The sequence below is a fragment of the Algoriphagus aquimarinus genome (genome assembly GCF_900112005.1).
GTDB lineage: Bacteria > Bacteroidota > Bacteroidia > Cytophagales > Cyclobacteriaceae > Algoriphagus > Algoriphagus aquimarinus.
This window is the reverse complement of the sequence record NZ_FOKK01000014.1, coordinates 1-57671: the sequence shown is the minus strand read 5'-3', so window position 1 is coordinate 57671 and position 57671 is coordinate 1. Positions and strand designations below refer to the sequence as shown.

General features: G+C 39.5%; 47 protein-coding genes (1 of these 47 running past the window's edge). 24 read left to right on the top strand and 23 right to left on the bottom strand.

The window, feature by feature from the left end:
- From BM291_RS22535 to BM291_RS16405, 5 genes are all read right to left on the bottom strand, one after another.
- On the bottom strand, positions 1–217 hold the 5' portion of the coding sequence (locus BM291_RS22535; protein ID WP_092899413.1) for a YkvA family protein. It extends 185 nt beyond the left edge of the window; only the first 217 of its 402 coding nucleotides appear in the window; its start codon is at positions 215–217; its stop codon lies off the left edge, out of view.
- Positions 207–1397 carry an efflux RND transporter periplasmic adaptor subunit gene (locus BM291_RS16420; protein ID WP_092899411.1) on the bottom strand — a complete coding sequence of 397 codons (1191 nt, stop codon included), beginning with the start codon at positions 1395–1397 and terminating at the stop codon, positions 207–209. Before BM291_RS16420 ends, BM291_RS22535 begins: the two co-directional genes overlap by 11 nt.
- A 15-nt stretch (positions 1398–1412) precedes the next feature.
- On the bottom strand, positions 1413–5792 hold the full coding sequence (locus tag BM291_RS16415; protein ID WP_092899409.1) for a CusA/CzcA family heavy metal efflux RND transporter: 4380 nt from the start codon (positions 5790–5792) through the stop codon (positions 1413–1415).
- Positions 5793–5897: 105 nt separating this feature from the next.
- Positions 5898–6218: a hypothetical protein gene (locus tag BM291_RS16410; RefSeq protein WP_092899407.1), complete on the bottom strand. Its 321-nt coding sequence runs from the start codon at positions 6216–6218 to the stop codon at positions 5898–5900.
- 697 nt (positions 6219–6915) lie between these two features.
- Complete coding sequence (locus tag BM291_RS16405; RefSeq protein WP_092899405.1) at positions 6916–7866, bottom strand: ArdC family protein; 951 nt, start codon at positions 7864–7866, stop codon at positions 6916–6918.
- Positions 7867–8479: 613 nt separating this feature from the next.
- Between BM291_RS16405 and BM291_RS16400 the strand changes: the two genes are divergently transcribed.
- Complete coding sequence (locus BM291_RS16400; protein ID WP_092899403.1) at positions 8480–10864, top strand: TonB-dependent receptor; 2385 nt, start codon at positions 8480–8482, stop codon at positions 10862–10864.
- A gap of 67 nt (positions 10865–10931) precedes the next feature.
- Complete coding sequence (locus BM291_RS16395) at positions 10932–12014, top strand: PepSY-associated TM helix domain-containing protein (RefSeq protein ID WP_092899401.1); 1083 nt, start codon at positions 10932–10934, stop codon at positions 12012–12014.
- A gap of 190 nt (positions 12015–12204) precedes the next feature.
- On the opposite strand, the gene BM291_RS16390 is transcribed toward BM291_RS16395, so the two are convergent.
- The 6 genes from BM291_RS16390 to BM291_RS16360 all read right to left on the bottom strand — a co-directional run bounded on the left by BM291_RS16390 (position 12205) and on the right by BM291_RS16360 (position 18129).
- A complete protein-coding gene (locus BM291_RS16390; protein ID WP_092899530.1) occupies positions 12205–12897 on the bottom strand; it encodes a potassium channel family protein in 693 nt (230 codons plus the stop codon).
- A 7-nt stretch (positions 12898–12904) separates the two neighbouring features.
- Positions 12905–14653, bottom strand: a complete 1749-nt coding sequence (locus BM291_RS16385) for a TrkH family potassium uptake protein (protein ID WP_092899399.1) — start codon at positions 14651–14653, stop codon at positions 12905–12907.
- Positions 14654–15795: 1142 nt separating this feature from the next.
- On the bottom strand, positions 15796–16740 hold the full coding sequence (locus tag BM291_RS16375) for a TerC family protein (protein WP_092899395.1): 945 nt from the start codon (positions 16738–16740) through the stop codon (positions 15796–15798).
- Positions 16741–16747: 7 nt separating this feature from the next.
- Positions 16748–16963 (bottom strand): TFIIB-type zinc ribbon-containing protein, encoded by a 216-nt coding sequence (locus BM291_RS16370; protein ID WP_245786901.1) that lies wholly within the window; start codon positions 16961–16963, stop codon positions 16748–16750.
- 68 nt (positions 16964–17031) lie between these two features.
- The gene (locus tag BM291_RS16365) at positions 17032–17460 is read right to left on the bottom strand and encodes a PepSY-like domain-containing protein (protein ID WP_092899391.1); all 429 of its coding nucleotides are present in this window, start codon (positions 17458–17460) and stop codon (positions 17032–17034) included.
- Between the two features lie 12 nt (positions 17461–17472).
- The gene (locus tag BM291_RS16360) at positions 17473–18129 is read right to left on the bottom strand and encodes a DedA family protein (protein ID WP_092899389.1); all 657 of its coding nucleotides are present in this window, start codon (positions 18127–18129) and stop codon (positions 17473–17475) included.
- A gap of 300 nt (positions 18130–18429) precedes the next feature.
- On the opposite strand from BM291_RS16360, the gene BM291_RS16355 reads away from it, so the two are divergent.
- Positions 18430–19107, top strand: coding sequence for a TetR/AcrR family transcriptional regulator (locus BM291_RS16355; protein WP_092899387.1), 678 nt, complete (start codon positions 18430–18432; stop codon positions 19105–19107).
- 349 nt (positions 19108–19456) lie between these two features.
- Here BM291_RS16355 and BM291_RS16350 read toward each other — a convergent pair whose 3' ends face one another.
- Positions 19457–19927, bottom strand: a complete 471-nt coding sequence (locus tag BM291_RS16350) for a JAB domain-containing protein (protein WP_092899385.1) — start codon at positions 19925–19927, stop codon at positions 19457–19459.
- 324 nt (positions 19928–20251) lie between these two features.
- Between BM291_RS16350 and BM291_RS16345 the strand changes: the two genes are divergently transcribed.
- From BM291_RS16345 to BM291_RS16260, 18 genes are all read left to right on the top strand, one after another.
- A complete protein-coding gene (locus BM291_RS16345) occupies positions 20252–20698 on the top strand; it encodes a hypothetical protein (protein ID WP_092899383.1) in 447 nt (148 codons plus the stop codon).
- A 63-nt stretch (positions 20699–20761) separates the two neighbouring features.
- Positions 20762–21091, top strand: coding sequence for a DUF4134 domain-containing protein (locus BM291_RS16340; protein ID WP_092899381.1), 330 nt, complete (start codon positions 20762–20764; stop codon positions 21089–21091).
- A gap of 17 nt (positions 21092–21108) precedes the next feature.
- A complete protein-coding gene (locus tag BM291_RS16335) occupies positions 21109–21435 on the top strand; it encodes a DUF4133 domain-containing protein (protein WP_092899379.1) in 327 nt (108 codons plus the stop codon).
- Positions 21436–21496: 61 nt separating this feature from the next.
- Positions 21497–23959: a TraG family conjugative transposon ATPase gene (locus BM291_RS16330; protein ID WP_092899377.1), complete on the top strand. Its 2463-nt coding sequence runs from the start codon at positions 21497–21499 to the stop codon at positions 23957–23959.
- An 11-nt stretch (positions 23960–23970) separates the two neighbouring features.
- Positions 23971–24675: a conjugal transfer protein TraI gene (locus BM291_RS16325; RefSeq protein ID WP_217647332.1), complete on the top strand. Its 705-nt coding sequence runs from the start codon at positions 23971–23973 to the stop codon at positions 24673–24675.
- Positions 24676–24687: 12 nt separating this feature from the next.
- Complete coding sequence (locus BM291_RS16320; protein WP_092899375.1) at positions 24688–25335, top strand: hypothetical protein; 648 nt, start codon at positions 24688–24690, stop codon at positions 25333–25335.
- Positions 25336–25347: 12 nt separating this feature from the next.
- Positions 25348–25971 carry a hypothetical protein gene (locus BM291_RS16315; RefSeq protein WP_092899373.1) on the top strand — a complete coding sequence of 208 codons (624 nt, stop codon included), beginning with the start codon at positions 25348–25350 and terminating at the stop codon, positions 25969–25971.
- Positions 25972–26000: 29 nt separating this feature from the next.
- Positions 26001–27221 (top strand): conjugative transposon protein TraJ, encoded by a 1221-nt coding sequence (gene traJ, locus BM291_RS16310; RefSeq protein ID WP_092899371.1) that lies wholly within the window; start codon positions 26001–26003, stop codon positions 27219–27221.
- Positions 27222–27232: 11 nt separating this feature from the next.
- Complete coding sequence (gene traK / locus BM291_RS16305; RefSeq protein WP_092899369.1) at positions 27233–27850, top strand: conjugative transposon protein TraK; 618 nt, start codon at positions 27233–27235, stop codon at positions 27848–27850.
- A 2-nt stretch (positions 27851–27852) separates the two neighbouring features.
- Complete coding sequence (locus BM291_RS16300) at positions 27853–28185, top strand: hypothetical protein (protein WP_092899367.1); 333 nt, start codon at positions 27853–27855, stop codon at positions 28183–28185.
- Complete coding sequence (gene traM / locus BM291_RS16295) at positions 28178–29485, top strand: conjugative transposon protein TraM (protein ID WP_092899365.1); 1308 nt, start codon at positions 28178–28180, stop codon at positions 29483–29485. The genes BM291_RS16300 and traM overlap by 8 nt, the downstream gene beginning before the upstream one ends.
- 11 nt (positions 29486–29496) lie before the next feature.
- Entirely contained in the window at positions 29497–30354 is an 858-nt protein-coding gene (gene traN / locus BM291_RS16290; protein WP_092899363.1) for a conjugative transposon protein TraN, read from the top strand.
- Between the two features lie 64 nt (positions 30355–30418).
- The gene (locus tag BM291_RS16285) at positions 30419–31198 is read left to right on the top strand and encodes a hypothetical protein (protein ID WP_092899361.1); all 780 of its coding nucleotides are present in this window, start codon (positions 30419–30421) and stop codon (positions 31196–31198) included.
- A gap of 113 nt (positions 31199–31311) precedes the next feature.
- Positions 31312–31596, top strand: a complete 285-nt coding sequence (locus BM291_RS16280) for a hypothetical protein (RefSeq protein WP_092899359.1) — start codon at positions 31312–31314, stop codon at positions 31594–31596.
- 41 nt (positions 31597–31637) lie between these two features.
- On the top strand, positions 31638–31895 hold the full coding sequence (locus tag BM291_RS16275) for a MerR family transcriptional regulator (protein ID WP_092899357.1): 258 nt from the start codon (positions 31638–31640) through the stop codon (positions 31893–31895).
- Positions 31896–31906: 11 nt separating this feature from the next.
- Positions 31907–32185, top strand: coding sequence for a hypothetical protein (locus BM291_RS16270; protein ID WP_092899355.1), 279 nt, complete (start codon positions 31907–31909; stop codon positions 32183–32185).
- A 670-nt stretch (positions 32186–32855) separates the two neighbouring features.
- Complete coding sequence (locus tag BM291_RS16265; RefSeq protein ID WP_092899353.1) at positions 32856–33251, top strand: hypothetical protein; 396 nt, start codon at positions 32856–32858, stop codon at positions 33249–33251.
- Positions 33252–33697: 446 nt separating this feature from the next.
- The gene (locus BM291_RS16260) at positions 33698–34411 is read left to right on the top strand and encodes a hypothetical protein (protein ID WP_092899351.1); all 714 of its coding nucleotides are present in this window, start codon (positions 33698–33700) and stop codon (positions 34409–34411) included.
- 620 nt (positions 34412–35031) lie between these two features.
- On the opposite strand, the gene BM291_RS16250 is transcribed toward BM291_RS16260, so the two are convergent.
- Entirely contained in the window at positions 35032–35751 is a 720-nt protein-coding gene (locus BM291_RS16250; RefSeq protein WP_092899347.1) for a sugar transferase, read from the bottom strand.
- A gap of 565 nt (positions 35752–36316) precedes the next feature.
- Here BM291_RS16250 and BM291_RS16240 point away from each other — a divergent pair.
- The 3 genes from BM291_RS16240 (at position 36317) to BM291_RS16230 (ending at position 42274) form a co-directional block, all read left to right on the top strand.
- Positions 36317–36625: a hypothetical protein gene (locus BM291_RS16240; RefSeq protein ID WP_092899344.1), complete on the top strand. Its 309-nt coding sequence runs from the start codon at positions 36317–36319 to the stop codon at positions 36623–36625.
- A gap of 1049 nt (positions 36626–37674) precedes the next feature.
- The gene (locus tag BM291_RS16235; RefSeq protein WP_092899342.1) at positions 37675–40845 is read left to right on the top strand and encodes a TonB-dependent receptor; all 3171 of its coding nucleotides are present in this window, start codon (positions 37675–37677) and stop codon (positions 40843–40845) included.
- Between the two features lie 61 nt (positions 40846–40906).
- A complete protein-coding gene (locus tag BM291_RS16230) occupies positions 40907–42274 on the top strand; it encodes an alkaline phosphatase family protein (protein WP_092899340.1) in 1368 nt (455 codons plus the stop codon).
- 91 nt (positions 42275–42365) lie between these two features.
- Here BM291_RS16230 and BM291_RS16225 read toward each other — a convergent pair whose 3' ends face one another.
- The 10 genes from BM291_RS16225 to BM291_RS16175 form a co-directional block, all read right to left on the bottom strand.
- Complete coding sequence (locus tag BM291_RS16225) at positions 42366–42953, bottom strand: Crp/Fnr family transcriptional regulator (RefSeq protein ID WP_175499729.1); 588 nt, start codon at positions 42951–42953, stop codon at positions 42366–42368.
- A gap of 745 nt (positions 42954–43698) precedes the next feature.
- Positions 43699–45249, bottom strand: a complete 1551-nt coding sequence (locus BM291_RS16210; RefSeq protein WP_092899332.1) for a sulfatase family protein — start codon at positions 45247–45249, stop codon at positions 43699–43701.
- Between the two features lie 59 nt (positions 45250–45308).
- Complete coding sequence (locus BM291_RS16205) at positions 45309–46913, bottom strand: alpha-L-fucosidase (RefSeq protein WP_217647331.1); 1605 nt, start codon at positions 46911–46913, stop codon at positions 45309–45311.
- A 129-nt stretch (positions 46914–47042) separates the two neighbouring features.
- Positions 47043–48221, bottom strand: a complete 1179-nt coding sequence (locus BM291_RS16200) for a sialate O-acetylesterase (protein ID WP_217647330.1) — start codon at positions 48219–48221, stop codon at positions 47043–47045.
- Between the two features lie 6 nt (positions 48222–48227).
- Positions 48228–48662 carry a hypothetical protein gene (locus tag BM291_RS22165; protein ID WP_217647329.1) on the bottom strand — a complete coding sequence of 145 codons (435 nt, stop codon included), beginning with the start codon at positions 48660–48662 and terminating at the stop codon, positions 48228–48230.
- A gap of 50 nt (positions 48663–48712) precedes the next feature.
- Positions 48713–50392, bottom strand: a complete 1680-nt coding sequence (locus BM291_RS16195) for a sulfatase (protein WP_092899330.1) — start codon at positions 50390–50392, stop codon at positions 48713–48715.
- Between the two features lie 34 nt (positions 50393–50426).
- Positions 50427–52031: a sulfatase family protein gene (locus tag BM291_RS16190; RefSeq protein WP_092899328.1), complete on the bottom strand. Its 1605-nt coding sequence runs from the start codon at positions 52029–52031 to the stop codon at positions 50427–50429.
- A 213-nt stretch (positions 52032–52244) separates the two neighbouring features.
- Positions 52245–53759, bottom strand: coding sequence for a RagB/SusD family nutrient uptake outer membrane protein (locus BM291_RS16185; protein ID WP_092899326.1), 1515 nt, complete (start codon positions 53757–53759; stop codon positions 52245–52247).
- A 17-nt stretch (positions 53760–53776) separates the two neighbouring features.
- Complete coding sequence (locus BM291_RS16180) at positions 53777–56836, bottom strand: SusC/RagA family TonB-linked outer membrane protein (RefSeq protein WP_092899324.1); 3060 nt, start codon at positions 56834–56836, stop codon at positions 53777–53779.
- A 330-nt stretch (positions 56837–57166) separates the two neighbouring features.
- Positions 57167–57671 (bottom strand): c-type cytochrome (locus BM291_RS16175; RefSeq protein ID WP_139229115.1); only part of this gene is annotated, 505 nt, incomplete at its 5' end.

Here is a 57671-nt window from a genome sequence, read left to right as displayed (position 1 = left end):
TGGGCAGTAGAATCAAATCATCCAGATAACCTATAACAGGAATAAAATCCGGAATCAGGTCGATTGGGCTAAGCGCATAAGCAATAATGAATACAATAAGAGCTTTGGCATACCAAGGCGTTCCTTTGTCACTATAAGCAAGGTGCAAAATGATAAGTTGTTGTTTCAGATTTGCTGCCCAGGTTTTAAAACAGTCTAATATGTTTTTAATCATCATCTCCCTCACCTTTCCCCAATTCTGATTTCAAATAATTAGCGCCTTGTACTACGATTTTGGAGGTTGAAATTATTTTGCTCCCATCCAATATTTGTACTAATCCGCTATTGCTTCTTCCAATCTTTACGCTTGTTTTTGTGAAAGATGCTTCGGTTGTATCAGTACTTTTTTCAGTTGTTTCATCCTGAACAAAAACGTAGGATTCATTTTGATCAAAAATAATAGCTGCTTCTGGCAATACTGAAACTACTGTAGGGTGAGCATAAATATCTGCTTCCACATATAGACCCTGTATTAATAGGGTATTGTATTGAAATTTTGCAAGAATTTTTATTGTCCGAGAGGTTAAATCCAACGAATTACCTACAGAAAAAATAGACGCTGAAAATGAGGGGCTGTTCTCGAAAGAGGATACTTTAAAATCCACTTTTTGACCAGATTGAATGCTGTTGATATGCTTTTCAAAAACATTCAATTCCAAATAAGCGTGTTCATTGTTAATGACTTCCAAAAGTGGCTGCTGGGGCAATATTGACTGCCCCTTGAAACCTGTTACTTTGGTGACTGTCCCAGTTATAGGAGAAGTCAGATAAATAATAGAGTGAATTTTTCCTTCAGATACCTCTTTAGAATTAATTCCTATCAAACTCAATTTTTCAGCTAATGCATTTCTTTGCGACTTTATACTTTCAAAATCAGCTTGAATCTGCTGGAATGTTTTTGTTGCAGCAAAATTTGAATCACTTAGAATTTGTTGGCGTTGCAGTTCCTTCTGTAAGAATCGATACTGGCTTTCGGATTGCTGATATTCCTGTTGTAGTTGGATGAAATTTGGGTGTTTCAAAGAAACCAAAATATCTCCTTTTTTAACCGATGCTCCTTCCATCACATATACTTTTTCAATGAAACTTTCATAGAGTGCATTGATAGATACTCTGTCATTTGGAGGAAGTTCAATCAAACCATTAGCTTTGATAATTTCTGATAATGTATCTTGTTTCAGGTAGCCAATTAGGATTTCAGCGTTTTGAATTTGCAGCTGAGAAAGTTCAACCTGGTCAATGCTTGCCTGTTTAGCATCAATATTGGCAAGATTATCCTGTGCAGCTTTATCGCTGTTTTTGCAAGAGGCAAGAACAGTGAATAGTGTGATTATGGATATATATATGCTGTTTTTCATGATCTTCTATAGAAATTAATTATTGCCTAATAAATATTCAATTGAAATAATAGCCTGATTGAGTTGGTTCAGGTTATCGAGGTATTTGAATTGATAATCCAATGCCTGATTTACTCCATTGATGTACTCCAGATAGCTCAGCTCACCTTGTCTGAATCCCAAATTGGATTGACTTAGTATTAACTCAGCTTGAGGAAGAGCATTAGTCGTATAGTAATGATGCGATTGAAGCAGTTTTTGATAGGCTTGATAATTCGCTATGAAATCCGATTGGATTCGCTGTTGCATTTGTAAATAATCTGCTTCAGCTGCCTTTACATTTAATTTTGTTGCTTGTATTTGGGAGGTATGTGGTTTGAACCAAATAGGAATTGAAATCCCAGCCTGGAAACTTTGAAAGCGTGTAGTTCTGCCAACGAACTCATTAGCTCCATTTATGTCGTAGAATCCTTGTAGGGATTGATTGACATAGCCAATATTGAAATCCGGCAATGATTGAGTCTTAGCGACTTTTACTTTCTGGTTTTCTATCTCGACAGCTTGTTTGCTTTGCCGTAAGGATGGATTGCTCGAAATATCACCGTTATCCAGTGCAAATGATTGCTGATAAACAAAAGCCTCTCTGTCATCTATCGTAATGCGATCAGCGGAGTTAAGCAATATTTGCAAGCGTTTTAGCCATGCTTGAATATCCGCTTCATTCTGCTTTAATTGATTCTCAATTTCCAGCGATTTAGATGTTGCAGTAGTTTTTTCGAGCAAATTGGATTCACCTGTCCGAAAGCGTAGGCTTGTTGCTTTGACCAGTTCTTTATAAATAGAATCCTGACGAATCAGTATTTTATTTATTTCCTGTAAATATCTTATGAAGTAGTAAACGGATTTCACTTCATTGATCAAAGCATTTTTAGTTACTTGTTTTTTGATTTCCTGACTGTAAATATTCTCGTCTATTAGTCGGGATCTTTGAACATAATAAGTAGGAAATGAAAAGCTTTGGCCTAGCGTGAATCCATTATCTGCATAAAAGCTATTTGTTCGACCATATTGAAAATCTGCATTGGTTTTAGGTAAATCAAAGGAAGTACCTTTTAGCTTTTGCTCGGACTCTATTCTGTACTGGTCTGCCTGAAGTCCGGGATTATTGGTTAAGGCTGTATCAATAGCAGCTGCAAGAGATATAGGTATTGCCTGGTTGAATGATTGAGCTTGGCTGTAATTAGGAATAAATCCAACTAATACTAGTACTACCGCTATAGAAGCAGTTTTATTGAATTTCGGAGGACGTTCCATCAGTGTATAGAGTATAGGCAGAACAATCAAAGTCAATAATGTAGCGGTTAGTATTCCACCAATTACCACTGTGGCCAATGGGCGCTGAACCTCTGCTCCTGCTGATGAAGAAAGTGCCATTGGTAAGAAACCAAGAATGTCGGTTGAAGCGGTAAGGAATATTGGTCTTAGACGTGAAGTGGTAGCCTTAATGAGCCGCTCCTTAATATCGGTTACACCTTCTTTTTTCAACTCGTTTAGGCTACTGATTAAAATTAAGCCATTCAATACAGCTACCCCAAAAAGAGCAATAAATCCAACACCTGCTGAAATACTAAACGGCATTCCTCTTAGCCACAATGCAAAGACTCCCCCCACCGCTGCAAAAGGAATTGCCGTATAAATAAGGATCGTTTCTTTGACCGATTTTAAACTGATGTAGAGGATGAAAAAGATAAGGACTAAAGCAATCGGTATAACAATGGAAAGCCGCTTGGTGGCTCGTTGAAGATTCTCAAATTGACCACCGTAAGTAATGTAATAACCTGATGGCAGTTTAAGTTTCATTCCCAACTCTGATTTGATTTCAGTAACTAAAGACTGAATATCCCGATTTCTAACATTGACACCTATTACAATTCTTCTATGCGTATCATCTCTTGATATTAGACCGGGAGCATCCAGAACCTGTATGTTTGCTACTTCTTCCAAAGGAATTTTAGCTCCATTTGGGAGAGGAATGTATAATTCATTGATGGAGTTAATATCCTGTCTGAATGTTTCTTGAAGGCGCACCACCAAATCAAAACGTTTTTCACCCTCAAAGAACTGCCCTGCAATTCCACCCGAGAAGGCTGTGTTTACAGCCTGATTTAGGTCTGCAATCGTAAGGTCATACTGTGCTAATTTATCTCGTTTGTAGTCAATATTGATTTGTGGCAAACCTGTAATTTGCTCTGTTCTCACATCTGCTGCCCCTGATATAGGTTCAATAATAGTAGCGGCATCATTACCGAGTTCTTGTAATTTTTCTAGATTTTCCCCATAAATCTTAATAGCCAAGTCTGATTTAACACCAGTTAAAAGCTCATTAAAGCGCATTTCAATGGGTTGTGAAAACTCAACTGAGATTCCGGGAAGGGTTGCAATGGCTTCATCCATTTTAGCAGCTAGTTCAGCGGAAGTAGAGGCTGAAACCCATTCGCTTTTCTCTTTGAGTTTTACCATTATATCTGAGCCCTCAATAGGCATAGGGTCGGTTGGGACTTCTGCAGCTCCAATTTTGGTGACCACTGATAATACTTCAGGGAAATTATCCAGTAATATCCTTTCCAGTTTGGTCATGTTCTTTTCCATTTCTTGTAGGGAAGTTCCAGGAGCCATGCGAGTTTCCAAAGCAAAGTCACCTTCATCCAGTTTTGGAATGAACTCACCGCCCATGTTTAAGAAAATAATGATGGTGGCAAGCAGTAGTAAAAAGGCCACTGACAGTACCCAGATTCGTAGTTGCAGTGCTTTTATAAGGACGGGGGTATACAGATTTTCTACCCATGTCATGAATTTCTCACCCCAGCTTTTCTTCTTTTTTATCTTACCGTATAATAGCCATGCAGACACCATTGGAACATAGGTGAGACACAAAACCATAGCACCGAGAATGGCGAAACCGAATGTCAAGGCCATTGGGACAAACATTTTGCCTTCTACACCTTGTAGAGAAAGAATTGGCAGAAAAACGATAAGAATTATAATCTGACCAAAAATGGCAGAATTCATCATCTTTTTAGAGGACTCAATAGCTATGTCATTGATTTTGCTTTGCCTTTCTGTTTTAGTGAGGTTGGATAAAGCTTTATTATTCAGAACTAACTGAACTGCCATAAATTCGACAATGATTACAGCCCCATCTACAATGATTCCAAAATCAAGTGCTCCCAAACTCATCAAATTAGCGGAGACGTTAAAAACATTCATCATACCCAGAGCGAAGAGCATGGACAAAGGAATCACTGAGGCTACTATAAAACCTGATCTAAAATTACCTAACAGAAATACCAAGGCAAAAATGACAATAAGCCCTCCCAAAAGTAAATTTTCCTTTACAGTACTTGTGGTTTTACCGATTAATTTGGTTCTGTCAACAAAGGGTTTGATGACAACTCCTTCGGGTAGTGTCTTTTGAATTTCCGCTATTCGTTCTTTTACATCTGCAATTACATTGATGGTATTGGCATCTTTCAGCATCATTACTATTCCAATTACGGCTTCACCTTTTCCGTCCATAGTGGCAGCACCAAAACGTGGAGCATGACCAATTCCTACTTCTCCTATGTCGGCAATAGTGATGGGAACTTGGTTTCTTTTTGTGACTACAATTTTTTTGATTTCATCAATAGAGCCTACTAAGCCTTTACCTCGAATAAAATACAGATTAGCACCTTTCTCAATGTAACTGCCTCCTGTGTTTTGATTGTTCTTTTGAAGTGCTGTAAATATTTCGCTCAATGTTAAATCAAAAGAATTCAGCTTGTTGGGGTTGATAGCAACTTCATACTGCTTCAAGTAACCACCCCAACTATTGATTTCAACAATTCCCTTTGTGCCGGATAACTGTCTTTTGATTGTCCAATCCTGTATAGTTCTCAGCTCAGTTGCATCATATAAGGATTCATATCCAGGTAATGCTTCTATGGTGTACTGGTAAATTTCACCTAACCCGCTGGTTATTGGACCCATTTGGGGAGTACCATATTCTGAACCAATATTCTGTTCTGCTTCTTTGAGTTTTTCGCTCACCAACTGTCGTGGAAGAAAAGTGCCCAAGTCCTCATCAAATACTACGGTGACAATGGACAAACCAAACCGTGAGATTGACCGGATCTCCTGTACTCCCGGAAGGTTGTTCATAGCAAGCTCCACCGGGTAGGTGATGTACTGCTCTACTTCCTGTGCTGCGAGGCTCTCTGATGTAGTAATAATTTGTACCTGATTGTTGGTTATATCAGGGACGGCATCTATTGGGATTTTGGTTAATGAATACAAACCCCACCCGATAATAAAACAGGTAAACAGTCCTATGATTAGCTTATTCCTTACGGAAAAAGTAATGATATTATTTATCATGAATTTATACTTTTAGAAATTGAATAAACACTGGAATGCACGCATTTCAGACACCTCATTGGGCTGATCGACATTCTATAAAATGAAATAAGGGAGTGTTTTGGGCTAAATAAGCCAGATGCAATTTCTAATAAAGAGCCTTGAAGAGACTAAATATTGGGGATCAATATTTTGAAAGGCTATCCCTACAACTTGAAGTTGGGGGTCAATGAAATGAAAAAACGAATGGAGTGGGGTGAAAGTGAGATCAACATCAATATTGACATTGTCTGGCGTAGTGATTTTACTGTCGTGATAACTAGTTACATAAGTATCAAATTCATCCCCCCAAGTCTGCTGTAGACCGCCTATTTCTATTTCGAAAAAAGCGATGCAATATGCAAATGCAATGAGTGGGAATAATATTTTGAAACTTAATTTTTTCATCTTTTCCACTTCAAAGCTAAGATTTTTTATTGTGTTAAAAAATTGGGCTCCGTCCCCTATTTGTGTGACAAGCAGGTCGAGTTACCTACCATAAAGCGAAGCAAGAAGTTTCCCATAGTTCTATGTAAAAAGTCCGCAGGTTGGTTAGGGATATGCCTAATTTTTTTTATCGAGGCATCTATAGTAAGATCATGTTCTTTTCGTCCATCATAGTCATGCACCTCCCCATCGAGTTGGATCAGGAGCAGAACTCACTGGAATAGAAATCAGCAACCTATTTCAAAAAACGATGAAGTTGACCCCCGGCTGGCGGAGCAAATTGACCCTATAGGGCGTAATCACAATTCTCGTGGTTCTGGGTGGGAATTGTAATTCCACCCGAGTATTCTTTCCAATTTTTAATGGGCTTGCCCACCCCTCCCTTTCCTTAAATAAAGGGTGATAGGCTCTGCTATCATAGAGATTTCTGGATTAAAAGGTGTTTGAATGTTTCCTGAATTATGCCCGGATGGGCGATAAAAGTTGGTTTATTATCCTTCTTATCGCAAGAGAATAATATGGTTGCCAAAAAACTCAGTAGTAAAAATTTTCTTTTCTTAGTAGTTATTATTGCATAGTTTGAATACATACAATAACTATGAAGCCCTCTCAGAGAGTGCTACAAGCATGACAAAAAAGGGGATCTCTCCCCTTACTCCTAAAAAGGACATTCATTTAGTATATAATCCACTGCTTTCTGCGCTTTACTTGCAGCCTCGATCAGGAGGTGCTTGTCATTTCGCAGTTCGTTTAACCAGTTTTGGATATAGGCTACTGAGTTTTCCAGTAAATTCTTATCCAAGATCCCTGTATAATTATTCAGGTACCCTGCGCCCATTTCAGCAATCAGTTCTTCTTTGCTATATTCTTCGGATGCAAATTCTTGTGGGTCTGAAACACCAACCCGATCCAGTCTCGAGTTATGTCCAGTCGAATGCACCAGCTCATGATAAAGCACTCCATAGTAGTCTTCACTTGATGGAAACAAGGTTCTTTCCGGCAAGGTGATTTGATCGAGATCCGTCCTATAATAAGCTGATGATCCCTTATGAATCAATTCCGGCGGTCTTACCATGTCCTCATAGATCTTACGGCAATGCTCATTTACCGGCAGAGACTCGATTGTTGACAACTCTGGAAACTCCCATTCTATCCCATCTAACTGCTCTATGGGAAATACCTTAAACTCTTTGAGAAATCCAGATCGGGTGACCTGTTTCAAATCATACAACCCAATTTGGCTTTCTGGAATCACCTTTCCAGTTTTCTTATCTCTAAAGGCAAATTTCCAATAGCATATGGGAATAGCCTTCGCTCCCTTCCTGACTTTTCCTCCCAGCGCTTGAGCTTGTTTAAAAGTTAAGTAATACGGATACTGATGTCCACAGGATAAGAGCATCCAGAGGTTAATTCCCTTATAGGGTTTCTTGGTCAGATAATTTGCAGGAAGTCCCATCTCATGCCAAGGTTGCTTCCAGGGAATAATCCCCTGTTTCAGTTTCTCAATGATCAGATTGGTAAACTTCTCATAGATATCAGATTGGGATCCTGTTACCTGAAAGTTAGATCCCCTCCTTCTCTTTGCTGATTTTTTTGTTTCAGTCTTCATAGCTTTTGTGTTTTGGTTTTACAAATACTTATGAAGCTGAACCAGCCTGAGTCCGGCACTAAGTGCAAGAGGAAACGGAATAAACCAGCAAAGGCAAGAGCACGGGCTTTATGCCGTAGTCTCTTGCCTCGTGTGCTGGAATCAGGTTAAATTGGCGTAAGAAGGAATAGAAAAAATAAAAAAAAATTAAAGAGGTCTGCTAGAGAATTTTAAGTGGGTGAACCTGTCCTAAATGCGATGATACCTAAAACCTCCGAAATTTTTTGAAGGGTATTCAGTCTAGGATTTTCCTTGCCACTTTCAAACTGAATAAACCAATATAAAGTGTCATTAGCCGCACTATCACATGCTTACTCTATTTTCTCAGGAAAGATTCTGCCTTATAGTGCTCCTAATGACACTTTATCGGTCTTAATCAAAATAATTCGGTTATTATATCTTTTTTAGTTTCACAATTTAAGACAGAAGCAGCTTAAAAACATTTCTAGAATTGAACTAGCCAGTGAAAAAAATCCTACGAATATTTTAATAAAAAAAAGATGACATTTTCTTGGGATAATAAACTTCAGTTTCTAGATTTGTCATCTAAGTTTAATTAATCTAAATAAGGATAATGAAGTACTTTATTTTATCAGCTTTTCTTCTGCTCAGCCTAAATGCATTTTGCCAATCCGGATTAAATGGTAAAGTCAGCAATGAATCGATGGAACCACTACCAGGGGTTACGATATATCTGGAAGAATTACAAGTAGGAACCACAACAGATTTTGAAGGATTTTATAACTTAAAGGACATTCCTGAAGGAACCTGGACAGTAACTGTAAGAATGTTAGGCTACCAAACCACAAAAGAAAAAGTAGCATTTACTACCAATAGTATAGAGACTTACAACACACTATTGAAGGAGGATTACGGTAGCTTGGATGAGGTAGTGATTTCTGCCAGCAGAAACCCGGAATACCTTTCTGAAATCCCTGCTTCAGTCTCGGTTGTAAATTCCGAAAAACTCACAGAATTCACCAAATTATCATCCAATATTAATGAAATACTGGCATTTGCTGTACCTGGTCTTGCCGTGGGGACAGGGACTTTTTCCAATTGGGGACAAACTTTAAGAGGCCGATCCTTATTGGTAATGGTGGATGGAATTCCTCAATCCACTCCGCTGCGAAATGGACTTTTAGGAATTAGAAGCATCAATCCAAATGATATAAGTAGAGTGGAGGTAATAAAAGGAGCTACTTCTATATTCGGTAATGGAGGAAATGGGGGTTTTATAAACTACATCACTAAAAACCCGACTTCCACAGAAAAAATAAGTGGAACCACCAATATTTGGGGAACCTCACAGCTTTCCAATACAGAAGACGCACTAGGTTACGGGATCTATCAATCCATTACCGGCAAGAAGGATAAATTTAATTATTACATCAGTGGAAGTATAGAACACACCGGAAATAAATATGATGCGGAAGGGGTACCTCTTCTTCCAACGTATGGGCTTGATAACACAAATATTTATAGTACATACGGTAAATTGGAGTATTTGCTTTCAGAAAATCAAAAAATAACGCTTAACGGAAACTTTTACAAATCACTACAAGACTCCCCGTTTATTCCTGTTTTTGCTAATGTTCAGGTACTTAATGAGAAAGGAGATTACTCCTTGGAGCCAGGCTATGGCATAAAGGGTTCAATTCCGGAAGAGCAGCCTACGGGTTCACAATTGATTAATGGGAGATTAAAATATAATTTGAACGCTATTTTTTCAGGTACTACCGATTTTGAAACAGACATATATTATTCTAAAGCAAAAAGTATTTTCTTTTATTCGGATAAATTTGAAAACGGAGGCCAATCTGTAATCAATTCAGAAAAATATGGTGTAAGGCCTAACTTCAGTACCCGAATCAATACGTATCGAAACATTGACCTCTCATTTATCTATGGTCTGGACCTTTTAATGGACAAAACTAATCAGGGTTTGTTAGATGGAAGGCTTTGGGTTCCAAATATTGAACTTATGGGTGTAGCACCTTATTTACAAACCACTTTGAAACTAGACAAAAAGTGGGCGTTTAAAGTTGGATTGCGATATGATGATTTGAAAATGAATATTGCCGATTATAATACCCTGCCTTATTCGCCTAAGGGAGATGGTAACTTTAACCCTTCGATAGCAGTTCAAGGCGGAAAGCTAGCATTTGATAATCTAGCATTTAATATGGGAGTCAGATATATTGAGCATCAGGAATTCATTCCTTACATCAGTTATTCTCAAGGCTTTTCCATAGCCGATTTAGGTTCCATTTTAAGATCTGCTATAGCTGAAAATATAGACAATATTCTATTAGAACCAGCTGTCACCAATAATTATGAATTCGGATTTATTTCTAAGTTCAAGAATCTGCGCTTAGAAGCAGTAGGCTACTATAGCACCTCAAATCTAGGCACCGGAGTTGTATTCAGTGATGAATTAAATTCGTTTGTACCTTCTGAACTACCGCAAAAAATATTCGGTGGGGAGTTTGTCATAGACTATGCTTTTTCCAACAATAAATTGCTTCTGGGAGCTTCCTATTCCTATGTAGAAGGACTTAAGAATCCTAAAGGAGACGAAAATAACTTAAGCTATGTTGGTGGGGATGTTATTTCTGCACCCAAATTAACAGCTTATGCCACATGGAGTCCAACTGAAAAGATAAGTACAACATTGAACGTAATAAATTTAAGCGATCGAAAAAGATTTGATCCATTTCAGGACGCTAAAGGAAATTATGCCTTCAGGCATACTGAATTTCCTGTTAATGGATACACGCTTGTAAACTTATCGGCGACTTATAAAATAAAGAGCAATATCGACGTTTCCTTAGGTATAAATAATCTTCTGAATGAGTATTATTTGCCAGCAAGGTCACAGTGGGCTGCTCCATTAAGATCTTTTACTGTAGTAGGAGAAGGAGCGAATGCTCGCCTTAGTTTAGCTTATAATTTTTAAATATAATGGTCGACGTTATTTATCCAGTTTATAAGCAAATACCATCCTTCACCAATAAATTTATTACTTGAAGCCTTTCTCAGGAATAGTTAAGCAAATACATCTTTATTTAGGAATGTCTTGCGGTATTTTAGCTTCCATAACCGGATTCACTGGCTCTATGTATGTATGGCAGCCAGAGATAATAGCCGCTTTAAACCCTAAATTATTGGCGGTGGATTCTATGGATAAAATTTCAGAAGAAGCACTTTTAAAAACCTCCCTGACCCTATTCGAGAATCAAAAGGATACTATAGCAAAGATATTCCTCCCTTACCGGGAACAGCAGACGATTTCTATTGTCTATACTAATGGTCAAACATTTTATTATCATCCGGAAAATGGAATGGTTCTAGGACAAAAATCTGCTTCCATTTCATTTTTTGAGGATCTGTTAATGATTCATCGTACCCTTGGAATTCCAGAAATTGGCAAATACATTGTGGGCGGAAATGCTATTTTGTTTTTCCTTTTTATCCTCACCTCTGGATTATTCTTATGGTGGAAAAAGTATAAATCTAATTTTATAAAAGGAGTTAGAATTAGATGGAAACGAAATAGGAAAAGGCTTAACTATGATGTTCATAAAACACTTGGATTTCTCTTTTTCCTACCTTTACTTGTCATGGCATTTTCTGGTGGATATTTTACTTATAACACCTACTATAAAGAGGGTTTTAAGTTGGTGGATGGATTTACAGAAAACACCAAACCCGAGAAAAAGATGAAGGTGGGCACTACCTTGGATTTACAGGATTTATTGGAGAAGTCAGAGAAAAATTATTCGCTTCGAGCAATTTACTTGCCCGAAAATTTAACTTCAACATATCAATTTAGATATGTAAAAGACCGGCTTATTTCTCCCGGCCTTAGAAAAACCAAGGAAATAAAGCTAGATCAAAATCGTAAAGTTATTGATGCTGTCTCCTTTGAGAGTGATCTGGTTAGTGATCAAATAGCAGTGCAAATGTATCCGATTCATATTGGAGAAATTGCAGGCATGATGGGGAGAATTTTGGTTTTTATCTCAGGACTTATTCCCATAATTCTATTTATTACAGGTTTGAGATTTTACTATTTCAGAACGTACATCAAGAAGAATGTCCGTTAACCATAGCTCTAAAGTTATGCATCCCATTTCAGATTTAACACATTTGAACCTTCTGATTTCAATAATTCATTTTCCCTATCAGAATAAGCCAAATAGAAAAGATAGCACCGAGTTTAAATTGATACAATTTTAAAGATGCGTTATTGTAACTGTCCTGTATTACATAACTATTATTCCATGCCAATTCAAATCATATTTTCTCAAATTTAAAAAATTCTTTGATGTGTTTATTTGACCCATATAGTACCAAAATATCCGTTCTCTCCAGCTTTTGATCCGGAGTAGCAATTCCCTGTATGTTCATTTCGGTTTGTTGAGACCCCAGCAAACTTTTTACTTCATGCTGTTTCATAATAGTTAATACCAATAGGTTAAATTTACTTCGAAACCCAATTTCTCTGATGGTCCTTCCGATGTACTCCTTCGGTACCTTTGCTTCAACAATACTAAAATGTTCATTTAACTCAAAAGAATCTACTACATTTTTAATACATAGCTTTTTCGACCACCTCTCTGCTGTTTCTTCTTCAGGATGGACAATTTCATCCACTCCAATTGCTTTTAAAACTTTTTCATGAAGTGGATTAATTGCCCTGCTAATCAATCGCTTAACTTGCATATTTTTAAATATAGCAGTTGACATAATATTCGCACCCTGATCTTCTCCGATAGCCACTATTACAATATCAGTATCTTCCAGCGGTAAACCCGAAACTGTAAACTCATCAGTAGCATCCATGCAGATGGTATGAGAAATTTTTTCCTTATATAAATCAACTTTCTCCATTCTTGTATCAATCCCAATCACCTCATTTCCTTGAGCTGTTAATTTTTGAGAAAGCGAGGAACCAAAGTTTCCGAGACCTACAACTATATATTTCATTTCATCTTTAGTTAATTGTAATTTCTTCAGTTGGATACCGATAATTTTTATGCCTAACTTTTTTGAAAATTGCAATAATGATAGACAACATACTTACCCGACCGACAAACATGATGACGATGAGGATCAATTTACTTGGTTCAGATAGAGCTGTTGTAATACCCAGGCTTAAACCGACAGTACTATAGGCAGAAAAGCATTCAAAAGCGATATCCTTTAAATTCTTCTCACTGTCGAATAAGGAAATCAACATGATGCCTAAACCAATAACAATCAATGAAAGAGAAATGGTAGCAAAAGCTCTTCTGACAGAAATGTCCGCAATTTCTCTTCTAAAAACCTCCAATCTAGTTTTTCCTTTTGCCAAGCTTAAAATATTTAAGGTGGCAATCGCGAAGGTACTAGTCTTAATACCACCCCCGGTTGAGACTGGGGATGCTCCAATCCACATCAACAGAAATACCATCATCGTTGTTGGGAATAACATGGCGGAGGTGTCAATTGAATTAAAGCCAGCAGTTCTTGGGGTCGTAGCACCAAATAATGCGGTAACAATTTTCCCAAAACTGGTATGGCCTTCCAGTGTATTGTGAAATTCCAAAATATAGAATAGTGCAAAGGCAACTAATGAAATACTCACCGTGGTAATTAAATTAATTCTACTGTTGATATTTAATACCCATGGTCTAGATTCAAAATTTCTTTTTTTATGGAAAAAAATCTTCATTGATCTATACTTCAGGTAGTTTATAATATTTGAAACAATAGAAAATCCCAAACCTCCCAATACAAAAGTTGCAATTATAACAAGGTGCAGGAAATAATTATATTTAAATCCCTTTTCAAATAAGCTGTTCGGCAAAGTTGAAAAACCAGCATTGCAAAAGGCGGAAATAGAATGAAATGCAGAGAAAAAGAATCTATTAATATGGGATGGAAAATTCTGTGTATCTAAACTAAAAAATATCAAAACTGCCGAGAAAAATTCAATTCCAAACGTAATCATAATCACATTCTTTAAGGTAGAATATACTTCACCTAATTTTTTTGAATTGTTAATATCACCCAACACCAATTGATTTTCATAGGTAACACCACCACTAAAAAAATAACTGAAATAACTAGCAAAAGTCAAGATACCCAATCCCCCAATCTGTATTAGCAACATGATAATTACTTGCCCAAACTCGGTAAAGTAGCTTCCTGTATCCACTACCACCAAGCCTGTGACACAAACAGCACTAGTGGATGTAAAAAGAGCATCAACAAACGAAAGTCCATTATATGTTGCATTTGGAAGCATTAGCATTCCAGTACCAAAAAGGATTATCAAAAAAAAACTTCCAACAAATAATTGTGCCGGATTCAAAATCGTCCTTTTATAATTCACTTTCAACTCAGAAAACTCTCTGATAAAGGTGGCAAGGACTGCTATCCGAACCCAAATCGGATTTTCGAGTATGAGATCTGTTTCAAATGGAACCCCTACAAACAGGAACATATAATAGATCCACAGAGTGAAAACAACTGAAAATAAATCAAAGACAAATACACTCTTTCTTATTCTCTTATTTATACTGAGATACCGGAAGATTGTCGACACAATTCCTATGGCCAGAACAAAAAAGAAAAATCCGTCAAAAAAACGTTGTGTTGACCGTTGCTGAAAAAACCCAAAATCGGAAATGATGGCAAAAATTCCCAGAACGCTAATCCAAAATGCAATTCTGTTTAAATATTTCAAATCGAACTTCATCCGTCAAAGGTATTTAATCAAAGGAATTTTCCAACGGAAAAATCTTTGCAAATTGAGAAGCAAACCTATTCTAATGGAAGACAATAAAATATTAATCCTGAAAAAAAATAAAACGGAGATCCTAAAGTCATTAAACAGAATAAGAGTCTCTAGCCTCGTGTGACCAGATCAGGCTTAATTGGCGGAAGATGGAATTGAAAAAATAAAAATATTTATCGGTTCAGTTCCATATAATATGGAAGTCGATTCAGGATTAAGAATTTGCCTGTGTACAATTTATATCAATCAAATATTTAAAATTTGTGTCAGGCTATTGGGTGAAAAGTTCCTGCTAGAATGGATTGGTAATTTCACATTCTCAATTTCCAAATTCGCCAAAACAAGTAAATGATCCGAAGCGTAATGTTCCTGAATGAACTCATGAAACATGGTATAAATGCCAAAATCAACTGAATATAGTGTAAGTACCATTAAGGGAAGAAGGAAAAAATGCTTTTCATATGAGGTATGATTTAATAGTTTGAATATAGCCAACAACTATGAAGCTATTCATAAGAACGCTAAATATAAGTCCAAAAAAAGGGATCTCTCCCCACTTTTCAAAATAGATATTGATTTAGAATACAATCCACTACCTTCTACGTTTTGCTGGCAACCTCTATCAGTAAATGCGTATCATTTCTCAGCTCATTTAACCAGTTTTAGATATAGGATGCAGAGTTTTCCAGCAGATTTTTATTTAAATACAATTAGGACAATTTACTAATTCTCTCCCTGAATATTTGCATCAATATCTTACTGAGTGGGAGTCCGGATAAATATGTGAGCCGATCAATCAGTAATGATTTCTGTTTTTCAGGCATTACAAAACTCGAAGTATCTCCTCCAAAGGAAAGACTTCCGGAATCATCCTTGACTTTATGTGGCAACGGATTTTGACAGAATCCAATTTCGTTACCTAAGATATCTACATGAAGGATTTGAATCCACTGATAATCTGAATAATGGTAAATTGGGAAAGTTGATCACCGAATTAGTTAAATTTTGGAACATCGTAACCAATTTGCTAATGTAGATGCTACTTGTTCTTAGGGAGTAATTCCTGACACAAATCTTTAGAGTAGTTGGTTAGCTGTAGTTCCTTATTCAATTTCCGTTTTTCCCACTAATTTAGAAGCAATCATTCCTCCAGCTAGGGAGATTACAATTACTCCAAGGGACAACCATTCAGGGATCTCCACTTGATGAGATATTATCATTTTTATTCCCACAAATGCTAAAATCACGACCAAACTATAATTGATATATTTGAATTTATCCAACATACCAACAACTAGAAAGAACATAGACCTTAACCCCATTATTGCAAGAATATTGGAGCTAAAAACGATAAATGGGTCTGCTGTAATTGCTAAAATTGCAGGAATGCTATCAATAGCAAAAAACACATCGGTAAGCTCAATTATTATTAGTGCTACGAATAATGGCGTAGCATATTTGACCCCATTATTTATAATAAAAAACTTATCACCTTCAACAGTAGTCGTAACTGGATAAACTTTAGAAATCCATTTATATATTATAAAATCGTGAGGGTCTTTTTGACTATTATGGCTAAATAACATTTTAAGAGCCGTTAAAATTAAGAACGCCCCAAAAACATAAATCATCCAGTTAAATTTTGTAATGAGCGCTACTCCAAAAAGGATCATAAGTGCTCTAAAAACAATTGCACCTAATACACCATAAAAGAGTACTTCATGCTGATACTTTTTAGGTATAGCAAAAGAAGAAAAGATAAGTGCAATAATAAAAATATTATCTACACTCAAGGAAAGTTCAATTAAATACCCTGTTATGTATTTTATTACTGCATCGGATGGTGTTAAATTTGTTGGGTTTGCGATCCAATTATTCTGAAATGAAAGATAAACTATTCCCGAAAAAAGTATGGCACACGCTACCCAAACACTTGTCCATATTGCCGCCTCTTTTGTTTTAATTTCGTGAGGCTTACGATTAAATACACCTAAGTCTAAAATTAAAGCCAATATTACTATTACAATAAAAACTGTCCAAACTATCATAAATTATTTAAAAATCAAATAAGTCTCCTAAAAAGCCATTCTTCTTTTTGTAATGGCTTTGTTTATCAGAATGATACCGTTCGTTATGGGGATAGTTATCTCTTTGAGGAGCGGATGGTTGTTGTAATGAGCGATCTATAATTTTATCGAGTTCACCGCGATCCAACCAAATCCCACGACAATCAGGACAATAATCGATTTCAATACCATTTCGGTCTGCCATTATTAGGGCTACGTTACAATTTGGACATTTCATAATTTTCTATCTTTAAATTCAATTGTTTAATTATTTTACTTGACAAAATTCCCATTGGAGTCAAACAGAATTTCGATATCATTGTATAATTCAACTTTTTGTCCTTCCTCATCTAACTCCCATTCAATTACTTTAAAATTAGGATAGTTAGTTTGAACATATTCAACTATGCGAACTGGAAGAAGAAACATTGACACACCCAATTTAGATTCAATTTCTCTGATTGTATAGGCTTCACCAAATTCCAATTCTACATTTCTATTTAGTTTTATTTTATATACCACTTTATTATTACTAATCTCTTTTATCACCTTTCTTGTTTTATGATCTTTGAAATTTTGATTAATATAATTTGTAATTTCGAGAGGAATCTCATTTTCGGCAAGTGCCGTTTTCTGAGCATTTGCTTTTTCGGAAAATAAAATTCCTAAAACAATAAAGGGCAATATTTTGAATATATTCATAAATTAATATTCTTAAATGTGATTAATATTTTTTTTATTAAATACTAATTTTATAATCACAGGCGCAGTAACTAATAAAACTAACCCTAATAAAATATATTCCAAATTATTCCTTACCCATGGAATTTCACCTAAAACATAGCCTAATAATGTTATACTTCCTACCCAAATAATCGCTCCGAAAATATTGAAAAAAGAAAACTTTTTAAAGTTCATTCCTAATGCACCCGCAATAATTGGAGCAAAAGTCCTAACTATAGGTAAAAAACGTGCGATAGCGATAGCAAAACCACCTCTTTTTTCATAAAAATCATGTGCTACTTGAATATGTTTTCGTTTCAAAAACCAAGTATCATCTTCTCTGTTGACAATGTGTTTAAATTTATACCCAAACCAATATCCGAAGAAGTTTCCCAAAATTGTTGAGCACGCAAACAACGTCATCCAGAACAAAAGATTGGGGAATTGATTAGGAAATGGATATGGGGTTTCGCTGGCAGAAGCTATCACCATACCAGAAATAAATAAAAGAGGATCACCGGGCAGAAAAAACCCAATTATTACCCCTGTTTCAATAAATAAAACCAGCAGGACCAAATATAATCCGCCATTTTTCATTATCCAGTCGGGGTCTAACAGGTATTGAAGAGATTCTAGTGCTAACTCCATTATTGGTTTAAGATTTACAAGGCAAGCAAAGATAGTCAAACTATTTAAAATGGGAGTATTACTGTCATAAAAAATTAGTGTACTACCGAAAATTTAACTAATTTTAAGAAATCAATACCTGTATTCGCTCAGATTCAATTTAAATGAAGTTTGAAATTCAGAGTTAAAATATCCCTTGACTTACCTCGATTGATACTTATTTCTATCAAGAGGAACCTTTTTCATTGATTTAAGTCTAGAATAATAAATAATTTTTTTTCATACATTTGAAAAAATTTTTTCTCTAAAGAAACAACCCTAATGAAAGTTCAGTTTAGAATAAAAATGAATAAAGGATTATATCTTCGCGACCCAGAAGATACGGAGTTGGGAAGAAAAATCCTAAAACATAGTGTAGAACTTATTTATAAGTTAGGATTTGAAGCCTTCACTTTTAAAAAACTCGCTGAAGATATTGGCTCAACAGAAACGGGTATTTATCGTTATTTTGAAAATAAACATAAATTATTGATTTATATTACTGCGTGGTATTTTGGATGGATCGGATTTCAAATAAATTTTCAAACCAATAACATTGAAGCACCTAAAATTAAACTACAAAAAATAATCAATTTATTATCATCTCCTATTGAGGATGATAAACAAACGAGTTATATTGATGAGAGCTTGCTGCATCCTGTAATTGTTGCAGAAGGTTCCAAAGCATATTTAACTAAGCAAGTGGAGGAAAATAATAAATTGGAATTTTTTCAGCCATATAAGGATTTATGTATAGTGATAGGTAATGTTATTCTAGAATACAATCCTGATTACAAATTTGCTAAATCTTTAGCTTCTACAATTATCGAAATAGCTCATTTTCAAAACTTCTTTATGCATAATCTATCATCACTTACCGATTTTAGCAAAAAAAATAAAGAAATTGAAATAGTTGAGTTTTTAAATGATCTGGTTTTTTCAAGTATTGATAAAAACTAGATTTTAGAAGGTAAATGTTCTTCCAAGTTGAAATATATCGTTGGTATTTGCGGGAATAGTGATGCATTTTCCAAATTTTATGATTCTAAAAAAAATAACCTGTATTGCGACCACCCCTAAAACTTATATCAGTACCCAAAAGCTATAATCAACATATATTCAGCATAAAAAAAAATGTATCATTGAACGCATTAAAATAGGATTTATATAATGATTTTTTTTTTGGAAAAGGATGCAAATAACAGGACAAACCTAAGTCATAAATGTTCTGGCCGTCAGTCCACTTTTTGCATTGATGCTTTTACTTTGTGCCGGAATCCTTCCTATTGCCTATTAAGAAAAAAGAGCCCTAAAGCTCTCCTTCATCTGCAAAGGAATAATACCCCTCTGCAGTCATAATCACATGATCCAGCACCGGAATATCCAGAATAACACCGGCTTGCTTAATCCGCTGGGTTAATCTTTTATCCTGTTCTGAAGGCATTAGATTCCCACTCGGATGGTTATGAGCTAGGATTACAGAGCTAGAATTTGATTTAATTGCGGCTGCATAGACCAGTTTCACATCCACTACCGTTCCTGCTGTTCCTCCAGAACTGATGTTTACGATTCCAAGAACTCTATTGGCTCTTGATAGCAGCATCACTTTAAAATCCTCTACAAACTCTATTCGTTCGTTATCCCAAGCTTGGGCAAATACTTCATATACCTGTCTTGAACTTTCAACTCTTGGTCTAAGGGAGTTTTTTACTTTACCACTATAGCTCAATTTGATTTCAGCTACTTCAAATAGATCATTTTTTCTTTCGAGCGTATCCATAATTTCTTTTCGTTTTGGTGAACAATGAATTAGGACAGCCACACAGGTCTTGGGAGAGATAAGGCCATGAGGAAAAGGAATAAATAATGAGCCGCAGGCGAATGGCTTTATGCCGGAAGCTCATGGACGCATCGCAGCCAAGGACTAACTTTGGAAGAATTCAGGGACAAAAAACTTCAGCTCATTACCAATTATCTATAAAATATTTTAAAAAACTATTTTTTGGTAGCTACCACAAAGGTGTAAAAAACAGGGATTTACCATCCCCACATTTGCTTCTGTCAGCGAGACAAACCAATCACACTGACCCAAAACAGTCACACTATGTTGGAAGCAATTACCTGGAACACATACTTCAGCACCTTGGCAGTAGGCATGGCAGCCTACTACATAATCATCATAGTATCATACTATCCACAGGAATTTCGCAGCCTGCTTTCCCGCAGGATAAATAAGATCAGTCAGGACCGTCAGCAGGAAGAGGAGCAGCACCACAGGAGAACTGACGAAAAACCTACTGATCATTTTGAAGAGTTGGAAGCAACCGTTGCGGAATTAAACGGCATCCTCGGGAAGGCGGGGCAAAACAGGACAAGCAAGGAAAAACTGCACTTGCAGCTGATCCAGACGTTGTCAAACCACACCGGGCTTCGGGAGCCCGCCTACCGGGTTGCCGTTATCAATTTCATTTTAGAAAATGCTGAGAAGCAGTGTAGGATCAACTTCAACGAAACAGAAATCGAAGAAGCCTGGGCAGCTCATTCTCCTTAATCCAAATCGCTACTAACTCTCCCAAAATCTAAAAATACCCAACGATCACTAAATGCTAATCCAATGAAAAAGAACCACCAACCCCTTACTCCAGGCCATTCGAATGGCATTTTATCTATCCTTTTCCTTGGCTTATCAACCCTTTCAGCAAAAGCCCAAGACGGACTTGCAGGAATCGAAGAAGCCAACCGTCAGGTGCGCAGCTACTTTGATGCAGGCACCAGTCTTATGTATGCTATTGGTGCCATTCTCGGATTGATCGGCGCAGTAAAAGTCTATCAAAAGTGGAATGCAGGCGACCCAGATACCGGAAAAGTTGCCGCTGCCTGGTTTGGAAGCTGTGTCTTTCTAGTCGTAGTCGCCACAGTTATCAAATCCTTCTTTGGAGTTTAACTAAAGCACATAACAACATGTCTAACAGTATCTATCGGATCAATAAAGGCATCAACAAGTCCATTGAATTCAAGGGATTAAAAGCCCAGTACATATGGTACCTAGGTGCCGGTGTGCTGGCACTACTTGTCAGCTTTGCCATTCTCTTTATTCTGGGAGTGCATCCCTTTGTCTGTTTGATCATCATCGCAATCTCAGGGTCACTATTGGTTATCAAGGTTTATCAGCTTAGCCATAGGTATGGGGAACACGGCATGATGAAAAAGTTAGCTCACCGTCAGATCCCCCATGCCATCCGCATCAAATCAAGAGGAGTTTATCAAAAACTCAAATCCAAAAAATAGGCAACCCATTCGCGCACCTCAATTAAAATCCTCATTCCCAAATAGAAAACAATCCGACCCCATGGAAAGACACCTTGAAAACCATTTCCCTATTCTTAGTATAGAGCAGGATTGCATACTTTCCAAGCAAGGGGATATCACGGTGGCCTATCAAGCAGAACTTCCTGAGATATTTACCTTGAGTGATCAGGAATACGAAGCTTTCCATCAGGTATGGATCAAATCCATCAAATCACTTCCACAACACAGCATCCTACACAAACAGGATTGGTTTATTGACAGTCAGCATCAAGCTACTTTTTCAAATTCAGATCAAAGCTTTCTGCATAGAAGCAGTGAACGCTTCTTTCATGAGCGTCCCTTTTTAGATCACAGCTGCTACCTGTTTTTGACGCTAAGTCCAAAAAACAGGAAGGCTTCCAGCAGCCTATTTTCCACCCTACTCCGCTCCCATATTGTCCCTGAAGAGTTGGTTCTGGCTGACACGCTACCCAGTTTCCTGGATGCCTGTGGACAGTTCGAACGCATCCTAACTGACAGTGGATTTGTGCAGATCAAGCGACTAAAAGAACTCGACATTTATAGCACTCGCACCCAAAAGGGAATTCTTGAAAAATACTGCAGCCTTTCCGAAACCAAGGAACCAACCTGGCTTTCAGACATCAGCTTCAAACCAAACCCAAGCATTGGCAACAAACACTGCCGTTTATTCACCCTTTCCGATGCCAGTGATCTACCAGCTCTTTGCGGAAGCAGAATCAACTACGATAAATACAGTATCGATACCACCAAATTCAGCGTAGGCTTTGCCTCAGCGCTGGGACAACTCCTACCCTGCAACCATATCTATAACCAATATATCTTTATCGAAGATGCACAACAAACGCTAAAAAGATTGGAATCAAAGCGGCTTCGACTCCAATCACTTGCCAATTACAGCAGGGAAAATGCCATCGCGCGGGATGCGACCAATGATTACTTGAATGAGGCAATCAGTGAACAAAGACTTCCTGTAAAAGCCCACTTCAATATCCTAACCTGGACAGAAGATCCACTACAGATTCCTGAAATCAAAAAGCAAGTCGGAGCTGCCCTCTCTCAGATGGAAGCCATTGCAAAAGAAGAAACCGTAGGGGCTGCCCAGATCTTTTGGGCAGGGATCCCGGGCAACAGTGCTGACTTTCCGATGAATGACAGCTTTGACACCTTTGTCGAGCAAGCCACCTGTTTCCTTAATCTGGAAACAGGTTACCGCAGCTCACTTAGCCCATTTGGAATACGATTGGGAGACCGCCTCACCGGAAAACCAGTACATGTGGATCTCTCCGATGAACCGGTAAAACGGGGCATCTGCACCAACCGCAACAAATTCATACTCGGCCCCAGTGGAAGCGGAAAATCCTTTTTCACCAATCACCTGATCCGAAGTTATTACGAGCAGGGAACGCATGTAGTACTTGTAGATGTGGGTCATTCCTACAAAGGACTTTGTGATCTGGTCGGAGGTTATTATTTCACCTACGATGAGAAAAACCCCATCCGATTCAATCCCTTTTACATCGCTGAAGGTGATCAGCTGGATACCGAAAAGAAAGAAAGCATCAAGACTCTGCTGCTCGCACTCTGGAAAAAAGACGACGAAACCTTCACCCGAAGTGAGTATGTCGCGCTATCCAATGCACTAAAAGGCTACTACGAAAAACTGGCTTCCGATTCATCCCTATTTGCGAGTTTCAACAGCTTTTATGACTACGTGAAAATAGACTTTCTGCCTATACTAGTGTCAGATAAAGTCAAAGAGAAGGATTTTGACATCAGCAATTTTCTCTATGTGCTTCGCCCCTATTACAGAGGTGGTGAATTCGATTACCTATTAAACTCCACCGAAAACCTAGACTTGCTTCAGGAGCGGTTCATCGTCTTTGAGCTGGATAACATCAAAGACCATCCGATTCTCTTCCCTGTGGTGACTATCATCATCATGGAAGTCTTCATCAACAAAATGCGCAAACTCAAAGGTATCCGCAAACTGATTCTGATCGAAGAAGCCTGGAAAGCCATCGCCAAGGAAGGCATGGCAGAATACATCAAGTATTTATTTAAAACTGTTCGAAAATTCTTCGGGGAAGCCATTGTAGTCACCCAGGAGGTCGAAGATATCATCAGCTCCCCTGTGGTCAAGCAAGCCATCATCAACAACAGTGATTGTAAGATCCTGCTGGATCAATCCAAGTACCAAAACAAGTTTGATCAGATACAGGAACTCTTGGGCTTAACGGATAAGGAACGGGCAATGGTACTTTCTGTCAACAAGGCCAATGACCCCAAAAGAATCTACAAAGAAGTATTCATCAGTCTGGGAGGAATGCTCTCCAAAGTGTATCGCACCGAGGTATCCAAAGAAGAGTACTTGGCCTATACCACCGAAGAAACCGAGAAAATCAAGGTGATGGACTATGCCCAGCGATACGGCTCCATACAAAAAGGAATAGCAGCACTTACCGCGGAACAAGCTCAACTCTAACTATCGAAGCCATGATAAACTCCCATAAAAACATCCGCCGAATTGCCCTGCTCACGCTACTCTGCGTTGCATTCACTCTTCCGCCTCAACGCACCCAGGCGGCAGCAATAATTCCAATTGTGGAGATCATCAGGGCAGCGGTTAAGAAAGTCATCGTTGCAGTAGATCTTCAAATCCAGAGACAGCAAAATAAAGTCATCTGGCTACAGAACGCCCAAAAAGTATTGGAAAACACCATGTCCAAACTCAAGTTGGATGAGATCTCCAGTTGGACAGAAAAGCAACGCGAACTGTACGCAAAATATTTCGATGAACTCCAACAGGTCAAGTCAGCTATTTCCAGCTACCAGCGGGTGCGTGACATTACCCAAAAACAAACACTGATTGTCACTGAATACAAAAAAGTATGGGCAATTATCCAGCAGGATGACCATTTCACCACTCTAGAAAAAGAGTACATGGGCCAGGTGTACTCTGGAATTCTGGGAGCTACGGTAGAAAACCTGGATCAGCTGGCACTTCTGATCAAATCCTTTACGCTAAAAATGAGTGACGGGGAAAGACTGACCCTACTGAATGAAACTGCACTACGAGTAGATCAAAACTACCAAGACTTGCTCTCATTTAACCGCAGCAACGGACAGCTGAGCCTGCAACGCGCTAGAAGCAACAGCGAGATTTCACGCATCCAGCGACTCTATGGAATCCATCCCTAACCCACTAGAACAATGAAAAAGTTACTTATTCTTCTATACCTCATCTCTGCGGCATTGCCTGTAACAGCACAGAACTATCAGGAATGGTTTCAACAAAAGCAAACCAAAAAAAAGTATCTGGCCGAGCAGATCATCGCATTGCAAGCCTATAGCACTGTACTTAAAAAAGGCTATGAAGTTAGCCAGCAAGGACTCGGCCTGATCCATACCATTAAAAGCGGTGATTACTCCCAACACAAGGATCATTTCCAATCTTTTTCGAATCTAAACCCGGAATTAAAAAACCATTCGGTTACCCAGCAACTCCTTGCACTCGCTGAAAACATCCAACAGGTTTCAACACAATCCCAAAAGCAACTTAGATCCCAAAATCAGCTCAATGTTTCTGAAGAAAGTGTGGTCAGTCATGTCTTTTTAAACATTCAAAAAGAAACTGCTCAACTATTAAGTGAGCTACAAACCCTTTTGCAAAACGGCTCACTCAGCCTGTCTGATTCTGAACGCATCAAAAGACTAGAACAAATCCACCTGCACATGCAAAGCATCTATTCCTATACAGTCCGATTTGGGCAGGAAGCCATTCAATTATCCATCCATAGTGAACAGGAATCAAACGCAATTGGCCAAGTACGAATCTATCATACCCTTGATCGGCTCTAACTCTACTCAACCATGAAAAAATTACTGATTCTACTATTCCCCATCATTTTCACGCTAAACCTTCAGCCAGCGGCCGCTCAGGCAGACGAAATAGCTCAGTTACTGCTGAATGTCACCAAGCTAAGTCAGCTCAAGCAAATCCTCACCGATCTGGAAAAAGGTTACACCACCCTGAGCTCTGGTTATTCACAGATTTCAACTATCGCATCGGGAAATTTTACAATCCATGAAGTATTCCTGGATGGCTTGCTGCAAGTAAACCCAACGGTAAAAAACTATTACAAAGTCGCTGAAATCATCCGCTTTCAAATCAAGCTAGTGAACGATTATAAGTCGGCCTTTTCAAGACTCAAAAGCTCCCGTCAGTTCACGAGCAACGAAATCTCATACCTCTCATCAGTCTATAGCAATCTCTTCAAGCAAAGTCTACAGCAACTCGATGAATTGACCTTGGTCTTAACAACAAACAGCCTGAGAATGTCAGATGAGGAACGGTTGGCAGCCATCGATCAGATTCATAGGGACATGCAGGACAAGCTGATTTTCCTAACTGCATTCAATCAGGAGACCCAGGTTCTGGCAATTAGCCGATTCAAAGCAAATCAGGAATTGAATGGGATCAGAAACCTCTATTAATAAATAGACCACTAAGCTCAACCATCACCATGAAAGCATTTCTTAAATCGGTAGCTGTCATTTTACTCTCCATCCTTCTACCACTAAGTGCCCGAGCCCAGGTGGGCTATGACAGAGGACTCCATGGTGTTTTGGAAGAGCTTTATTCTGAGATGATGCCACTATGCAGTCAATTGATCAGCGTGGCACAGGGAATTGCTGCCTTTGGAGCTTTATGGTATATAGCCTCCAGAGTTTGGCGATCCATAGCAAATGCTGAACCCATAGATTTCTATCCCTTGTTACGCCCCTTTGTCATCGGCTTTTGTATCCTATTGTTCCCATCCGTCCTTTCCCTGATCAATGGAGTGATGAACCCAACTGTCAACGCCACAGCTTCCATGATGGACAACTCAAATATGGCAATCGAGAATCTGATAAGGCACAAGGAAGAATTGGTCAAAGGAACAATTCAGGGAGTGATGTTCCGCAATAACCACCATGAGGGAGATTACGGAAAATGGCTCAAATACACAGAAGGAATACCGGAAGAGAGTGAAGATTCAGGAAAGTCCTGGTGGGAATCCTTCAGCAGCACTTTAGAATTTGAAGGGGCAAAATGGAGTTTCAATTTCAAACACTGGATCAAACAGGCCCTCGCTGAAATATTACAGTTACTCTTTGAAGCAGCATCGCTCTGCATAAATACACTACGAACTTTCCAGCTGGTTGTCCTTTCCATTCTTGGCCCACTTGTGTTTGGATTATCCGTCTTTGACGGATTCCAACATACACTCACTGTCTGGTTGGCCCGTTACATCAATATTTACCTCTGGCTTCCTGTGGCCAATATCTTCGGGGCCATCATCAGTACCATTCAGGAGAAAATGCTGGTACTGGACATAGGACAAATCGAAAACACCGGGGATACCTTTTTTTCTGCCACCGATACAGGATACCTGATCTTTTTGGTCATCGGTATCATCGGGTATTTCTCGGTCCCTTCCGTGGCAAACTACATTGTCCATGCTGCTTCGGGTGGAGCACTTCCGCATAAAGTGACCGGATTTTTTACCAAAAGCGCCACTACCTCAGTATCGGCGGCAGGAACTGGTGCTGTACTGGCTGGAAAAGGAGCCGGAATGGCAGCAGATTATTTTGGAGACAAAGCATCAAGCATTAGGCAATCCATGGCTTCCCATGGCACCTCCTCTGGGTATTTCAAGGAGGGCAGTGACTATCAATCCGGTAAACTCAAAGGCAACTCATAATCCTACAGCACATGTTCAGCAAACCAAAAAATATCGATACAGCCTTTCGACAAATACGAATGTTCACACTGTCGATAATCATCGGCTGCCTGCTCTTTTCAGGATTCACCCTCTACAAGAGTCAGCAATTGACCGCATCGCTTCAGCAAAAAGTCTACATTCTGGCAAATGGAAAGGCATTGGAAGCTTTTGCCACAGACCGCAGGGATAATATTCTAGTAGAGGCGAAGGATCATATCTCCACTTTTCATAGGTATTTCTTTACGCTCGATCCTGATGAAAAAGTCATTATCGCCAATACCGGCAAAGCGCTCTATCTGGCAGATGCTTCTGCAAAGCGACAATACGATAACCTGACGGAAAACAATTACTACTCTAACATCATCGCAGGAAATATCAGTCAGGAAATCACCGTGGACAGTGTGTCAATTGATCTTCAGCAAATCCCGTCCTATTTCCGCTATTACGGCACTCAACAGTTGACCCGAACAGGCTCCATCGTTACCCGAAGACTGGTCACCGAAGGTTATCTCCGTACGGTCTCCCGAAGTGATAATAATCCTCACGGTTTTCTGATCGAAGGCTGGAAGACATTGGAAAATACAGACATCAAAATCCAAAACCGCTAGCCATGAAAACAAGTCCATTACACTACCCCAGTCTTATTGAAGCAGTCCGAGAATTTAAGCAACTCAAAGCCGTAAAGTTCGCAGCACTGCTCCAGCACAAAACCGAACAGCTCAGTAAAAAAGCCAAATACCTCGTCTTTATTCTCTTTCTGATTTGCTCATTAAGTGCAAGTACTTACCTGCTGGTCGTTAAAGGCTCCTCCATTTCTACACTTCCTGATCAATTGCCAACAACCAACCTCCCCTACTTTCCTGATGTAGGAAATTCAAAATCCGATACTGACAGTCTCTTTTGTCAATCTCCAAAACTTCAAACCAATATAAACCATGACTGACGCAACATCCCAAAAACAACAGCAGAAGCGAAAATTTCTTCTAATGCTCCCACTCCTCACACTTCCGTTTTTGACTCTCACCTTCTGGGCTATGGGTGGTGGAAACGGGACAGATACCGATCCAGTACAAACCCAGCAACTCGGAATCAACTTAGAGCTGCCAGGTATAGCAAACAATAAAACACAAAAACTCGACAAGCTTGGCCATTATAAAAAGTCCCGAACAGACTCCGCTAGATTCCTTCAAGCAGTGAAGAATGACCCGTACTATCGCATGGCTTTTAATCCAGAAAAAAGCACAGATGATGAAAGTCAACTAACCGATTCCCCAACCTCAGAGTATGGCAGTTTCGGCAATAGTCCTATGCCTGAATTTCAGGATCCCAATGAACTACTGATCATGGCAAAACTGGAAGCACTCAACCAAACACTTTCTCAAGATCCAACTCCTGAAGTCAAAGACAAGAACCTAGATACAAACCAAATCAATCAAACAACAGATGACCCAACACTGAGTGCAGATTTGGATCGCCTAGATCAGATGATGCAGCAGATGCAAGCTGGCAATGCAACAGAAGATCCAGAAATGCAGCAAATGAGCATGTTACTCGAACAGATCCTGGACATCCAGCATCCAGAACGGGTACAGGCAAGAATTCGCTCTGAACAGATCAACCAGCAAAGCGAGGCATTTAGCGTAGTTCCAATTTCAGAATCAGGGTCTGTTTCGAGTTTAGAATCCAGCAAAGAAGCTTTTGTAACGAACACAGCTACTATTTCAAGGAATGGCTTCTATGGTTTAGAAAGTCAGGCCGATATAAATGAGCAGGCAAACTCAATCAAGGCGGTAATACATGAAACACAAACACTGACATCAGGAGCAACAGTCAAACTTAGATTGACTGAAGCAGCAAGCATCAATGGGCTAACTATTCCCAAAGATCAGCTGGTATATGGCACCGCTTCACTCAATGGTGAACGTCTAAACATTACCATCCAACATATCCGGGTACAAGACAAAATTCTACCCGTGGCTTTGAAAGTTCACGACGCGGATGGCATGGAAGGCATTTACATCCCAGGATCTCTATCGAGGGAAGCGACTGCACAATCGAGTGATCGTGCAATTCAGGGATTTGGGATCAGCACATTCGATACCTCACTGGAAGCCCAGGCTGCAAGTGCGGGAATAGAAACGGCAAAAAGCTTCTTAAGCAAAAAAACCAAACTGATTCAGTTCACGCTTAAAGCAGGTTATCAGATCTGGCTCAGCGATGAAAAAAGCAAGTCTACCTTTTAAAATCCAATCCGATGAATAGCAATAAACTAATTAAATGTACACTCACGATAGCACTAGGGGGACTACTTTCGATTGTCAACTGGAATCTTTTGGCACAATCAAACTCACCATTTACCACAAAAGCTATTACTGCAGTACCGATACAGATCAGTGAGCAACTAACCACGAACCTGATTTTCCCTCAGGCCATCAAAAGTGTGGATCGAGGCAACCGAGAAATCATGGTTCAGCGTGCCAATGCCGTTGAAAACATCTTGCAGGTTAAGGCAGAAAACAGCGAACTTACTAATAGCAACCTAACTGTAATTACTTCAGATGGACAGTTTTACTCCTTTAAAGTAAGTTATTCAGCAGATCCTCAACAGCTCAATTTGACTATCCAACCGGGGTCAATAAACCCGCCAGTTGAATTCCCAAAAGGAACGTCCAATGAGGTGGCCGTTTTAGAAACCGCTCAAAAAGTAGCTGTAAAAAACAGGCGAATTAAGCCAATCAGACAACGGAAATACAAGACTGGCTTAAGTCTGACCGGAATCTACATCGAAGAAGACCTACTTTATTTTCAGATCAAGCTGGAGAACCAAACCAATATCAAATACGATGTGGAACAGTTCCGTTTTTTTATCCGGGACAACAGAAAAGGCAAGCGGACAGCAGTACAGGAACTGGAGCAAATTCCCATTCAAATACTTGGCAATACAGACCAAATCCCTGCGCAGTCTACCCAGACTATAGTTGTAGCACTAGCCAAGTTCACTATTCCAGATCAGAAGCATTTAGGCATTGAATTAATGGAACAAAATGGAGGTAGAAATCTAAAAGTCAAAGTCAAAAACCACCACATCATTCAGGCAGCTGTGGTAGAGTAACATACTTTACCTACAGACCATCAAACAGCAAATCTTTATCAGTTAACCACAAACAATATAGATCATGAACGAGCAAAATTTCGATTACCTCAAAAACCAGGTTAAGTACACTGGATTCGGCGAAGCGTTAGAGCCTCAATTAAAGGAAAAGATCAGCAAGGGAGAATCCAATTTTACGCTAAATCATCAGGCAAATTTCGGAGGCGATACCGTCAATGCGGATCTGCATTTTCGAAAGTCCGAAATGACTGATATGTATTTCTTTAACAAGTACGATCTGAGCCTGACAAAATCCGGACAGGATGAACCCGCCATAAATCAGACGTTTTACATCGGTAAAGACAACAACATCACATTGAAAGAAGGCTACAATTTGTTGGACGGACGTGCAGTAAATAAAGACCTCGTCAATAAGGAGCAGGAAAAGTATAATGCTTGGGTTCAGTTAGACTTTAAGGAAACCGACAATCAGGGAAACTTTAAGCTAAAGCAGTTTCATGAGAATTACGGATTTGACCTGCAAAAGGCATTGGAGAAACACCCCATCAAAGAACTGGGAAATCCAGAAGATCAAAGTAGGCTGATGGATTCCTTAAAAAAGGGAAACCGTCAATCTGTAACTTTTACCGGCAGTGAGGGTGAACAAAAGCGCTTTGTAGAAGCCAGCCCACAGTTCAAAAATGTAAACACCTACGATGCCAATCAGGTACGCACTGCAGAAACTCAGCGGGAAGGAAAAAGTGAATCACAAACCAAATCCAAAAAGCAGGAAGTCAAGGAAGAATCGGATGAGAGTCCCACGAAGAAGACACGAAAAAGGAAAAGCGCAGGAATAGCTGGTTAGATACTCTACGTATGGAGCAGATGAAATCGAGCATGACAGAGATCGTTGCACACTAAAATGATTACTTAGCATGCGAGATTCCATCTGACCAATTAAAAAAAAATCATGTACAGATGAAAGAAGCATTGGAGAACTTTATGTCCGGGATTGATAAAGATCCAAGGATCAGCCTTTCCCATATCGGGGTTTTCTCCGTGCTGCTTCATGCACGTGAAGAATATGGAGGTATTGAACCTTTCCCTATAAAAAGGAAAAAGCTTATGAAAGCTGCTAAGATATCCAGCACAGCCACCTACTTTAAAATCATCCGGCAACTCCATGAATATGGCTACATATGCTACCTGCCAACGTTCAACCGGATGAGTCAAAGTCGGGTCGCATTAGCTAAAGAACCTTAAAGAAACCAAGCCTAAGTCAATTCAATGTCAATTCTAAGACCATGGAAACGATCACTAAAGAAGATTTGGAAACCTTACGATTTCAGCTGTTTGCGGATCTCAAAAAATTGCTGGAAGTACCAACTGAAACAAAACCAGACGAAAAGGAATGGCTAAGGAGCCGGGATGTAAAAAAGATGCTCAGTATTTCAGACGCAGCTTTGCAGAATTTACGGATTCGGGGAGTCGTGCACCCTGTTAAAATCTCAGGCCTTTATTACTACAAATCTGAAGAGTTGAAATCACTCTTCAAGCAATAAAATCATCACTTATGACAGCCCTTGGAATGGAATATTATGTGGAAAGAATCGTAAAAGAAAGAGGCATCCAACCCACTCGTGTATCCGTGTTTTTAGCCATGCTACAACTCTGGAAAGAACAAAAACGTTGCAATCCATTTCAGATATCCAGACGAAAAATCATGAAACTTTCAGGAGTAAAAAGTATTGTCACCTACCATAAGTGCATTTCCGAACTAACTGATCGAGGTCTTGTCGAATATAGGCCTTCGTATCATCCATGGATGGGGAGTGAGGTGAGGTTGAAGTAATTTAAGGTAAACTGGATCGCTATAGTCCAAAATTATACTTTCTAAACGGTCACTAACATAATTATTTAGATCATAATTAGGGGTTAAGTTTACATATCCAAATATGATTTACTAACTACTATCCGTGTATTTTATTCTGAAAGCTTATTGTTTCAAATAAATATTATTTCATAACTTAGTTGTCTGAAAACAAGCTCTTTGACTAAGTGGAATTCAACAGGTGTAAATTAGATTTTACTAAGATCCATCAATTATTAGTTGCGTCAATCGTGTAGTTACAAAAAATAATCTCAGCTAAATCGTTGATTTTAAAATGATTACAAACAGGGTTCGAATCCTTCCGAGTGCACAAAAGCCCTAGATTTCGGTCTGGGGCATACTATAATTAGATACTTGAAAAGGAACAATTCAAGCGATAATCTCAGAAAAATCAAATACGATATTGATTTAAAACACTGAAAAACAAGATATTAACTATCCAATCGATTAATATCAACCACTTCATGAAAAACCTGTAAAGAAATTCTTTACAGGTTTTTTTATGATCAATACCCCCAAAATCTTCATAATTACCTGTAATTCCAGTGCGTCAATCGTGTAGTTCACCTAACTAAACTAATCATGTTAGAAAACTCCATTACCAGAATCTTTAAATCTAGTTATTCAAGCAGTGAAAGCCGACGGGATTTTGACACATAAGGAAGAGAAACTAATCCGAGAGGTGGCTCAGAGCGAAGGGAAGAATGTAGATGCCACTATAGCACAGATCCGAAAAGAATTGGAAGAATCTGAGGAAGAAAATGAATCGGAACTGATCGATGTAAATCAAAAAGCTGGACTGGATTTCGAAAAATTCGTGGTGCAGAAGTTTGACAAAAAGTTTTTTCAAATTCGCAATTGGGCTGGAGATAAATATGTAGAAGGTAGATATGCAGAAACCACAACGCAACCTGATATTCAGCTTTCATTAAAACTGGGAGCGAACTCCTACCCTTTTGCTGTGGAATGTAAATGGAGATCTAACCCAAAGGTGATTTCATCCAATTTGCCGAAGAAGATCAATTGAACCGTTACAAGACATTTGCGAAGCGAGAGAACTATCCCGTTTTCATTGGACTAGGAATTGGTGGTAAGCCATCTAGTCCAGCAGAATTATACATTATACCTATTCAGGATCTTAACAAGCCAGTTCTTCATCGAGAAGGTTTGGGATAGTATCAAAAGAATGTTGATAAAGATTTCTTTTTTGATCAGGAGTCAAATATGCTTCGTTAGTTATTAAATTGAATTGAATCTCGATTTAGTCAAATCATTGCGGTGACTCACTAGGATTTGGCTTCCCTACAAACTGGTCCAATTTGCAATTGGCCGTCATAGCTGAGACAACTATTGGCTTCAGTTCATATTCCCTATTAAAGCACAGCCTCCTTATCTGGCACATTTTTTTAGTCAAATCCATTAACATTCGGTCAACTAATAGGTTTCCGATGATAGTATTTGATATCACCCAACATGAAAGATTCACCAACTTCTCAGATCAGCACAGTTACTTTACTTAGGTTTGAAGGGTTGAATGCCTTTTGGATTTTTGGGCAAATGCAGAAGGCAAAGCCAAAACTCAAAAAAGTTTCTGGCCTAGAGTTTTCAAAATTGATGGGAAGTGGTGGCAAAAATGGCTTCTCTAAAATGCTGAATGTGAACGTGTATGTACTTCATTGTGTCTGGGAGTCAGAGTTAGCTGCGAATGATTTCTTTGTTAGTTCTGCTACTTTCTCTGAGTTTAGGACTAGGGCAGCTGAAGCATATACTATTTTCATGAAGGCCTCCAAAGCTCATGGACTCTGGGAAGGTACTAATCCTTACCACACAGAAAAGATTACGCCTTCCGGCCCAATTGCGGTGATTACTAGAGCTAGGATAAAACTGAAATTTCTCCCAAGATTCTGGAGTCATGTACCCTCTTTGGGGAAAAAAGTCGATCAAGCATTAGGAGCTATTTTTTCCATCGGCATAGGTGAATACCCATGGTTTATGCAAGCGACCTTTAGTCTGTGGGAATCTTATGATGCAATGAGAAACTATGCCTATGGTTCACCTCATCATATGGAAGTAGTCAAAAAAACCCGTGAATTGGGTTGGTACTCTGAGGAGCTTTTCGCCAATTTTATTCCTTATAGAGCCGAAGGAAGCTGGAAAGACTTAGATCTCAAACTTGATGAGAAATAGTAAGATTCGATTTTGAGGCTCATATGAAACTCAAATCAATGAATTTTCAAAAACTGGAATCGTTACTATAGCTAGAACTCAAGCATGGTTTAGCAATTTCTTTCCCGCTGTGTTTTAGTCTGTCGACATGGTAACTGGGTGGGATTTTTCTTCTCTTCTATCAGGCCTAAGGCTAAAATGACATATGAATCACTTCTTGACGCCTTGCCTTAGCTTAGTATCCATACCTATGCCATACAGTATTCGGGAGTAATTGATTATCTGTCTCCCCCCTTCTTCACTACTTATCCGATGTCAGAAAGGAGGATATTCCTAGATACTTCGTTGAAAAGTACTACCAAAGCTTATAGAATCCCCTTGTAATTCCCTAATTGCTCCCATGAATCTCCCTTATACACTCGGAAGATTATGGGAACGACAAGGGAGAAGTAAGGGAGAATCAAGGGAGGAACTAATAGGTATCTACCTTGCCTTTGAACCTAAACTAAGCCTTGCAATTAATTTTATCGCTAATATGGCATTAACTGCGAAGCTTTATATCTGGGACTTCCATACAAACGTTTAGCAAGTCATCTCCTGTTTCGGATTTGTTACTGGTAAAAAAGCAATTACATAAATGACTACTTCCCTTTTTTATTGATCATAGTCATTATTGTACTGGCAATGATCTTTAGATCTGTAAACAAGTTCACCTGAGTAAGGTATTTCAGGTCAAGCCTCACCCGCTGACACATTTCTTCTACGGTCTCAGCATATCCATAATCCACTTGACCAATAGATGTTATCCCTGGACGTAGCGTAAGCAATTGGATATATCTTGGTTGTCTGGCTACAATCTGCTGGATAAAAAACGCTCGCTCAGGACGAGGCCCTACTACAGACATATCACCCATGAGTACATTGAAGAATTGTGGAAGCTCATCCAAATGGGTTTTCCTCATAAAATTACCCCATTTGGTAATTCTAGGATCATTGTCCGTAGTCAACTGTGGCCCATTCACTTCAGAATCAACAATCATACTTCTGAATTTCAGAATTTCGAAGGGCTGACCATTTCTTCCGATTCTCTCCTGTTTGTAAAATACTGGTCCCTTGGATGTAAGTTTGGTAATCAGAGTAAGTGCGATATATACGGGTAAACCTGCAAGAATAGCAGTAGCCGAAAAGATAATATCAAAAACCCTTTTGGCAATAATTGTAGTTATTTCTATCCCCTGATTCATGGTCTGGGAAATAGCGCTTTTTGAAATAGCGTTAAGGGAGAAAAGATCCGGAATCATTCTGCCTGATTGATATCCTTTGAAAACAATTTCCTGCTGGTGTGCTCTATTAGGTGTCATTGGTTTAGTAGTTTAAGTCAACATTAGTGGTAGAAACTAATTACCAAGGAGGATGCCAAGCCAAATCATCCACCATTTTAGAGCAATACAGAAGTATTTTGAATTAAAATTGTGGTAACTGACCACAATCTGGGATAGATATTTCCTGCTGTTTATATCAGCATGAGCAAACGATTGGAAAATTAATCCTTTAAGCCTTCCCTAGACAGACTACCAAGCAATGTTTCCATCAGTGTGGCTCCACTCTTATTGGTGAAAACCTCCCCTGGGTGCACAATAATCCAAGGAAATCAACTCCTCATCAATTCATTTAAAAAATCTCGAGTTTACTATTTGAGATGAAAGTTAAGATTTAACCCTTCACAAATGCCTCGATAATTAACTAGTATAAAACAGTATTCTATGCCGATCTGTAAGAAAAAATTGGAAAAATTTAAGGATACAAAACCTAGCTGCAACACACATTTGGCTTACTTGAACTACTGCTTCAAGAGGTACAGGAAACATAGGTTGTCTTTCTAGGCAATCATGGTTAGTTTTAATAAACAAAATAATTACGACAGCCATGAAAATCATTTTTCCAACAGACCCAGTTATCAGCGCTGATATCCCTAGTGATTACCCCATCCCTCCCATAGGAGAAGAATTCTATATCCGCTTCGAAACGTTTATTAAAGAACCGGAGGATTTGAAAAAAGTGATGGACTTACTGAAAAAAGAAGATCTAACTGTTGAGAAAGTAGAAGACAATAAAATTTATCTATATCAAGGCCAAAAAGCCGACTTACAAGGAACCATAGAAAGCGCTGAATACATGCCTTCAATTGTTCAATACTGGCAAAAGCATCCGGAAACAAAACCTGATGGGTTTTGAATAGATATCGGCATTTGACCTGATTTATTGAAGCTCCTTTGATCAAAACAAAAGCCCCGAAGTACGGGGCTATTTTCAATCATATTTTCAGGGTACTTGAGCAGCCAAGAAATACCCTCAAATCACTTTGCTCCAGTTTGGCTGTTTTTAGGATAACTTGTCTTTTATCCTAGTATAGAGGTAAATCAGAATCACGATTGCCAATACAAATAATATGGCTCCCATAAAAAATTCAAGAATATTCATAACAAGGGTAAGTACCAAAATGGCCCCTAGAATAAGTATACCTAAGATGATTAAGCCTAATTGTCTCATAATTCTTTGATTAATTGGTTTTTGTTTTAATTCTCTGGTTTTAAGTGATTAATAAGGTTGGAGGATGGTAAGTGAACGTAACACTATCTCGTACTTGGTTGAAATAGGCATTCACTTTTCCTCTTTGCCGTATTAATATTTTAACTAAATATTTTTTACAAGCATCCTAAACTTTAGTATTATCCCCTTACCGGTTCCTGATAAAGATCAATTCAATACACTTTATATCGTGAATGTTTGGAGGGAATGACCCCTCTTTTTAACCTAACTATTATTATTGGAAATTGTTATAATGACCAAACCAGTACCGACTCCAGTAAGTCCACAATTAAGGTATTCTTTAGAATAAAAAATGAGCCGCAGCCAGCGGCTTTATGCCGGAAGCTCCTGAACACATCGCAGCCAAGGACTAGCTTTGAAAGAATTCAGGGACAAATAAAACATTTTTACTAGCCCACATTTTTATAAATATCTGATTTTCAAATACGAATCTATTCCTTTCAATTACTAATTCTCATGTGATCAAAAAAACAACTTAACTGCTAAACATACTTTTAAAGGCATAATTCATACGTGCTGAGAACACTGATATTTAAATATTAGCTAGAGACAATATTAGCTAATTGTTACCTGATTTATCTTTATGTTACACCTGTATCAGATGTTAAAAATTAACATTTCATAGCATTATTGAATTCTAGTTTTGAATAAAATTAAACCATTATTCAAACACTATGAGTTCAAAAAGATACTCCCAATTAGCGGCTGGATTGTTTCTCCTATTCCTGTATTTAGGGCTCAATTATCAAGCCTTTTCCCAAGCCACAAATGCATCCATTTCTGGGAAAGTAACCGATTCAAGTGGGGAGCCACTCATCGGTGCCGCTCTATTGATTAAAAATGAGCAAACTGGATTTACTGCCACCGCAGTTACAAATCTCAAGGGGAATTACATCGTCAATCAGCTTCCATTAGCAACTGACTACTCTGTAACCTGTACTTATTTGGGCTATGGAACCAAAGTATTCTCAGGATATGCTCTAAGTCAGGGAAATCACATCAAGCTTGACGTAGAGCTGAGTGAAGAAGTGCAATCACTAAATGAAATAAGTGTCGTTGCCAATTCATTAAGTAACAGTATTGACCGATTTGGCAGCTCCACTGCTGTGACAGCAAAAGACATGGCAACCTTACCAGTGAATGGCAGAAACTTCAGTTCACTTGTAGACCTCTCTCCTGTCTCTAATGGAAGCAATCTACTAGGGCAATTATATTCTTCTACCAATTACACTATTGATGGGATGACGAACAAAAGCCCACTTTCCAGTGGTGCTACTAATCGTGGACCATTCTCTATTTCAATGGAAGCGATTAGGGAATTCGAAGTATCAACAAACGACTATGACGTCACTAACGGCAGAAGTGGCGGTGGGATTATAAGTGCTGTGACCAAAACAGGAACGAATACCGTGCATGGATCTGCCTTTCTATATAATAGAGCAGATTGGTTGGCTAGCAAATATGACACAAGAGGAAACAAACGAGAGGACGAATTTGCAATTCAGCAGTATGGAGTCACGCTAGGAGGCCCTATCATTAAAGATAAGCTACACTTCTTCGTAGCCTATGACGGACAGCGCGATGCACGACCGCTTTACATTGCAGATATCCGCACCGCCGAAGATGAAAACCGGTATAACCTCTCTCAGGAATCTTTGGATCGATACCTACAGATTGCACGTGGTAAATACGGCGTAGCAGATTCCCCGCAAACAGGGAGTTTCAACAAAAAGAGATACTCTCACACTGCATTCGCCAGAATAGATTACCAGATCAATAAATCAAATCTCCTGACGATACGAAACAATTTCTCGCGCGACTTAAACAGTCAAGGCGTATCCGATAACAGTTCCATCAACTTATACGAAGTATATGGAGATCACCTCTCTACTGCAAATTCCTTGATGGCATCGCTCAGAACGGAGATAAGTGATCGGTTAACCAATGAAATTAAGCTTCAATATTTGTACACGCTAGATGATGCAAAACCAAACGATCAACTTCCTAGCTCCAATATCCCAAGAGCAATCGTGCAACGTGTAGAATCTGTTGTGGATGGAAGCAATGTGAATACTACCATTCAATTAGGCGGTCAGCGTTATCTTCCAGAGAGATTTGAATCAAAAGTATTTCAGCTAGTCAACAATCTCTATTACAACAAAGGAAGAACAAACTTCACCTTAGGTATGGACTTACTTTCGAATGATTTGACTTCTTTGGCCACCAGTGAATTTAACGGAAGATTCTATTTTACAGGGCTAGACAATTTTGACAATCTTAAACCATACAGATATGCACGTGAAGTAGCTACTGAAGATCCAACGGTAGAACAGCGCATTTTTGGAGGTGGGATTTATGCTCAATCTGAAACTGATCTAGGTAGAGGTATGAGTCTGACTTTAGGATTAAGAGGTGATTATACGACATATAAAAACAGTCCTACATTCAACCAAACTGTATTTGATGAATTGGGTTTACGAACAGACGTAAAAACTGGAGGCTTTCAAATTCAGCCTAGAGTACAGTTTACGTGGGACATCAATGAAAAACAGCAGGATGTCATACGGATTGGAGGAGGTATTTTCGGTTCGGCGCTAAATAACTATTCAGATGTAAACAATCTTCAATTTGACGGAACAAAGATATTTGCAGTCGACATCACCGGAGCGAATGTGCCAATACCTGACTTTGAGTCCTATAGAAATGACCCTAGTACAGCACCGGGAATAGACCTGCTTAATCAACCTGGCGTGACACCTGTGACTACTATTAACATGAATAGTAAAGACCTTAAAGTACCTACAGTTTACAAAGGAAATGTGATGTACAATAGAGTTTTCAATAACAGATTAAGGTTAGGGATCAACTTTATCGCTTCCATCGCCCGAAACAACTACATGTATGTGGACAGAAACATGGTAGATCTACCATATTTCACACTTGAAGACGAAGCAAACCGAGGCGTATATGTGCCTGCAGAAACTATCAGTACTTCCAATGGAAATGCCGACTGGACTAAAGGAAGAAAGACAGATCAAATCGGCCGTGTATTGGAGTTGAATAGTGAAGGAAAAAACAATACCTACACTATGGTACTAGATGGAACATACCGTTACTTCAAAGATGGTCAAATCACAGCCAGCTATACTTGGAATGACAGCAAAGACAACACTTCTTATAATGGAAATGTCGCCAACAGCGCAACATTAAGCCAGATGGTAGTAGATGATCCTAGAGATCTATCCATGATGAGTTATTCAAACGGACAGTATAGAACTAAAGTGGTTTTATACGGTACACTTCCAACATTTAAAGGATTTACCGTAGGTGTGCGCTACTCAGGAATCGGTGGTACACGTTATTCTCTAAAAGTTAATGGAAATGTAAATGGAGATTTTGTCAACTCCAATGATTTAGCTTTTGCATTCGATCCATCAACTCCTGGCTTGTCAGAAACTATTCGTGAAGGAATGAATACAGTGCTAGCAAATCCTGACAATCTGGCCAAAGATTATATCCGTCAGAGCCTAGGAAAAGTAGCAGTAAGAAATGGAGGAGAAAATGCCTACTTCGGAAACTGGGATCTTCGTGCAGCCAAGAAGATATACTTTACCGGAGGAAGAAAATCAGGTATTGAGTTAGGTTTGGATATTTTCAATGTGGCCAATCTTTTTAACAAAGAATGGGGTACTTCCAAAACTCTTGGAAACCAAAATTTACTTACCATTAAGAATTTTGATCCTATCAAGAAAGCATATGAGTATGAAGTCAACCCTAATGTCGGGGTGACCACTCCAGGAGGAACACCATTCCAAATGCAACTTTCAGGTAAAATATTCTTTTAACCCCCAAAAGTCCGCTGTCAATCATCTGCGATAGCGGACTTCCTTTAAAAAACATCAACTAATGATTCAATCATCCAATTCAAAGAGAATAAATTTGATACTTATTCTCTCATTCATATTCGCTAGCCCTTATCTAGCGAAAGCGCAATCCTCCAAGCCTTCTGAGCACGTTATACTCATATCAATTGATGGGTTTAGGCCTGATTTCTATCTCGACAAAAAATGGCCTGCACCAAACTTGCAGACCATGGCACAAGAAGGGGCTCGATCACTGGGAGTCACTGGTGTATTTCCTTCAGTCACCTACCCTTCTCACACTACCGTAATCACTGGTTTCCCTCCTGCAAAACATGGTATATATTACAATGCACCGTTTGAACCTAATGGCCAAACTGGGAGATGGTATTGGGAAAATGAGTTAATACAAGTACCTACGCTTTGGCATGCTGTCCGCAAGGACGGATTAACCAGTGCAAGCTTCCTGTGGCCAGTATCTGTCAATGCACCGATAGATTATAATATTCCAGAATTCTGGAGTTTGGAAAACGGTGGAAGAATAGAACCTATGCGCGACATGGAAACTCCAAAAGGTTTAATGGCTGAAATGGAGTTGAATGTATTAGGTAAACTCACAGAGAAAACGTTTAATGGAGACTACCTGAACCGTGAAGACAGAACAGGAGATATGGCTGGATATGTGCTCGAAACGTACAAACCTAACCTGATTACTATTCACCTGATCGCTACGGATCATTTTCAGCATAGTGAAGGAAGAGAAGGGCCGATGGTATACAAGGCTGTTGCAGCTACAGATAGAGCCATAGGCAAAATAATGGAAGCAGCCGACCGAGCGGGAATACTTGACAAAACAACATTTATCATAACAGGAGACCACGGATTTGTAAATACTCACACATCAATCAGTCCTAATATTTGGCTAGTGAATGCCGGACTGATGGAAAACAGAAATGATCGAGGAGATTGGAAAGCTACTTTCCACACCAGCGGTGCATCGGCATTTTTACACCTGAAGGATAAAAATGACAAAGAATCAGTAGCTAAAGTGCAAAAGCTACTTACGGAATTGCCTGATTCAATCAAAAAGCTATTTCGTGTCATAGATAGGAAAGAGTTGGATAAAATCGGTGCCGATCCAAATGCTGTTTTGGCGCTAGCACCTATTCAGGGGATTTCATTTTCAGGTTCTACGAGTGGAGATATTCTGAAAGCAGCGAGGGGTGGAACTCACGGATATTTCCCTGACTTTGATGAAATAGAAACAGGCTTTATAGCCTGGGGAGCCGGAATTCGAGAAAATGTAGAGATACAGGAAATGGGCTTGGTAGATGTAGCTTCAGTAGTAAAATACCTACTGGATCTTTCAATAGAACTACCAGAAAGCACGCTTTATCCAGGCATTAAGAAATAAAAACTTCTGTCAAAAATAAATGGTATGGAGAATAAGGGTAATCCTCACTTCTCCATACCATTCTTGTATAAACTACAAATTGGTAAAAGCTTTAGGCTAAAACCTCGTCTTTGATAACTTTGCTGACCGTTTGGCGGGTTAGACCTGTCAGGTCTGCTATATCCTGAAGGGTTAGTATCTTTTGCAAATTGATTAATCTGCCTGATGCATCTTCAATTTGATTTTGAAAATCGCACATTATTTTCCTGACTTTTGCGGCAGCATCCAAGCTTCGTACAGCATATAGACGTTCCTCCGCCCTACACCATCTTTTTACAACCTGAATATTAAACCACTCAGAAATTTCTGGCTCAACGATTGTGATTTTTTTAAAAAACTCGCAATCGTATTCTCTCACAACAACGGAAGAAAGTGATTTAGCAAATTCCGAAAACTGACCGTTCAGGTACCTAAGGTTTCCAAAAAATTCTCCTGGCCTAAGAATATCGTAACAGACTTCGATTCCCATAGGAGAATAAGTACCAATACGAATCGCTCCTTTTACGATTTCATAAATTGGCGTGATCCGCTGTGGTGGTTGGTATAGAAACTGACCTTTCTCATACTCCACCGTATTTACAAAATTGCTGATAGCTTCAGGATTGTGAACACTCAAAAAATTGTAAGGACTGAATTTCATTTTTTTACGATTTTGGCCGCAAGATAACTTCATGTTTGGCATTACATATTCTTTCAGAAAAAGGTAATTATAGGATAATACTAAATAACAATTGAGATAATAAAACATTACCGCATAAGGCTATACTGGATTACACTATAGCTTATTTTGAATTCAGCTATTTCAAATAGATCATTATTTCTTTCCAGCGTATCCATAATTTCTTTTCGTTTTGGTGAACAATGAATAATGAAACTCGATCTGGCCTTACGCGCCAAAGACCGAAAGGCAAAGGAATAAAAAGTGAAGCGCAGCCAGCGGCTTTATGCCGGAAGCTCCTGGACGCATCGCACCCAAGGACTAGCTTTGGAAGAATTCAGGGGAAAAAAACTTCAGCTCATAACCAATTATTTATAAAACATTTTTTTTGGTAGCTACCACAACAGTGTAAAAAAACAAGGATTTACAACTCACAAATTTGCTTCTGTCAGCGGGAAACTAACCCTCTTCAACAAAACAGAAATCCCATGTTGGAAGCAATTACCTGGAACACATACTTCAGCACCTTGGCCGTAGGCATAGCAGCTTACTACATAACCATACTGGTAGCATACTACCCACAAGAATTTCGCAGCGTACTTTCCGGAAGGATAAATAAGATCAGTCAGCCCCATCAGCAGAAAGAGGAGCAGGACCACAGGAGCTGACTCGTCCTGACAAATAACTGCTCTTGATATTGAGGTAAGAACAATATATTAAGAGCTATTTAATTACCTGTCATCCAACTCAACTGAGGCCAAGTCGCCGGACCGTCATTTTTCTGGGGAGCACCAGAAGTACTTCTTCCATCTGAAACAATCTTGGCAAGTTCCAATCTATATTGCTCCAGCAATGCCGCCTGCTCGGCTTGAAGGTTATTCTCTTCTCCGATATCGGAGGCTAGGTTATACAACTGAAATGGTGGAAGGCTTTTAATTGCTTCGTCGTTTGGCTTAGGAAAACTCCACCCACCAGAACCCGCTGTAAAGATGGCTTTATAATCTCCTTTGCGGTAAGCGAATGAACCATCGATGGAATGGTGCACAATACTTTCTCGCTGAGCTTGTGATGAAGCCAAACCAAGTGCAGCTGTGAAACTGTAACTATCTTCTGCATAGTGATCTTCTACTTTTGACTTCAAGATGTCAGCAACTGTAGCAAAAAAATCTGTAGTACACACCAACTGGTTTGAAGTTTCAGGCTTAACTTTTTCTGGCCAGCGAACAATGAACGGAACCCGATGTCCCCCTTCAAAAATATCTGCCTTATGACCCCTAAAAACATAGCTGGGATCATGTCCTTTGGTTGCTAACTGCTCAAAATCTGCTTGGTTGGAACAGCCATTGTCACTAGTGAAAATGAGTATTGTGTTATCTGCAATCCCTTGTTCTTCCAAGGCATTCATCACTTCCCCCACTACCCAATCCACCATAAGCACAAAGTCTCCATAGGGATTCTCCAATCCACTTTTACCTTGAAATTCAAGAGTAGGTAAAATGGGTGTATGTGGCGCTGGTAAAGGCATATACACAAAAAATGGTTGATCTCCTTTAGCATTTTCATTAATGAATTGAACAGTTTTCTGTGTTATTTCAGGAAGTGCTTGTTCATGTACAAAATCATCAGATGTAAGTCCCTTCCGCCATATTTGCTGACCTGTATTTTGGGTATACTTGCTGGGCACCATGGTAGGCTGATCATTTTCTACCCAGACATAGGGAGCCATATCCAGAGATCCACTGAATCCATACCAATAATCAAAACCTCTAGTTGTTGGCCCGTTTTTTATTTTATTGGAAAAATTCACAAGTGTGTCCCCTGCTTCTATATTATCCCAATCCCAGCCAAGGTGCCACTTCCCTATTCCGGCTGTTTTATAACCTTGCTCTTGCAAAAAAGATCCAATGGTAATTCGATCATCGGAAATCAAGGGTTTACTATAGCCATAGAGAACATGTTGCTTGAGAGTGGATCGCCAATTATACCTTCCTGTAAGAATGCCATAACGAGTTGGCGTACAAACCGCACTGCTAGTATGAGCATCGGTAAACTTTACTCCCTTGGAGGCGAGACGGTCAATGTTTTTGGTTTGAATCTTCGAATGCTCGTTATATGCTGACACATCACCATAACCCAAGTCATCAGCAAGAATGAAAATAATATTAGGCTTCTTTTGATCCGTTGCGCTGTTGGAACTAGTTTGGCCAACACTGCTTGAAGCAAAACTGACTACGCAAATTAGCACCGATAGAATTCTATTCACTTTCAAAGATTTCATACTTAAATATGGGATATTGTTAAAGTTGGAAATGCTTCATTCTCTCTACTATAAACTCACTAATTTCCATCCAAATCTACTTTTTGAGTGCCTTTCAATGCCTTGTCAGCATCAGTTTCAATCGCATTGGGAACATGCTGATTTTGCGTGGTTTTTATTTTAAAAGCCCAAGCGTAAGTGCTTTTTCCTATGGTCTTCGGAGTTGTGATTTCCAGACCATCAGCTGTCATTTTCCACTGAACCTCATCCTCAGAACCCAGTAGCGAAACCTCCAAAACATCGGCACTCCCCCAACCTTTAGTCCCTTCAATTAGCAGGTTTCCTTCAGGTTGATTCATTGCGATTGCATACAAATCATTGCCTTTGGTAGTAAAGGAAATATTGCCCTGCAACTGATGATCCTCCTTCCAATACCTAGTGCCGTAGATCGCTTCCCCATTAATTTTCAACCAGTTGCCCATCTCACGTAATCGCTCTACCTGTTCTTCCGGAATCGTTCCGTCCGCCCGAGGACCAATATTGATCAAAAAGTTTCCGTTGCGTGAAACTACCTCTACCATTTCATGGATTACATCACTCGTGGATTTGTAGGTATCATTTTGCAGGTAACCAAACGAAGTCCCAAACGTGGTACAACTCTGCCACTTAGGACCAATCACACTTAGCTTAAGATTATCTTTTTCCAAACTTCCTACTCCTGCAGGCCAGTTTCTATTTCCTCCTTTGTTATTCAAATAAACTTCCTGGCCTGTTTGCAAACCATTATTCATAAAATCAGTGATCATTAGCCTATACTGATCGTAGAAATATTGAATCTCTGGTCTAAAGCCTGTTTCAGGATTATTTCCGTCTCTAGTGAAAATAGGCACATCATCTATCCAAAGAAAATCAGGTTTATACTTCGTCTGAATCTCCTTCCATCTCGCCACGTAGTCATCGACGAATTCCTTACTGTATTCAAAAGGACCATAAAGAGAAGCCGCTTCTGGAACCCTACGAATCTCTTCAGCAATGGCAGCCTGAGGTTCGCCATACACAGTAAATTGTTCCTTGGTGAAAAAACCTGTGTGTCGCTCACGGTGATAAGAAGGCGCATACTTCAATCCTTGCTTCCTCACAGCTACTCCCAGCTCACCTACTAAATCCCGTTTGGGGCCCATATCCATGGAATTCCACGGATTTATATCAGAATCCCAATTGGAAAATCCGTCATGATGCTCAGCTGTAAGCACAACGTATTTGACCCCTACCTCGGCAAAAAGCGTTGCCCATTCATCTGGGTTCCATTTTTCAGCTTTGAATTCTGGAATGATGTCTTTATAGCCAAATTCCGGAGGTTTAGCTCCCCAACGCTCTTCCATGTACGGAAAGTAATGCAAGGAATCACTGTATAATAATTTAGGCACGTGCTCGGCATAGCCACGTCCCTCTTTTCTATAACCAATCGCACTGTATGGTCCCCAGTGAATGAAAAGTCCTATTTTGCCATCATCAAACCAAGCGGGAATTGGCATTTGCTGTAAGGCTTCCCAGCTGCCATCATATAGAACCACCTCTGCATTTCCTTCAATAGATGCTTGGTCCTCGGATGTTGATTTCTCACTGCAAGAAAAAGCTAGACATGATATGAAAAGCAAAGGGGCTGTAATTCTAAATTTTTTCAATTTTACAAAGCTTAGGTAAGATGATTTGTGTCTAACCAAATGAAACCAAGTTTACACTCCAAATTGTCCTGTTCTGTACTGATAAAATAAATGTCAGAAAACAAAAAATCTACCCTAGAACCATCCTCCTCAATGTTCAAAGGAATCTGTTCGGAATGGATAGGCAGGCAATTCTAATTCGTTGACCAGATTTACCCTTGGCATGCCTGCAAATGCATAACGTATGTACTTAGGTTGTGAAATTCCCTCTGAACTTAATACAATACTTTCTCCTTCCAATCTGGCCTCCGCCCGCTTCCAGTCACCTGCTTCGTCGGCAAGCCAAAAGCCAGATGGGGCTTTGCCGTCAGAGGTTTTTAGCCCCTTAGCATTGCTGAAGTGTACGATTAATTCACTTCCTTTTTCTTGTACATCAAGCATCATTGGCCCCGTAACCAGCCTATCATCCCCTAATGTATTTACAGCTGCCAGCAAGGCCAACCGTTGCCCTACAGGAAGTTTATCCGTAGGATGAATATTAGTCTTATCGCCTAGGTCAATCGTATTGGCAACAGCGGTATAAGGCAAATCCAACACCTGTAACTGTGACTCCCGCATCCAAGCCCAGGATTCCTCCGTAGGATCTTCCGGATCAATATCTGGTTTTTTCTCAGTTCCTTTTCCATAGCCTGGAAGCATCACCACCAGCAAGTTCATTTCATCATTTTGCCACTCCTCTCTGTAGCGCAGCATCCATTCTTTGAGTACGCTTCCATACTCTTTCATTCCAGCCACCCGATGAAACCAGTTTTCTTCCGTCACCTCAGGCACTCCAGATAAGTATCGCGTATTTCGCTCACCTTGATACCACACCAAACCTCTGGAGGCAAAAGGAGCAAGCGGCTTTATCATGGCATTGTAAAGAATATTCGGCTGACGCCTAAGGAAAATATCATCTTGATTTGACCACTTGGATGGGCTAGCCAGAATTTGAGCAATCCTTTCCTGAGTAGCTTTGTCCCCATCAAATTCATCCATTATTTCTTTAAAATAGGGAAGTTCAGACCCCATATCCCTCGGCATCCATGCTTCCAAAGAAGAACTACCCCAGGAACTGTGAATGATTCCCACAGGGATATCCGAAAGCTCTTCTAGAAAATAAGCAAAGCCAAAAGCTACAGCGCTTGAAGGGTGTTCTGTACTCCATTCCCCTATGACGTCTTCACTTTCTTCAAGAGATACAGTTCGTCCCACCTCAAAACTTCTAATGTTTTTCATAAAAGGAATCAATCCCTTCACCTCTGGAACAGCCGCTACAGGAAATTGCATATTTGATTAACCAGAGCAAATCCATACCTCACCAACCAAAATATCCGATAGGGCTACCTTACTCGTCCCAGAAATAAGCATTTCCCTACTAACTGTAGAAGCGGTTAAAGGATCTAGCTTCACCATCCATTTACCTTCCTTATCTGCGATTACACTCTTGGCTTGCCCTGCAAATGTGACTGTGATTTCTTCATTGGGCGTGGCTACTCCCCAAACAGGAACAGGCTGTTCCCGTTGCAAAACCATATGATCTGAAAAAATTGTAGCAGGTTTTAATACTTGCTGGGCGAAGGTAAAAGAAGCCGTGAAAATAAATAGGCAGAAGACTAAACCTGCGTATTTGAAGCGGGTAAGTTTGGTTTGCATGAGAAAACCTGAGTGTCTTTCAGAGACAAATGATCTCATTAACATTCCCGAATCCCTATTTCCATTACTAGTCATTCTTAGTCAAATTAGTTTTTAATTTTCCTTACGTCTTAAAGTACTTCGAATTAATCGCGGGTCACCATGCTTCCCCACCACTTGTTACCGGGATCAAACTCATTTGAAAGCATTTCTAACCGCTGTTTCTCCAAAGCTGGCATATTTTCAAACTCAACTTTATGAAGGTATTCCTTCTCCTTTGCTTCGCTGTATTCCGGATCAGGAACGGGATATTTGGCACCAACTTTTGTCAGGTAACCAAACAATTCCTTCCCCATTTCTTGCACTCTTTCAGGATGCTTTTCCGACAAATTTGTGGTTTCGCTTATATCCATGGCGAGGTTATATAGTTCTTTCCTCCCGTCTTCGTAATAGTGAATAAGTTTCCAATCTCCTCTTCGGATAATGGATGACGGCTCTCCGCCCTGATTACCATAATGCGGAAAATGCCAAAAAAGTGGACGCTCAGCCAGCGCCTCTCCCTTCATCAAAGGCAGAAGACTAATACCATCATTGTGCTCCTTAGGCAGAAGTTCTGCTCCAGCCAAGTCCAATAATGTAGGAAAGAAATCTATTCCTGAAACAGGGAAATCGACTTGCTCTCCTGGTTTGGAAAGGCCTGGAATTTTAATGAAATAAGGTTCTCTGATACCGCCCTCATACTGATATCCTTTGCCCGCACGCAGTGGTTTGTTGCTCGTCGAAAAGTTATCTCCGGCAGCTACGCCACCATTGTCTGAAGTAAAGACAACGATTGTATTTTCATCCAGTCCCAACTCATCCAAAGCTCTCAACACCTCTCCTACTGCTTCATCCATTTGCTCCACGAGCCCAGCATAAATTGGATTGTCCTGCACTTGACGGATTGGCAAGTATTTACCCATACTGTATCCCGTTTCTGATAAGCCCATTTGCTCGGCTTTATCCCGGTATTTTTTCCATTTTTCTTGACTAGTTTGAATGGCGGAATGAACCGCATAAAATGACAAGAATGCGAAGAAAGGTTTTCCCGTTTTCGCAGGATTATTTTCCTGCATAAACTTCACTGTTTCATCTGCGAGTCTATAAGACAGATTTTCACCTGGAGTTCTATTTGGTAAATTCGGGTTGTTGTAGGGATCAAAATAGCCTCCATTAGGTCCTCCCGAAGTCCAGCCACCGATATTGATATCAAATCCATGATCTTCTGGCCAGGAACCCTCATCTCCCAAATGCCATTTTCCTGCAAAAAAAGTTTTGTAACCAACCTCACGTAATGCCTCCGGCATGGTCACGTATTCTGCTGGCAAATTATGCGTGTAATCTGCAGGAAGAAGTTTCCTGAAACGGTTTCTTGTACGCCATTCTACGCCCGAGGGGGACCCAATATGAACTGTAATATCATGTCGGGCAGGAGTTTTACCAGTCATGATACTGGCACGCGAAGGGCTACAAACAGGAGCGGCCGCATAGCCATTGGTAAAGACAGTGCCTTCGCGAGCAATCCTATCTATGTTTGGCGTTTCATAATATTCACTTCCTGTATAACTCAAATCCGAATAGCCCAAATCATCAACTAGGATAAAAAGAATGTTTGGCTTTGAATCTTCCTCTCCTTCAGAATAGGACACTAAAGGTCCATTGATCGGCTCAGAATCATCTTGATCCGACAACCTGCGACCAACTTCAAAGGACGGAATTCCAGAACTGGTCAATAGTGTTACCGCAAAAATAGATAAAGAGCTTATTAGCCTATTATGAATTGTCATGTGTTTGTTTTTTACTCATTTAACTACTTCAAATTCACTCCACCTTCATCCAGGTCAATTGAGGCCAGTCCGACTTAACAAAATCCTGAGGAGCCCCCGGAGTAGAACGTCCGTTGGAAATGATTTTAGTGATCTTGGCAGTGAGTTGTTTAACTACCTCAGGATACTGATCAAATAGATTATTCATCTCTCCTGGATCAACTTCCATGTTATAGAGTTCATAAATAGGTTCTCCTGATTTGGTTTCCACAAAAACAGGCTGCAATGATCCACCAGAACCCCGAAGCATATTCAATTTCCATTTACCATCACGAATAGCAAAGTGCCCTGTCACGGAATGATGAATGACAGCACCCCTGACATCCGAAGCAGTGCTTTTCCCCAGCATCAGGGGTAAAAGATCGTAGCTGTCTTCTCCTGCATTATCTGGAAGCGTCACTCCTACAATAGCTGCAACAGTAGCAAGGTAATCTGTCTGGCTAACTGCAATATCAACCTGGCTTCCTGGCTTGATTTTGTCCGGCCAACGCATCAGATAAGGAACACGATGACCACCTTCATAGATATCGCGTTTCCCTCCTTTGAAGTTTAGATTACTGTAGTGATTATATACTTTTTGGTGGTAGGTATAATTGGTTTCAGCTCCATTGTCGGAGGAAAAAATCACCAGCGTATTGTTGGCAATATCATTGGCATCCAGCGCATCTAGTATTTGCCCCACCCTAAAATCCGTTTCCTGCATAAAATCCCCGTAGTTACCACATTCACTTAGTCCTCGGAAATCTGGATGTGTGCTATGTGGCAAATGTGGACTAGTCAACGGCAAGTATAGAAAAAACGGTTTCCCATCCTTTGACTCTACAGCAGCGTTATTGATATATTCCACAGCATGAGAAGTGAGGGTTTCCAACACAAGCTCATCATTAAAAGATGGCGCAACCTCTACCCATCCGCCTCCTTCACCAACCTCGTCTACATAAGGTGGAGTCATTCTGTAATCATTTGGATTAACATGATTCTGAAAGGACCTGGGATCGGAGACATCCTTTTTCTTTGTCCACAAAACTGGAGGATCCAACACTCGATCATTTTCTAAGTAAGTTAAAATACCATAGTTCATTGAGGCAGGTATTCCATAGAAATAATCGAAACCATGATCTATTGGCCCTTCTTCAAATGGGACAGACCAATCTCTGTCTTTACCCAGCGTCCCTGCAAATTCCATCTGCAAATGCCATTTACCTATCATGGCGGTGTTGTAGCCATTTTCTTGAAGCAAGGAAGCTATGGTCATTCTTCCCTCCTCGATGAGACTTGGTCCATCTGCATCTAGCACTCCTTTTTTTAGAGATGTTCGCCAGCTATACCTTCCGGTGAGAAGGGAGTATCTCGATGGGGTACAGACTGCATCACTGCTATGCCCATCAGTGAATATTACTCCCTCATTTGCTATTTTATCCATATTTGGAGTAAGGAATTTTGCATCAGGATTTAATGCTCCTACATCCCCATACCCTTGATCATCAGTGTAAATGATGATGATATTTGGTTTTGAATTTATCTGAGAATTCGCTGGTTTGGAGGATAGTATACCCAACACAGCTGCTAAGGGAAGAATTATATTCCACGAATGTTTCATTACTTTAGATACAAATTAATACTTTCTGCTAAGTTGATTCATTTCATAAAAATTGCTCTTTTACATTGCTTTCCAATAAAAAAAAGGAAGTTGAGTACTACTGCATTTGCAGCATCCAACTCCCCTTTAAAATATAAAACCCATTCTATATTGTACTATATATTCTCACATAAAGAATTAGAATCTTATGTTGATGCAAATTGAACATGATTTTTAATAACCAGGATTCTGGATGAGATTAGTGTTGTTTCTTACTTCGCTTGTTGGGATTGGGAATAATAATTCCCTGGCAGTCAAGGTAGGGCCGTAGGCAAATTGATGTCCTACAAAATCATCAAAGGTACCATTGCTTACATTGAACCCTTTTCTAACCCTAACCATATCAAACCAAGTTACAGCTTCGTAACTGAGCTCATGCCACTTCTCTCTCCATACTGCTTCCCTGAATTCACTTTGAGAAAGCCCTGTATGAGCGGTCAACCCAGCTCGGCTTCTAATCGCATTCAACCCCTCATAGCCCAAAGCAGTTGGTCCTGAAACTTCATTTGAAGCCTCAGAATATATTAATAACAGCTCTGCATAGCGATATAGCGACCAGTTGAGATCGGCACTTGCCGACAAAAGGTTTGCCTGAATATCAAAATGCTTATAGAGAAAATATCCTCCCAAATTAACTTTTTTGGATCTGTCAGTTTTCAAGGTATACTCTGTAAAATAGAACGCTTTTTCTTCTATTCTTTTATCACCTGTTTCATAGGATTTAATGAAGTCAAGATTAGCATAAATAGCTCCAGTCTGGTCAGAATATGCAGAGATATTCATGTTATATGGTATTATGAGAGGCTGCCAATTCGATGGTGCTGTAAGGGTTTTGTATTGCACCATAAATATATTCTCCCCTATATTTTTCTTTGCTGGATTATGTAGATCATCATAGCTAGGAAACAAACTATAACCATATGTTACAGCATTGTCAATAACCTCCTTGGATTTGTCTGCTGCCAGTTTATAATGAGTAGCGCCTTTTTGCAAAGGATATCCAGCCATGGTCAGATAAACGCTCGATAAAAGTGTTTTCACAGCTCCCGAGGTAACTTTACCGGCAGGATCCTTGGCTGGTAAGCCCGCACCCTCTGCCTCAATCAAATCCTTTACAATCTGTGTATAAACCTCCTCTTCGGATGCTTGTGTAGGATAAAGATCTTTAGATGCTAAATCTATAGGATCTAAGATTAAAGGAACCTTTCCAAACAGTCTTACCAATTGATAATAATAATGAGCTCTAAGAAACTTAGCTTCTCCTAAATATTTTTTCTTGAGCTCTTCATTCATCTGGATTCCTGGAATTTTAGCTATCGCTAAGTTTGCATTAGCGATACCTTCATAATTTGATCTCCAGTGAGCTAAACCATATGCGTTGTCGGAGTTATTATTCAAATTCCTAATGATATTACTATTGTCAGCCTGTCCTAAATCTGAATCAGCCAACCCAGTGGCAAACTCAGCCATCAACCAAGGTCCTCCCCCATACGAACCACCTCTGATATCCTTCAAATTAGAATAGACGGCAGTAATTGCGGCTTGAGCATGTTCTGCGGTCTGGTAATAGCTATCTGCTGTGATATTTGAAGGATCTGTTTCTCCCAGAAAATCAGAACAACTTGCGCTAAATAACAACAGGGTTCCTGTAAATATGGCTTGTAGCTTATTTTTTATATGAGTCTTCATTTGTGTCTTATTTTAAATTAGAATGAAACATTCAATCCGACCATAATTACTTTTGGTCTTGGATATTGCTGAAAATTCACTTCACCCTGTCCAAATGGTGTGTTGGAAGTTTGAGCCTCCGGGTCATATCCTTGATATTTCGTTATCAAAAAGAAATTCTGCAAAGAGGTATACACACGTAATCTTTGTAGATGTATTTTATCCAGTAGATCAGATGAGAAATTATAAGCCAACAGCATATTTCTTCCTCTGATGAATGAACCATCTTGGATCATGTGATCTGTATCCCTGTTATCATATCCAGCCGAAACAGGTCTCCACTGGGCAATTTCCGTATCCTGATTATCCAGTGTCCAGGCATCCAGCACGGTACTCAGGCTATTAGCAATTCCCTGGCGGTTTTCCTGAGGACGTGTTGTCAGATACATCACATCATTACCGTAGGTAAATTGTAAATCCAATGAAAATTCGAAATTCTTGTAGTTTATAGAGTTGATAAAACTTCCATATCCTTTAGGCATTCCATTTCCGATGATGACTTTATCAGCATCATTAATAGATCCATCCTCGTTGACATCTCTCAATTTAATGTCACCTGGTAGCCAATTATAAACGGCTGCCTCATCTGCTTCATCAGAGCCCCAAGTACCAAGATGTTGCCATCCCCAAAATGATCCTACCGGTTCACCTTCACGGATAATTGTATTCCCTGAAAAGATATCACTACCTCCTGATAGCGCAGTTACCTCATTTTTATTCATGGAGATATTAAACGTCGTTTCCCAAGAGAAATCATCATTCTCAATATTCACAGTATTAAGTGAGAGCTCTATGCCCTTATTTTCCATGCTACCAATATTTCTAAATACAGTGGCATACCCACTACTCAGGGGCACAGGAGCATTTAACAACATATCTGTTGTTTCTTTGAGATAAACGTCGGCCTCAAGGGAGATTCTTTGATTAAAAAAGCCAAGCTCAAACCCAGCATCAATCTGTTTTGTCCTTTCCCATTTAAGCTCAGGATTAGCCAGAGAACCTTTGCCAATTCCTTTTACTACTGAGCCCCCGTACACGTAAGAATACGCACTGCTTAATCCAGCTAAAGCACCGTAAGCTGGAATACCTGAGTTACCTGTTTCCCCATAACTAGACCTAACCTTAAGGTTTGATATTAGAGATGAGCCAGCAAGAAAACCCTCTTCAGAAACTTTCCACGCTAAAGCAGCTGAAGGAAAAAATGCATACCTGTTGTTTTCACCGAATTTTGAAGAACCATCAATCCTCCCTGTTACTGTCATTAAATATTTGTCCTTCAGACCGTAATTAATCCTACCGAAATAGGAATTAATGCCCTCTACTGATGCACTTGAGGTCGGAGCCACTGGCACAGATCCAGCTGCCAAATTATTGAAACTGAAAAAATCGTCTGAGAAATTGTTTACGCGAACATTATAATTAGACCTATCTGTCTGCTGCCAGGAAATCCCAAGTAATCCAGTAAAGGAATGGATGTCGTTGAAAGTTTTATTATAAGTCAGGTAATTTTCAAATTGCCAAGAAAAGAACTCATTGGTGAAAATTTGTGCATATCCATTTGTAGGTGTACCAATGAAATTGAGAGTTCTACCTGCATACTCCTGCGTCTTTTGGTGAATGTAATTCACACCTACGGAGGACCTCATTTCCAATCCCTCAGCTAAGGTGAAATTGACAAAGACATTACCCAAAACTGTATTGGTTTTTAAGTATTTGAGATATTCTTGCCCCACCTGCACTGGATTTGGTCCGCCTTCCATGCCAGGATAATCTAAATTACTGGCCCATGAACCGTCATCATACTTCACAGGGATGATAGGAATAGCCTCAATCATATTTCTACCTACCCAAGAATCATGAATAAGTCGTTCATTCTGCTGATTATAGCCAAGACTCCCTCCTACTTTAAACCACTTTTTGTAACTGGTATCAAAAACAAATCTTGCAGAATAACGATCGAGTGAGGATTCTTTCATAATCCCCTCTTCACCTGTATATCCTAAAAAGGCACCAAAACTACCCGCCTCGCTTCCGCCAGTGAAAGACAATTGATGATTTTGGGAAAAAGCGGATTGAGTAACTTCATCCTGCCAATCTGTATCATATAGAGGATTCCCATTAGCATCAAATAGTAAGGGATTAGTTCTTTTTAACGCTGGATCTGTATATTTCCCGTTGGCCCATCCTACAGCATCGTATTTCTCGGCATTTTGATAGGCTACATCTTCAATCATTAAAAATTCCTCGGAATTAAGCACGCCCACTTTTTTGGCGATTTTCCCTACACCATAATAAGAATCGTATCCTATTTTCACTCCAGAGGTACTACCTCTTTTGGTGGTTACCAATACTACACCATTAGCACCTCTTGAGCCATAAATTGCTGTGGCAGAAGCATCTTTCAGAACTTCTACGGATTGAATGTCATTCGAATTGATGTAATCAATGGGGCTGGAATTATCACTCAATGAAGTAGAAACAAGGATCACCCCATCTACTACATAAAGAGGACTGTTGTCAAGACTCACAGAGGTATTACCTCTAATCCTGATCTGCGTTTTCCCTCCTGGTTTCCCTGAGTTTTGAGACACGTTTGCACCAGCTATCTTACCGGAAAGCGCTTGAGGTAAAGACGATGTTGGTCGCTCTTGAAGTTTTTCACCTGACGCAGAACCAACAGCTCCAGTCAAATCACTTTTCTTTTGGCTTCCGTATCCTATTACTACGACTTCATCAAGCTCTGATTCATCTATCTGCATTGTTATATCTATAACGCTAGCTGAACCGACAGTCTTTTCAATGGAGGAATATCCGATAAATGAAAATACAAGTGTAGCTCCATCAGGAACTGACAATGAATATTTCCCATCAATATCAGAGGCAGTGCCATTGGCAGTGCCCTTCTGGATTATTGTAACGCCGGGCATTGTTTCACCTGACGTATCAACTATTTTTCCGCTAATCACTTTGTCTTGTGCCTGTAGGGCAAAAACTGTTAACAGCATGAAAAACGTAAGCAGGGTAAAGTGCTTTTTCATATGGTTAAATTTTGGGTTGAACATCTAAATAGACACAGGCTGAACCGGATCTATCTTTTGTAAAAGGTATTATTATCCAATTAAGCTACTGTCCTGAAAGCGAATTATTTACAAGACACACCTGTGCACACCTATTGTCAGATTAATATTTCGTTAGCAACAAAAGTCAATTTTCAGTTCCTCTGCTGCACCTCCTTAATTAAAAAATGAGTTATAAACGCCCTTAGGTTTGATTTATCTACATCAAAAAAAAACACCGAATGCTGAAGTGTAATTTCAAATTACACCTCATACATCCGGTATTTATTACTTTCTAAACCTATCGAAGGATTACTTTTCCATCGGATGTGCTTTTAGCAAATCTGCAGGCTGATAAAAACCAGTGTGATCCTTTATTTCTTCTCTTACCTTTTTCACCAAATCTGGCGAAATGGCTGAAGCCTGATTTCCAAAAGAGTTTCTGACGAAAGTCAGTACTGCTGCTACTTGAGAATCATCAAGCATGCCTTCGAAAGGAGTCATAGGAACTTGGCCAGGATAATCTTTTCCTTTTACCGTAATAGGACCCATTACGCCTTTCAAGACTATTTTGATCAGGCGCTCTTCATTGCCCGTCACCCAAGGAGTATCTGCAAGTGGTGGAAAGCCAGAAGCGGAAAGTCCTTGCCCATCCGGTTGGTGGCAGGTGCTACAGAAGCCTTCTCTAGCGTAGATTTCCTTTCCTAGGATAAATAGCTCTCTGTCCGAACCAGTAAGTGAAGACTTGATGTCTTCTTCTTTTTTCTCTTTCACAGAAAGTCCAGATATGTGTGCTACTGCGGCCTCATAAGCAGGC

What these genes read in the sequence shown, in the direction of transcription:
- BM291_RS16420 (WP_092899411.1), bottom strand. Translation starts at nt 1,397, where the DNA reads ATGAAAAACAGCATATATATATCCATAATCACACTATTCACTGTTCTT.
- BM291_RS16415 (WP_092899409.1), bottom strand. Translation starts at nt 5,792, where the DNA reads ATGATAAATAATATCATTACTTTTTCCGTAAGGAATAAGCTAATCATA.
- BM291_RS16410 (WP_092899407.1), bottom strand. Translation starts at nt 6,218, where the DNA reads ATGAAAAAATTAAGTTTCAAAATATTATTCCCACTCATTGCATTTGCA.
- BM291_RS16405 (WP_092899405.1), bottom strand. Translation starts at nt 7,866, where the DNA reads ATGAAGACTGAAACAAAAAAATCAGCAAAGAGAAGGAGGGGATCTAAC.
- BM291_RS16400 (WP_092899403.1), top strand. Translation starts at nt 8,480, where the DNA reads ATGAAGTACTTTATTTTATCAGCTTTTCTTCTGCTCAGCCTAAATGCA.
- BM291_RS16390 (WP_092899530.1), bottom strand. Translation starts at nt 12,897, where the DNA reads ATGAAATATATAGTTGTAGGTCTCGGAAACTTTGGTTCCTCGCTTTCT.
- BM291_RS16385 (WP_092899399.1), bottom strand. Translation starts at nt 14,653, where the DNA reads ATGAAGTTCGATTTGAAATATTTAAACAGAATTGCATTTTGGATTAGC.
- BM291_RS16375 (WP_092899395.1), bottom strand. Translation starts at nt 16,740, where the DNA reads ATGATAGTTTGGACAGTTTTTATTGTAATAGTAATATTGGCTTTAATT.
- BM291_RS16370 (WP_245786901.1), bottom strand. Translation starts at nt 16,963, where the DNA reads ATGGCAGACCGAAATGGTATTGAAATCGATTATTGTCCTGATTGTCGT.
- BM291_RS16365 (WP_092899391.1), bottom strand. Translation starts at nt 17,460, where the DNA reads ATGAATATATTCAAAATATTGCCCTTTATTGTTTTAGGAATTTTATTT.
- BM291_RS16360 (WP_092899389.1), bottom strand. Translation starts at nt 18,129, where the DNA reads ATGGAGTTAGCACTAGAATCTCTTCAATACCTGTTAGACCCCGACTGG.
- BM291_RS16355 (WP_092899387.1), top strand. Translation starts at nt 18,430, where the DNA reads ATGAAAGTTCAGTTTAGAATAAAAATGAATAAAGGATTATATCTTCGC.
- BM291_RS16350 (WP_092899385.1), bottom strand. Translation starts at nt 19,927, where the DNA reads ATGGATACGCTCGAAAGAAAAAATGATCTATTTGAAGTAGCTGAAATC.
- BM291_RS16345 (WP_092899383.1), top strand. Translation starts at nt 20,252, where the DNA reads ATGTTGGAAGCAATTACCTGGAACACATACTTCAGCACCTTGGCAGTA.
- BM291_RS16340 (WP_092899381.1), top strand. Translation starts at nt 20,762, where the DNA reads ATGAAAAAGAACCACCAACCCCTTACTCCAGGCCATTCGAATGGCATT.
- BM291_RS16335 (WP_092899379.1), top strand. Translation starts at nt 21,109, where the DNA reads ATGTCTAACAGTATCTATCGGATCAATAAAGGCATCAACAAGTCCATT.
- BM291_RS16330 (WP_092899377.1), top strand. Translation starts at nt 21,497, where the DNA reads ATGGAAAGACACCTTGAAAACCATTTCCCTATTCTTAGTATAGAGCAG.
- BM291_RS16325 (WP_217647332.1), top strand. Translation starts at nt 23,971, where the DNA reads ATGATAAACTCCCATAAAAACATCCGCCGAATTGCCCTGCTCACGCTA.
- BM291_RS16320 (WP_092899375.1), top strand. Translation starts at nt 24,688, where the DNA reads ATGAAAAAGTTACTTATTCTTCTATACCTCATCTCTGCGGCATTGCCT.
- BM291_RS16315 (WP_092899373.1), top strand. Translation starts at nt 25,348, where the DNA reads ATGAAAAAATTACTGATTCTACTATTCCCCATCATTTTCACGCTAAAC.
- traJ (WP_092899371.1), top strand. Translation starts at nt 26,001, where the DNA reads ATGAAAGCATTTCTTAAATCGGTAGCTGTCATTTTACTCTCCATCCTT.
- traK (WP_092899369.1), top strand. Translation starts at nt 27,233, where the DNA reads ATGTTCAGCAAACCAAAAAATATCGATACAGCCTTTCGACAAATACGA.
- BM291_RS16300 (WP_092899367.1), top strand. Translation starts at nt 27,853, where the DNA reads ATGAAAACAAGTCCATTACACTACCCCAGTCTTATTGAAGCAGTCCGA.
- traM (WP_092899365.1), top strand. Translation starts at nt 28,178, where the DNA reads ATGACTGACGCAACATCCCAAAAACAACAGCAGAAGCGAAAATTTCTT.
- traN (WP_092899363.1), top strand. Translation starts at nt 29,497, where the DNA reads ATGAATAGCAATAAACTAATTAAATGTACACTCACGATAGCACTAGGG.
- BM291_RS16285 (WP_092899361.1), top strand. Translation starts at nt 30,419, where the DNA reads ATGAACGAGCAAAATTTCGATTACCTCAAAAACCAGGTTAAGTACACT.
- BM291_RS16280 (WP_092899359.1), top strand. Translation starts at nt 31,312, where the DNA reads ATGAAAGAAGCATTGGAGAACTTTATGTCCGGGATTGATAAAGATCCA.
- BM291_RS16275 (WP_092899357.1), top strand. Translation starts at nt 31,638, where the DNA reads ATGGAAACGATCACTAAAGAAGATTTGGAAACCTTACGATTTCAGCTG.
- BM291_RS16270 (WP_092899355.1), top strand. Translation starts at nt 31,907, where the DNA reads ATGACAGCCCTTGGAATGGAATATTATGTGGAAAGAATCGTAAAAGAA.
- BM291_RS16260 (WP_092899351.1), top strand. Translation starts at nt 33,698, where the DNA reads ATGAAAGATTCACCAACTTCTCAGATCAGCACAGTTACTTTACTTAGG.
- BM291_RS16250 (WP_092899347.1), bottom strand. Translation starts at nt 35,751, where the DNA reads ATGACACCTAATAGAGCACACCAGCAGGAAATTGTTTTCAAAGGATAT.
- BM291_RS16240 (WP_092899344.1), top strand. Translation starts at nt 36,317, where the DNA reads ATGAAAATCATTTTTCCAACAGACCCAGTTATCAGCGCTGATATCCCT.
- BM291_RS16235 (WP_092899342.1), top strand. Translation starts at nt 37,675, where the DNA reads ATGAGTTCAAAAAGATACTCCCAATTAGCGGCTGGATTGTTTCTCCTA.
- BM291_RS16230 (WP_092899340.1), top strand. Translation starts at nt 40,907, where the DNA reads ATGATTCAATCATCCAATTCAAAGAGAATAAATTTGATACTTATTCTC.
- BM291_RS16225 (WP_175499729.1), bottom strand. Translation starts at nt 42,953, where the DNA reads ATGAAATTCAGTCCTTACAATTTTTTGAGTGTTCACAATCCTGAAGCT.
- BM291_RS16210 (WP_092899332.1), bottom strand. Translation starts at nt 45,249, where the DNA reads ATGAAATCTTTGAAAGTGAATAGAATTCTATCGGTGCTAATTTGCGTA.
- BM291_RS16200 (WP_217647330.1), bottom strand. Translation starts at nt 48,221, where the DNA reads ATGCAATTTCCTGTAGCGGCTGTTCCAGAGGTGAAGGGATTGATTCCT.
- BM291_RS22165 (WP_217647329.1), bottom strand. Translation starts at nt 48,662, where the DNA reads ATGACTAGTAATGGAAATAGGGATTCGGGAATGTTAATGAGATCATTT.
- BM291_RS16195 (WP_092899330.1), bottom strand. Translation starts at nt 50,392, where the DNA reads ATGACAATTCATAATAGGCTAATAAGCTCTTTATCTATTTTTGCGGTA.
- BM291_RS16190 (WP_092899328.1), bottom strand. Translation starts at nt 52,031, where the DNA reads ATGAAACATTCGTGGAATATAATTCTTCCCTTAGCAGCTGTGTTGGGT.
- BM291_RS16185 (WP_092899326.1), bottom strand. Translation starts at nt 53,759, where the DNA reads ATGAAGACTCATATAAAAAATAAGCTACAAGCCATATTTACAGGAACC.
- BM291_RS16180 (WP_092899324.1), bottom strand. Translation starts at nt 56,836, where the DNA reads ATGAAAAAGCACTTTACCCTGCTTACGTTTTTCATGCTGTTAACAGTT.